Below are 57,671 nucleotides of genomic sequence, written 5' to 3'. Positions count from 1 at the left end.
ACGCCCGTCGAGGGGTCCTCGGCCAGCGCCTGGAAACGGCGCAGGGACACCTCGCTCCACACCAGCGTCCGGTCCGGGGGTGCCAGGAACGACGGTCCCCACAACGCCCCGGCGACCACCGAGGTGGTCCGGCTGGGCTCGTCCCGGCTCCACACCTCGACCTGTGCCCCGCCCTCCGCGAGGCAGACGGCAGTGGTCAGCCCGCTCACCCCGGCTCCGATGACGACGACCTGCGCAGCAGCCACCAGCGCACCTTCCCTTCCACACCGGACCGGACCGCGACGGTCGCGGCCCGTGATCGGTTCTACACCCGATGCTCCCGGCTGTCGCACACCTGCGGTGCGGGGCGCGGCTCTCGTCAGGCGGCCCCGGCGGCGTGGCGGATCAGGGTCAGACCCTCGCGGACGGTGAGCACCACCTGCTCCACCCGCGGATCGTTCCGGACCCGCTCGTTGAACGCGCGAAGGGCGACCGCGTCCGGCGAGGTGTCGTGTTCGTTGACCACACCACCGAACTGCAGCACGTTGTCCACCGCGACGACGCCGCGCGGGTCCAGCTTCGGCAGCACCGCGTCGAGGTACCCGCCGTAACCGGTCTTGTCCGCGTCGATGAACACCAGGTCGAACGGGCCGGGCAGCCCGCGCAGCGTCTCCAGGGCGGGGCCTCGGCGTACCTCGATCGCGTCCGCCCACGGCGACTTCGCGATGTGCCGTTCGGCGATGTCGGCGTGCCCGTCGTCGAGTTCGCAGGAGATGATGCGGCCACCCGGCGGTAGCGCCGAGGCCATGCAGAGGGCGGAGTACCCGGTGAACGTGCCGATCTCCAGAACCGTCCTCGGCCGCACCATGTACACGATCGCGGCCAGCAGGGCACCCTCCAGCGGGCCGACCATCATCCTCGGCTCGACGGTCGCGGCCCTGGTCTCGGCGGCCAACTCGGCGAGCCACGGTGGTTCCGGGCTGGAGTGCCGTTCGGCGTACTGCTCGACCTTCGGTCGGACGATCACGTGTTCACCCTTCCGCGCGCGACCGCGGCCAACCGCGCGGCCACCTGCGCGCAGCGGTCCCGGAGATAGAAGTGGTGTCCGGAGAAGACGACATGGTGGAAGCCGGCGCTGGTGGCGTCGCCCCAGGCGAGCGCGTCGTCCGGGCTTACCTCGGGGTCCTGGTCGCCGTACCACGCCTCGATCGGACACGGCAGCCGCAACCCGGTGTCCGGCCGGTAGCGTTCGATGAGGCGGTAGTCCGCGCGCAGCCTCGGCAGCAACAGCTCGCGCAGCTCGTCGCTGCCCGCCAGGGGAGCGGCGGTGCCGCCGAGCCGGTGAACCTCGTTCCACAACGCGTCGTCGTCGAGGTGCTTCTCCCCCGGCTTCTGCCGGCCGGCCCGGGCCGGCCGGACGCCACCAGGGCCTCTGGGACCAGGCCGCAGCGGTAGCGGAGCCGATCCGCGACCTCGAAGGCCACCGACGCGCCCATGCTGTGCCCGAACAGCGTGAACGGGCGGCGCACCACGCAGGCCAAGGCGTCGGCGATGGCGTCGGCCAGCGCGGGCATGGCGTCCACGTAGGGCTCCGCCATCCGGTCCTCCCGGCCGGGGTACTGCACCACGACGGGCCTGTTCTCCGGCGGGCTGCGCCGGGCCGCCGAACGGGAAGGCATTCCGGTCCGGTTCGGCAAGCGCCTGGTCGGGGTGCACAACAGCACCCCGGGCGAGGTCGTCGCGCACTTCGAGGACGGCAGCAGCGCGCAGGGCGCCTTCCTGATCGGCGTCGACGGCATCAACTCCGCCACCCGGACGGCGGTCTTCCCGGACGCTCCCGCGCCGTCCTACACCCGGGGCATCGGCTCCGGCGGCTTCGCCCGGATCTCCGGCGTCGGCGAGCCGAACGGCGAGCTTCGGCGACATCATCGGCGCGTCGGTCCGATCGGCCGGTGGCCCCTCTACCACCTGCCGTTCCTGCCCGCCTGGCACCGCGGCGACGTGTGCCTGGCCGGGGACGCCGCGCACGCCATCTCGCCACACATGGGGCAGGGTGCCGCGCTGGCGCTGGAAGACGCCGCCATGCTCGCCCGGTGCCTGCGGGACACCGGCAACGTGCGCGGCGCGTTCGCGGCGTTCGAGCAGCGTCGGCGGCCCCGCGTGGAAGGGCTCGTGCTGCAGGCCCGCAAGACCGGCGGGCAGATGACCCCGAACGGACCGGTGGCGCGGGCCCTCCGCGACCTGATGCTGCCGTTCTTCCTCAAGCTGAGCCTGAAGAACGCCGAATCGGTGTACGGGTACCGGGTCGACGGGGACCACCGCGCACCCGTCCCGGCCGAATGATCGCATGGCCGACCTCCTGGTGATCGGCGCCGGGCTGACCGGGTCGGCGGCGGCGCTGTTCGCCGCCCGACGCGGTCACCGGGTGACCGTCCTCGACGCGGACGAGCCGCCGCCGGCCGGCGCCGCCCCCGACGCCGACGTGTGGTCCTGGCAGCGGCCGGGCGTACCGCACGCTCGTCAGGGCCACACCTTCCTCGCGCTCTCGACCCGGGTTCTTCGCGAGGAGGCGCCGGACGTGCTCGATGCCCTGGGCCGGCGTGGCGCGCTGCTGGAGCCGTTGGACGAGGATGGGCCGGACGCCGCCGTGCTCTCCCGGCGGCTGGTCTACGAGGGCGTGCTGCGCCGCGCCGCCGAGGCCGAGCCAGCGGTGGCGATCCACAGCGGTGTCCGGGTGTCCGGGCTGTGCCTGCACGGCGAGTTGGACGGCGTACCGCGGGTGGTCGGGGTACGCACGGTGGCGGGCGACGAGATCGACGCGGACCTGGTGGTCGACGCCGGCGGACGGCGGTCGCCCACCGCCCGCCTCCTGGCCGGCGCCGGTCTCGCCATACCGCCGGACCAGGTGCAGCCGTGCGGCTTCTTCTACCTGACCCGGCACTACCGGCTGCGGCCCGGCGCGGCCTTTCCGACCACGGCGGTCCCGCTGGTGTCAGAGCTGGACTACGCGTCGGCGATCGTGTTTCCGGGCGACAACGGCACGTTCCAACTGTCGGCGACGGTCGGGGTGTCCGACCCGCTGCGGCACCGGCTCCGCGATCCGCGGGTCTTCACCCGGTTCCTGCGATCCGTCCCCGGCACCGCGCCGTGGATCGACCGCGGCGAGCCGGTGGACGACCCGAATCCGATGGGGCGGATCGAGAACCGGTGGCGGCGACTCGTCGACGGGAACGGGCGGCCGGTGGTCGCCGGGCTCGTGCTGCTCGGTGACGCGGCGATGCAGACCAACCCCACCTTCGGCCGGGGTACGTCGCTGGGGCTGACCCACGCCCAACGGCTGGCGGACGTCGTCGAACGCCTCGGAACGAACTCGCTCGGCACGGTCGTCGACTTCGAGACGTGGACGGCCGACCATCCGGGCCGGTGGTTCGCGATCCAGCGGGCGACCGATCTGGCGCGGTTCGCCCAGCTGGCGGCCGGCCTGCGGGGCGAGCGTACGGCCCGGCCGGACGACCTGCCGAACCAGTTCGTCCGGGCCATGGCGGTGCTACGGGACGAGGATCCGGACATCCGGCGCGCCTCCATGCGCCTCTACCACATGCTGATGACGCCGCAGGAGCTGATGAGCGACCGTACGGTGGCCCGGCGGATCCTGGCGCACCTGAAGGAGTACGGCGTGCCCCACCCCGAGCCGGAGGGTCCGGACCGGACGGCGTTCGAGGCGATGGCGGCGGCCTCCCCCGGTGGTCCGGTCAAATCCTTTCCGGACCTGTCAACGAACGCTGCCGGGAGCTGACCGGTCGATAGCGTCACAGGTGTGCTGATATCCCTGAAGACCGGCGTGACCCTCAACTATGAGATCTTCGGGAATGCCGACGGCAGTCCCGTCGTGCTCGTCCCCGGCCAGCACCAGGCCGCACTGTTCCACCAGATGCAGGTGCCGTTCCTGACCCAACGCGGCTACCGGGTCATCACCTTCGACCACCGCGGCGTGCCGCCCTCGGAGGAGACCCCGCCCCCGTACTCGATGGAGGGCTTGGCCGAGGACGTCGCCGCGCTCATCGAGCAACTCGACGTCGGGCCGTGCGCGATCGTCGGGTACTCGCTGGGCGCGACGATCATCCTGGAGCTGGCGGTGGAGCGGCCCGAGTTGCTCACCAGGTCGGCGCTGGTCGGCGTGCCGTGGAAGCCCAGCGCCCTGCACCGGGCCATCCGGGAGGACGCCCTGGAGCGGCTGCGCGCCGGTGTGGTGATGCCGCCGGTGATGGAGGGCATCTACCGGGCCATGTATCTGTTCGGCCCGCGCGCGCTGAACCGCGACGCGTTCATCCAGCCGTATCTGGAGGGGCTGCGCGGGCTGGCCGAGTCCGGTGGGCACGGTGCGCTGAGGCATGCCGAGGCGTCCGCCTCGTACGACCCGGATCCCGCGCGGATCGCCGCGATCACCGTGCCGACCCTGGTGGTCGGGATGGAACACGACATCATGTCGCCGTACCCGATGGCCCGGGAACTGGCCGGCATCGTTCCGGGCGCGCAGTACCGCGAGATCAAGATCTGCGGTCATGCCGCGCTGCTGGAGAAGCCGACCGAGGTGAACACCCTGCTGGCCGAGTTCCTGTCCTGACAGTGCTTTGTTGGCCTCGGCGGCGTCACCGCGCTTGAGTTGGAACTCCTGCTCGGCCTCGGCGGCGTTGCCGCGCCGCACCTCCGGCACGTCCCCAGCGGCCGTGACCAGGTTACGGCCGACGTCGAACAGCGCGTTGCCGATGGTTTGCTGGTCGGCTCCGCCACGTCCGCGAAGGCAGGCCGGGGAGCGGTGGGCCACAGGTCAGGACGGCCGGTGCTGAGCGCGGTCCACATCGCGCCCCGCTCACCGAAGCTGAGGTCACAGTGCCGCTCGACGTGGCCGAGAATGTCATCGACATCGCCCGACGCCCGGTGCAGCACGTCGTACAGCCCGTCCAAACCAGCCGGGTCTACGGAGAAGCCGCTCATGTTCCCCCGTTGCCATGTTCGACGACGCGTTGCTTGAAGCCGGCGTCGTCGATGGGCAGGGCGACCTTGGTGTTGCCGCTGCGCACGTTGCGGGCGCGGCGCGTGTGGGCCGGTCGGAAGCCGCCGATGGAGAAGGCGTCACCGTCGATGATCTCCACCCCGGCACCCAACCCGAACTGACGGCGGGCACGACGCAGAACGTGTGCCAGAGCCAGCTATCGGCGAAGTCGACCTATGGTGCATAACCGGCATTTCCCCGGCGGAGAGTGCTGCCGGCGACCTTGCTCCATTCATGCATAGGCATCTATTCTTTGACGGCCCATCGACTGCCCGTGCGGGCAATCGAATATCGTCGAATCGCTTCGACAACCCCGCGTGACGGTTGGCTCGGAGACGGGAGATGCTTGTGAAATCCACACTGAGAAAGGTTCAGTTCGCCTTGCTATCCGGCGTACTGGCGCTGGCCGGATCCACAGCCGTGATGACCAGTTCCGCATCGGCCGACAGCATGGCCCAACTGAACGCCACCCAACTCGTCGCCAACATGGGGGCAGGCTGGAACCTGGGGAACGCCCTGGAGGCCAACGCCAACGGGATCCCCAGCGAGACGGCCTGGGGGAACCCGGTCGTGACGCAGGCCTTCATCGACCGGGTGAAGGCGGCGGGATTCAAGACGATCCGCATCCCGGTCTCCTACCTGGGAACCATCGGGGCCGCCCCGAACTACACGATCAACTCCGCCTGGCTGAACCGGATCCAGGAAATCGTCGACTACGCCTACGGTCGCGGCCTGTACGTGCTGATCAACATGCACGGCGACGGCTACAAGACCGTCACCGGCTCGTGGTTGATCTGCGACTCGTCGAATCAGACGACCATCAGAGACAAGTACCAGAAGGTCTGGCAGCAGATCGCGACCAGGTTCCAGAGCTACAGCGAGCGCCTGATCCTCGAATCCATGAACGAGGAGTTCGACGGACAGTACGGCAATCCCACCCAGCCGTGCTACTCGAACATCAACGCCTACAACCAGATCTTCGTGGACACGGTCCGCCGGACCGGTGGCAACAACACCTCGCGCTGGCTGCTCATCCCCGGCTGGAACACCAACATCGACTACACCGTGGGCAACTACGGCTTCGTGCTGCCGACGGACCAGTACCGGTCGTCGTCCATTCCGGCCAACGAGCAGCGGCTCATGATCTCCGTGCACTACTACGACCCCTGGGACTTCGCCGGCGAGGAGAACGGCACCATCACGCAGTGGGGGCCGGCCGCCACCAATCCGGCCCGGAAATCGACCTGGGGACAGCAGGACTTCATGGACGGACAACTGAAGAAGGTGCGCGACACCTTCGTCTCGCGGGGATACCCGGTGTTCGTCGGTGAATACGGATCGGTCGACAAGACCTCGGCCGACTCGACGAACAACAGGTACCGGGCGGACTACGCGCGCACCCTGGTGTCCACCGCCAAGAAGTACGGGGCGGCCACCGCCTACTGGGACAACGGCTACAACGGGGCGTACGGGTTCGGACTGTTCAACCGCAGCAGCGCCACGGTCACCCAGCAGAGCATCATCGACGCCATCATGAGCGGCGTCGGCAGCACCACCCCGACGACACCGCCGACCACCACGCCGCCGACCACCACGCCGCCGACCACCACGCCGCCGACGACCCCGCCGCCGACGAGCGGGCGGTCCTGTTCGGCGTCGTACACGGTGACCGGTCAGTGGCAGGGCGGCTTCCAGGCTGAGGTACGGGTGACCGCCGGTGGCTCCGCGATCAGCGGCTGGACGGTGACCTGGACGTTCACGAACGGGCAACAGGTGACGCAGGCATGGAGCGCGACGGTGACCGCCAGCGGCTCCACGGTCACCGCCCGCAACGTCAGCTACAACGGTGCGATCAGTGCCGGCGGTAGCACGACCTTCGGCTTCCTGGCCTCGTCGGGCGGCACCAACGGCGTACCGTCGTTGTCCTGCGCGGCGAGCTGAGCAGGCCGTGACCGTGCGGGCCGGGCGTCACGGACACCCGGCCCGCACGCGGTCACGGTGCCGAGGCTCGGAGCGGCCGCTCGCGCCCCCTCGGAGGATCCACGGGCGTTCGAGGGCCGCCGACGGCGGCCAAGTCGCCGGACTCAGATTCTGACGACTGGCGGGTCGCGTCACGCGGAACGGGTCCGTGCGGTTGGATCCAGGACATCGCCGTGTGTCCTGGGAGCAGCCGTGAGTCCATTTGATCAGCTTGCTGGCCTTGACCTACCGACCCTTCAGGTGTTGGAGGCAGCTCTTGCGCTTGGTGGCTCGGTCACCGAGGCGGAGGTGTCGGCGTTGGTCGGCACCGACGCGACGCCGTACCTTCAGCGTGCCGCCGATGCGGGGGTCGTCGCGCGGCTGCGGGGCCGGCTCACGGTGCACGGCGTACTGCGAGAGGTCTTCGCCCGACCGCTGGGTGTCGGCCCGGCCGCTGGTCAGCTCGCCGCCATGTTGAACGTCGATGATCTGAAGGTCGTGGCACGAAACCTGGGGCTGCCCGCCAAGGGCCGCAAGGTGGACCTGCTGGAGGCGGTGGCGGAGTTCTTCCTCGACACGGCCAACGTGCACGCTCTGGTCAGGCGGATGCCGGCCGCGACGCGGACGGTGTTGGAGGAGGCTGACCGCGACGGTGGGCAGATCCGCCGCTACGGCGGCAGCAGCATCGCCCACCGGAGCCGGTACACGAACCGCTACCGGCAGGCGCATCCGCTGGACTGGGCCGAGGAGCACGGGCTGGTCTACCGCGTGACCTGGGAGGACTATCAGCTGGCGGGTCAGGTCGCGCTCGCGGTGCGAGGAGCGGACTACCGTGCGCCGTTCCAGCCGAAGGAACCGTCGGTGGTCTGGCATACGCCGGATCCCCAGGCGGTGCGCCGCGACGCCCAGGCCCAGGGCATCGCCGTGGTCGGGCTGTTGTCGGCGCTGCTGGACGGGGCTGGACGTGAGCCGCTGGCCACGGTCAAGGCCGGCGGCGTGGGCGTGCGCGAGCTGACCCGGACGGCGAAGGCCCTGGGCGTGACGGTTCCGACCGTACGGTTGCTACTGGCGGTCGCCCACGAGGCCAGGCTGGCCGACCTCGACGAACGCGTGATCCCGACGGCCGCGTACGACCGCTGGCTCAAGCTCGGTCTGGACCGGCGGCTCGCGGTGGTGCTGAAGGCATGGCGCGAGCTGGACTATCTGCCGTCGTCGCAGACTGGGCCGTGGGTTCCGGAGCACCGCCAAAGCTGGTCTGCGCAAGCCCGGATGGCCGCACTGCGGGCGTTGGGTGACCGGACGACGACGGATATCGAGCAGGCGGCACAGTGGATGTGGTGGCGGCAGCCGCTGACCTTCGGCGGCACCACGACCGTGCGCGGCCTGCTGGACGAGGCGGCAACCCTGGGGATCCTCGGCGCGGGCGCGATCAGCCCCGCCGGACAGGCGCTGCTGGCCGACACGGACATCGCCAAGGCAGTCGGCGACCTGGGTGAGGTCACCCGTACCGCCAGACTGCAGGCCGACCTCACCGCGGTCGTGGCGGGAACACCGAGCCCGGAGCTCGCTGAACTCCTCGGTGCGACCGCCGTCGTCGAGTCCCGCGGCACCGCCACCACCTGGCGCTTCAGCGCCGCGACGGTCCGCGGCGCGTACGACGCAGGCTGGACCGAGCACCGCCTGACGAAGTCGCTGGCGAAGATCGCCGAAGGCGGACTGCCGCAACCACTGGTCTACCTGCTGGCCGACGTCGCCCGCCGGCACGGGTCGGTCCGGGTCACGCCCGTGGCCAGCACCCTGGTCAGCGACGACACCGCGCTGCTGGCGCAGATCTGCGCCGACAAACGGCTGGACCAACTCAACCTGCGTCTGCTCGCCCCGACCGTACTGGCCAGCCACGCCACCACAGCCGACACCATGACCGCCCTGCGCAAAGCAGGCTACGCGCCCCGCCAGCAGAACGCCGACGGCCGCGACGTCATCGAGAAGACCCGCCGGCACCGCGCCTGACGGGCTGGAGCGTGGCGAGACGGCTGACGCGTCCCGCACAGTACGTGAATGAGACGTCCTGTGACACCGGCGGGCCAGCCGTGCCGCCTCGCGGTCGTCAGGTGCCGTTGGAGACGTAGATGGAGTAGCTGGTGGTATCGGTGTCCGTGCCGTCCGCCTTGTGGCCGGTCACAGACAGGGTGTGCGTCTCGAAGTTCTGCGCCGGCGTGTAAGTGATCGACGCCTTTCCTTGGCTGTCAACCGGCACGTCCGTCGACGGGCCGTCGTCGATCTGCCAGGAGAAGGACACGATTCCCGCAGTACCGCCGCTGAACTCGAAGGTGCCGGGAACACCGGCACCGCCCGACCAGGTGCCGCCCGGATACTGAGCGCTCACGACGTAGGGCGCATTGCCGACCGTGAAGTCGTAGTCCGTCACGGGCGAGAGTTCGCCGCCCGCCGTCAGGCTCTGCACGTGCAGCGTGTTCGTGCCGTTGCGTTCGAACGGCACCGCGACCCGCGTCGACGTGCCGTCGGCGCTCGCCGGCAGAATCTGCTCCGGGCCGTCGTTGACGCGGTAGTGGTACTCGGTCACCTCGCCGAACAGTTGGGTGCTGATGTAGAAGTATCCGGTCCAGCCGATCCCCACACGTGACCAGTCGTAGGTGCTGTACACGGCGACCCTGTTGTCCCGGACGCTGAACGGCGCGATCCGCAGGTCCGATTCGGTGCCGTCCGCACCGACGCTGGTGACCCGCACCTCGTGGTAACCCCACGAACCCGGCGTGTACGTGACCGTCGCGGTGCCGTCGGGACCGGCCTGGATGGTCTCCTCGTCGGCACCATTGAGCGAGTAGCGGTAGGAGGCGACATCCGGCAGGCCCGGATGGAAGGTGAACGTCACGGTCCGACCGACGGTGCCGTCGCCCTCCGGCGTCTGCGTGACCACGGGGCCGGACCAGATGCCGAACGTGTAGGTGGTGGCGGGAGAACGCGTACCGTCCGACAACAGCGCCTGAACGACCACGGCGTTGTCGCCGGCGTGCGTCGGCGTGACCACGATGAGAGCATACGAATTGCCCCCGGTGGACACGGTCTGCTCGGCGCCGCCGTCGAACCGGTAGACGAATCCGGTCAGGTTCGGCAGTTGGCTCTGCAACTCGACGCTCAGCGGCACGCCGACTCCGTCCCGGCGCGGCCAGTAGTCCAACTCGTTGGCGTAGGCGGTCGGGCGCGTGTCGATGATGTTGAACTGATAGTCCGCTTCCATCGACGTGGAACCGTCCGACCTCACCGACCGGACGACCATCGAATGCCAGCCCGGCGTCGCCGTCCACGGCAGTACGGCGGTGTCGTCGTCCGCCGCCGGAATGGTCCTCCACTCGTCGTCGAGGTTGTACTCGTAGGCGACGACATCGTTGCTGTGCGGGGTGAACCGGAACGAGCCGACCTTACCCGCGACCTGTTCGGTGTCCAGGTTGAACTCCGCCGACTCGACGCCGGGGGCGTCGGTGACCCAGACCTGGAGGGTTTCCTGCCCGATCACCTTGTTCTTGGTGTAGCTCCGGACAGCAACCTCGATCTGGCCGGTGGCGGTGAACGTGATGGGACCGGTGGCCCTGCCGTCGACCGCCGGGAGGCGGACCTCCGCGCCATCCTCGAGTTGGTACCCGAACGCGGTGGTCTCGGGCTTCGATGCGATGAACGTGATCGTGCTCGGCAGGCCGACGCCCTTCACGACGACATCGGCGTGCGGTGCCGTCTCGGCGACCCGGAACTGGTAGTTCTTCTCGGGCCCGCGATTACCCGCCGCGTCGACGGACGCGACATAGAGGTCGGTGACGAACCGCAGCTTCGGGGTGTACTTCAGGATCGCTCTGCCGCCCGGGTGCCTGGCCGGAATCTGCCCGGAATACCCCATGGAGTCACGCCAGGCGAACGCGACCACGTCGCGGTCGCCAGCCCCGTCGAAGCGAAACGTTCCCTCGATGCCGGTGCCACCACCCGGGGAGTCGCCCTCGGGATAGGTCCGCGACGACACCTTCGGCGGATTCGCCGGTGCGGTCCGGTCCATGACGAGGTAGCAGGTCTTGCTCCACGGACCCTGGTCGTAGTAGTCGCTGGCCTGTGCCTGCCAGGCGAGGACCGTGCCGTCGGCGTACTGGCTCAGGTCGGTGCCATAGTAGTCATGGAATTCACGACGCTGGTCGGGATGGTCGACCGGCCAGATCGCGTACAGCACGGTCGGGTGGTCGCCCTCGTCCGCATCACTGGCGGTGGCTGCGAACACCGTGTTTCGCGCCGCCGGTGACGGCTTGGCCGGCGTGCCGCACGGCCGGTCCGGGTACTTCAGTTGGAGGTTCGTGACCGCGGGCGGATGGTTCACGGTCGCACTGAGTACCGGCTTCTCGAAGGTGCGACCGGTCCACCCGACGGCTTCCTGATCGGCGGTGATCCGGAACTCCAGGGTGATGCTCTTCTCACCCCGGCTCAACGCCGCGTTGAGCGTGGCCACCATGTCGAAGCCCAGGTAGCCCGGGCAGTAGGCAGCGCCGGCACCCCGCTTGGTGGTCAACAACTTCTCGATCTCGGCCGGCGGGCGCAGCCAGGTGGTGCTGTCCTTGACCGGGCGGGTCCGCCACACCTCGATGGTTGCCGGGGCGGAGCAGTCGACGACCGTCTTCTCGGTTGTCGACAGGTATGAACTGTGGACGACCGTACCCTTCAACATGGTCAGGTCGTAGGTGAAGTAGGAGCGGTAGATGTGCGTCCGGTCGGCCTCGTCGCGGGAAGCGCCCACCGGTGGCGCCACCGCCGCATCGACGACCTTGTCGTCCGGTTTCTGCGAGTCGAGATAGGCCCAACTCTTCAGGGGCACATCGAACGATTCAGCGGCCGAGGCCGGAGAGCTGGTCGTCAGCATGGCCGCCACGACGGCGAGAATCGTCATCGGGATGACCGCTCTGAGGCATCTCATGTGGACGTTTTCCTCCCCCATGGCGGCGTCTCAATCGACGCCGAGGGCGTCATCGTAGCGAGGGGAGCGCCATCCGTAGGGGCGGTTTTCGTGGGTGTCTGCGCCGCCAGAACGCGCACCGCCTCGGCGACGTACCGGTACGCGACGGCCCTCGACACCCCGAACCCCGGGTTGCGTCCACGGGAGTGATGTACGACTTGCCCGTTATGGGCGTTTTGGGTAAATGAGAGACGGCCATCGCGTCGATCCTTCAAGACGACCAAGTCAGAGAAGGAAGAGAGAACGCGATGGCCGTATCAGAGAGTGTAAACCCTGTTGACCTGCTGCGCGAGCAGATCGCAGGCGCGTCGCCGGACGTGTTGCAGGCGATGATCAAGACGTTCGCGTAGCGCCTGTCACCCAGGGGCGAGGCGTCGCTACCGGGATCGATGCCGGCTGCGGTGCGCTCGGGTGCGGTCGGCGAGGTGGTTCAGGGTGTGGCTGGACAGCGGGATCGTGGAGGGGTAAGACAGCACAGACGAGGCTCCCGGTCAGGGCATCGGATCTTGGTCGACTGCTGTCTCACCTGGAGCCTCACCCTCATCGATCGCCGGGCCCACCACACCCCCTCCGAGCTGCAACGTCAGCATGGAAAAGACCCAATGAAGAAACTGTGGCCGTGCTGTTGGCGGCAGCATCGCGGGTCGTCGCTGGCCCGGCTCGCAGCGCTGGTGTACGTGAGCCCGGACCTGCTCAGCAAGATCGAGAAGCCCGAGCGTACGGCCGGCACGGATGTCATGAGTCGCTGTGACGACGTGTTGGAGACGGGCGGAGCCCTGGCCCGTGTACGGCACTTCGTGGACCGGCACGGGGCAGCGCAGCCACGAACGGACGCGTCGGCGAGGGTGGCCGACACGGTTCATGGTGGTCATGGAGGCCCCGCCTGTCGGGCCAGTCGATTCCGACCTCGCTCCCCTCATGAACGGCCGTGGCCGGTCGCGCGTGTACGTACTTCGCGGCGGACGGGCGGATGATCGACCGGCATTCCCGGTTGCCGGGTGCACCAAAACCCCACCCCAGCCGGCACCGGCGACACCCGCGCACCACCAGCGACCATAGCAACCCCGACAAGGACCCCGACCACCTCGTCGCGGGCCACGTCTTCGACTGCTGCAGCACGTCCCCGTTGTCGCGGCCCCGCGCCGCAACGGCGGAGACTTTCTGTGGTTCGAGCGAAAGTCCGCCGTGGTTCAACAGAAGGTGTGGACAAGGGGATCGAAACAGCTTAATGTCTTCGCCATCACGAAAGTGTTTCGGCGAGGTGAACCGGCGGCGCGGTGATCCATCGACCCCCTCCCCCGCTACGGCATCCGGCGCGACGGCGCGCGCCCGCCCTGGCATTCGAACGTCAGGAAGGGACGGACAGCCAGTGTCCTCACACGATGGCGCGTTCGGCCGGCGAACGGCGTCGGTCAGCTCCGCACTACTACTGGTCGCCGCCGCCGGGCTGGTCGCCCTCGGCAGCCCGACCCCCGCCCAGGCCCACACCATCAACCCCACCGACTTCCAGCAGGTCACCCTGGCCAAGGGGGAAGCCGAGGTCGGCGAGCCGATGACCATCGCGGTGCTGCCCGACCGGTCGGTGTTGCACACCGCCCGTAACGGCACGCTGCGTCGAACCGACGCGGCCGGCACCACCACCGTGGTCGGCACGATCCCCGTCTACACCCACGACGAGGAGGGCCTCCAGGGCGTCGGGGTGGACCCGAACTTCACCACCAACCGGCATGTCTACCTGTACTACGCCCCGCCGCTGTCCACCCCCGCCGGGGACGCCCCGGCCACCGGCACCGACTTCTCCGCCTGGCAGGGCGTCAACCGGCTGTCCCGGTTCACCCTCAACGCCAACTGGACGCTGAACACGTCCAGCCAGGTCAACATCCTGGACGTGCCAGCCGACCGGGGCATCTGCTGCCACGTCGGCGGGGACATCGACTTCGACGCGGCCGGGAACCTGTACCTGTCGACCGGCGACGACAGCAACCCGTTCGACTCCGCCGGGTACGCGCCGATCGACGAGCGGACCAACCGCAACCCCGCGTACGACGCGCAGCGCAGCGCGGCCAACAGCAACGACCTGCGCGGCAAGATCCTGCGGATCAAGGTGAACGCGGACGGGAGTTACTCCGTCCCGGCCGGGAACATGTTCGCCCCGGGCACCGCGCGGACCCGTCCGGAGATCTACGCGATGGGGTTCCGTAACCCGTTCCGGATGAGCGTGGACAGGGCCACCGGGGTCGTCTACGTCGGCGACTACGGCCCGGACGCCGGTACCACCAGCACGCGCGGCCCCAGTGGGCAGGTCGAGTTCAACCGGGTGACCGGGCCGGGCAACTACGGCTGGCCGTACTGCACCGGCACCAACACCGCCACCGAGACGTACGCGGAGTGGGACTTCGCCGCCGGCACCGCAGGCGCCAAGTACAACTGCACCGGTGGGCCGACCAACAACTCGTTCCGCAACACCGGCCTGCCCACCCTGCCCGGAGCGCAACCGGCCTGGATCCGGTACGCCGGTGACGCCGGCAGCCCGCCGGAGTTCGGTGGCGGCTCCGAGTCGCCGATGGCCGGTCCGGTCTACCGCTACAGCGCGTCGAACCCGTCCACCACGAAGTTCCCGCAGTCCTTCGACGGCCAGTTCTTCGCCGCCGAGCTGGGCCGGGGCTGGATCAAGCCCATCCACGTGAACGCCGACGGCTCCCGGGGCGCCATCGACGCGTCGTTCCCCTGGAACGGCAAGCAGGTGATGGACTCCGCATTCGGCCCGGACGGCGCGCTGTACGTACTCGACTACGGCACCGGCTACTTCAACGGTGACGCCAACTCGGCGCTGTACCGGTACGACTACGTCGCCGGTGGCAACCGCGCGCCGACCGCCGCCGCCGCCGCCGACAAGACCTCCGGGGCTGCCCCGCTGACGGTGAACTTCTCGTCGGCCGGGTCGTCGGACCCGGAGGGCGGGGCGCTCACCTACTCGTGGGCGTTCGGTGACGGCACCACCTCCACGGCGGCCAACCCCAGCAAGACGTTCACCGCCAACGGCACCTACAACGTCACCCTGACCGTCCGTGACCCGCAGGGCGCGACCGGTACCGCCGGCGTGCAGATCGGCGTCGGCAACACCGCCCCGACCGTCACCATCACCGGCCCGGCGAACGGCTCGCTCTTCTCCTACGGCGACACGGTGCCGTTCAGCATCACCGTCACCGACCCCGAGGACGGCACCATCGACTGCGCCAGGGTCAAGATGACCTACGTGCTCGGCCACGACCAGCACGGCCACCAGATCACCTCGAAGGACGGCTGCTCCGGCTCGATCACCATCCCGGTCGACGGCGAGCACGACGACGCGGCGAACATCTTCGCGATCTTCGACGCCGAGTACACCGACGCCGGTGGGCTGACCACCCACCAGCAGCACACCCTCCAGCCGCGCAAGCGCCAAGCCGAGCACCTCAAGACCTCCTCGGGGGTGACCCTCTACGACAAGGCCACGGCCGAGGGCGGCCGGACCGTCGGCAGCATCGACAACGGCGACTGGATCGCGTTCGAGCCGTACCGCCTCGACAGGGCCACCTCGTTCAGCGCCCGGGTCTCCTCCAACGGCGTCGGCGGCACCCTCCAGGTGCGGATGGGTTCGCCCACCGGCACCGTGCTGGGCCAGGCGACCGTCCCGGTCACCGGCGGCTGGGAGACCTTCACCACCGTCACCGGCACCATCTCCGGCGCGCCGGCCAGCACCGGCACGCTCTACCTCACCTTCGCCGGGGGCACCGGGGCGCTGTTCGACCTCGACACGTTCACGTTCGTCACCAGCGCCACCCCGGGCACCGGGCCGATCGTCGGGCTCGGCGGCAAGTGCCTGGACGTGCGCAACGCGGCGACCGCCGACGGCACCCAGATCCAGATCTACACCTGCAACGGCACCGCCGCACAAACCTGGTCGGTCACCCCGAACAGCACGGTGAAGGCGCTGGGCAAATGCCTGGACATCTCCGGTGGGGGTTCCGCCGACGGTACGAAGATCCAGCTCTGGACATGCAACGGCAGCGGCGCACAGAACTGGTCGGCACAGGCCGACGGCACGCTACGCAACCCGCAGTCGGGCAAGTGCCTGGACGTGTCGAACAACAGCGCCACCGACGGCCAAGCCGTCCACCTGTGGACCTGCCTCGCCGCCACCAACCAGAAGTGGACCCTGCCGTAACCCGCGTGCCGGGGCACCCGCGGGGTGCCCCGGCACCACCCTCCACCCCGTTCGGGAGAGTGACATGCGCAGACTCCTTCGACCCGTTCTCGGCGCGGTGACCGCCGCTGTCGTGGTTCTTGCCGGTACGACGTCGGCGACTCCGGCCAGTGCGGCCGATGCCCCGTACGACGTGCTGGTGTTCTCCAGGACCGCCGGGTTCCGGCACGATTCGATCGCCGTCGGTACCCAGGCGATCCGGGAACTCGGGGCGGCGAACGGTTTCACCGTGACCGCGACCGAGGACGCGTCCCGGTTCACCACCGCGAACCTGGCCCAGTACGAGGCGGTGGTCTTCCTCAACACCACCGGAGACGTCCTGGACGCCGCACAGCAGTCCGCCTTCGAGTCGTACGTCAACGGCGGCGGCGGGTACGTCGGCGTCCACTCCGCCGCCGACACCGAGTACGGCTGGTCGTACTACGGCAGCCTGGTGGGTGGCTACTTCTCCTCGCATCCGGCCATCCAGCAGGCGAACGTCCGCATCGAGAACCGGGCGCACCCGGCCACCGGGCAGCTGCCGCAGACCTGGACCCGCACCGACGAGTGGTACAACTACCAGACCAACCCGCGCGCGGGCACCCGGGTCCTCGCCACCCTGGACGAGTCGTCGTACTCGGGCGGCTCGATGGGCGGTGACCATCCGATCTCCTGGTGCAAGACGGTCAGCTCCGGCCGGTCGTTCTACACCGGGCTGGGGCACACCCAGGAGTCGTACGCGGAGGCGGCGTTCCGCAGCCACCTGCTCGGCGGTATCCGGTACGCGGCGGGTCGGGCGAAGGCCGACTGCCGTCCGGAGACCGGCTACAGCAACCTCTACGACGGGTCCACCACCGGCTGGTCGCAGGCCGGTCCGGGCAGCTTCAGCAACTCCGACGCCACCCTCACCTCCGTCGGCGGCATGGGCCTGTACTGGTACAGCGCCAAGCAGTTCACCAACTACTCCCTCAAGCTGGACTGGCGGATGTCCGGCGACGACAACTCGGGCGTCTTCATCGGCTTCCCGCCGTCGACCGACCCCTGGTCGGCGGTGGACAACGGGTACGAGATCCAGATCGACGCCACCGACGCGGCCGACCGCACCACCGGCGCGGTCTACACCTTCAAGTCCGCCGACCTGGCCGCCCGGGACGCCGCCCTGAACCCGCCGGGAGAGTGGAACACCTACGAGCTGCTGGTCGAGGGGGAACGCCTCCAGGTCTTCCTCAACGGGCGGAAGATCAACGACTTCACCAACACCGACCCGGCCCGCTCGCTCGCCGGCCACGTCGGGCTCCAGAACCACGGTACGGGCGACGACGTGTCGTTCCGCAACGTCCGGATCAAGGAGTTGGGCGGTACCCCGCCAGCGGGAGGCAACACCACCGTGCAGGCCGAAGCGTTCGGCTCGGCCAACGGGGTCACCCCGTTCACCAAGGCCGGGGCCAACGGCGGACAGACCCTCGGCTACATCGACTCGGGCGACTGGGCCGCGTACCCGGGTCTCGACCTGACCGGGGTCACCTCGTTCCGGGCCCGGGTGGTCTCCGGTGGTCCGGGCGGCACCATCGGCATCCGGACCGGCTCGGCCACCGGCCCGCTGCTCGGCCAGGTGGCGGTGCCCAACACCGGAAGCTGGACCACGTACGCCGACGTCAGCACCACCCTGGCCGGGGTGCCCACCGGTACGCAGACCGTGCACCTGACCTTCACCGGCTCCGGGACCGGCCTGTTCGACGTGGACGACTTCACCCTGGTCCGGGGCGGCGGCACCCCCGGTACCCCGGGCACCGGGCCGATCGTCGGGCTCGGCGGCAAGTGCCTGGACGTACGCGACGCGGCCACTGCCGACGGTACGCAGATCCAGATCTGGACCTGCAACGGCTCCGCAGCGCAAACCTGGTCGGTCACCCCGAACAGCACGGTGAAGGCGCTGGGCAAATGCCTGGACATCTCCGGTGGGGGTTCCGCCGACGGTACGAAGATCCAGCTCTGGACATGCAACGGCAGCGGCGCACAGAACTGGTCAGCACAGGCCGACGGCACGCTACGCAACCCGCAGTCGGGCAAGTGCCTGGACGTGTCGAACAACAGCGCCACCGACGGCCAAGCCGTCCACCTGTGGACCTGCCTCGCCGCCACCAACCAGAAGTGGACCCTGCCGTGACCCGGTAGGCGGGCAGCCCGTGCCCCCGCTGTCGGTCCGACAGCGGGGGCACGTCCGGGCCTTCCGGGTCGGGCGTCGTCGTCAACGAGCTCGGAGACCTCGTGCGCGCACTACGCAACGCCGAACCGGAAGGCAAACTGGAGGTCAACCGCAGCCTCGGGCTGCACCTGGCGTACGACCCGGAAACACAAACGGTGCGGGCAAGTGTTGACCTTGCCGCGCACCGTTGGGATTCGGTTCGTGTCCGAGGGGGGACGTCGACCGGACATCCATGGTCGTCATTCGAGATGAGCTAGTGCTAACACCTTAGCCGCCCCGCCGTCCAGGCTCGCGAGCGCCACTAGCCGTGCTGGCTCGCACCTTCATCACGTTGTACGAAGTCGTGGTGCACGACGATGGTGCCGTCTACCGAGATCGAAATCGCAACCCAAGTGCGGGCGGTCGTAGGTGCCGACGGGGGCAAGGGGACCAGGACATGACCGCAGTCGGTGGGAACAGAGATAGATGGATGAGCGTCAGCCAGGGCAGCGTCCGAGGTGCATGCCTGGACTTCGATGTCAATGAGCGGACGAAGTCCGTTCCTACCCTTCCTGACGATCATCCTCTCCGGTTCTCGGCCGTCGAGCACGTCGTTCACGAGTTGCGCGTGACCGCGCATTCTAGCTCAGACCTCGACACCAATACACCCAAGGATCGTTCGTCACAATCAGCTAACAGACAAGGGTTTCTCGCAATCCTCAGTAAAGAGCGCAGCAACAATTTCTTCCGTAAGCCGTTCGGGTTCGATATATGGCAACTGCCCTGGGCGCTGGGCGCAGAAGGTTACATTTCCCGTGAAGTAGTCGGGATCCACCAACGTCGGCGCGGCGGATATGTACGCGGCCATCTTTGCATCCGGTAACTGGCTGCGCTGCACATGAAGTGCGGCCCAAGCAAACGCCACTCCTCGCCGCAAGAGCATCGGAACACGTGCCTCCCTTGCTTCGGCCAGGTCAAGATCGGGAATGCCGCGGCCATTGACGGATACTTCGTAGTCAATCGTCTCAAGAAATCGCGAGCGCTCACCAAAGTAGCTTTCGTACCAGCCCTTCAGAAGAATCGCTCCGTTGACGACTGTCCATCCAGAGTCTAGAACAGGCTGGAATTCAGGCAGTAGATCATCCTGACCGACAGTTTGAAAGAAACCTCGGCCCATGATTTTGGCCGCCTCAGCACTCATCCACGCCACTAGCACTCCTATCATCTCTCCGAGTTACAGTGCAGTTCAGTTCAGCCGCATGTGCCGATTACCTTGCCGAACACATCTGCCCCCTTGCTGAGGCCCTTCTTAAAGTCTGGGTAGTTCTTCGCAAGGTCGCGTTGGAGCGATTTCGGCATGCCGTCGAACTTACCGGTCTCGGGATTGTACTGATACTTAGGCGCGTCCCCGGAACTAACCCCCCGGATCTGCTCCTGGAAATGCATCTGCTTCGTTCCGTTCCGGGCCTCGATGTCGATCCGATATGGACCACGCTGCCAGACCGTGTAGCTCTTTCCGTTGAGATCAATCGTGCCACCGTCGTTGTGCACCAAGACCGGCGTGTTCCCGGCGAGCACATAGTACGTGTGGGTGGCGCTGACCGTGAGGTTGTAGGCGAGGGCTGTTTGGGTCGAGGACGGGAGGAGGCCGCCGACGGCATGAAGTCCGTTGGGGCTGAGGACGAGATCTCCGGGATCGAGTTGGTCGGCTCGCTGCCACTGGCGGTCGGTGTGGTTCCAGAAGGGGTGGTCTTCGGTGGTGGTGAGGAGTGCTCCGCCGATCTCCAGGTCGATCAACTCGTCTGGATGAATCCATACGTGCTCTACACGCCGCGGGCCTTGGATGCCGGATTCTGGGTCCGCAGCAAGCACTTCATCGCCTGACTGAACCTCGTCCAAGCGTTTGGCGCTGCCATCGGCCATCAGTACTCTGGTGGCGCCGCTGAAGCTCATGCAGCCGCCACCGCTGGCGGAAGGCCGACTGCCCGAACCAGTGCCGCGTCCGGCTGCCCCTGCGGCGCCGAGGCCGCCCACTCCTCCTGAGATCAGGTCATCCGAGGGCAGGGTAGCTGCCAGAGAGTCGATATACGGGTTGTACAGATCCTTGATCCACTGCCGGCAGCCATCCGGTCGGCCCATATCGTGGCAGATGCTCATCGCGAGGTTCCGCTCGTCCTGAGCCTCTAAGAAATCATTGGAGAAGGACTCCCGGCCGAACCATTCACCGCGCTGATCGTTCCAACGGCGGGCGAACTCCTCCAGTGACACCGTGACGGGGACTCGGATGACGTGGCCGAGGATCCGAGGGTCGTTTCGTCGGGTAGGCGCGGTTCCCTTTCGTCCGTTACGTCTTCCCCACCGCTGGTTTTCTGGGGTGCCGCAGCCGCCTGGGCATCCCTTGGTGGGGCTGTAGCCGTAGCAGTCGAATTCGCGGCAGTCCGCCGGGATCAGTCCGCTCGGGTCGCTGGTGGTGACGGGTGAGTTGTTGGCGTAGGCGTAGCCGTTCCACTGCTGTGGGTCGGCGAGATCCTGGAGTGGGTCGAGGGAGATGAAGCGGCCGAGGTTGGGGTCGTAGTTGCGGGCGCCGACCTGGGTCAGCCCGGTGTTGGTATTGAGGGGCTGGTTGAGGAAGCCTCGGTTGTCCGGGGTGGTGACGGTGGCGCCGCGGGGGGCGCCGTACGGGGTGTACTGACGCCAGGTGGGGACTTGGGCGGTGTTGTTGAGGTAGAGGCTCGGGGTGCCCTGGTGGTCGGGGATGGTGTAGCCGTAACTGGTGCCGCTTCCGGTGCGGATCGCGGTCGCACCGTTGGGGAGTGGGTGATACCGCACGCCGCTCAGGGTCTGGGTGCTGGTGTTGAGGGTGATCTGTTGCCCGGGGAGGTAGAGGGTGCTGGTTCCGGGGTCCTTCTGGATGAGCAGGTTGCCGTCGGCGTCGTACAGGAAGGAACTGTCGCCGTCCGTGCCGCCGGTGACGGCCGTGAGTTCGCCGGTGTCGTCCCAGCTCAGGGTCTGGCTGCCCTGACCCGCACTGCGGGTGGCCATGTTGCCAGAATTGTCGTACGTGTACGAGGTGGCACCGGTCAGGCCACCGCTGGTTGCCGTGCTGGTCAGGGTGTGTGGCTGCCCCTTGTTGTTACCGTCATAGGCGTAGGTGGTGGTGATGTCCGTGCCACCACTGAGCGAGTACTGCTTCTGGTTCTGACGGTTACCGAGGGTGTCTACCGTCCACTCGGTCCAGTAGGCGCTGGCGGGGCTGATGCCGCTGCCGACCATGCCGCGGTTGCTGCCGCTCGGCGCGAGGGCGCAGTTGTCGGTGGCGGTCCAGGCGGAGGTGAGCTGGCGAAGTGCGTCGTACCGGTAGCACTGAGTCTCTGCTGTAGTAGCCGGCTCGTAGCGGGTGTCGACCTGCTTGGTGATGTTGCCGAACAGGTCGTACTCGTATTCCTTCTGTCCGACGTCCTTGGTAGTGGTGGTGGTTTTGGTGATCTTCTGGGTCTTCAGCCGGCTGTTGTGGTCGTCATAGGTGTTGATGACGGTGGCCTGGCTGCTGCTCGCGTTGATCCGGCCGCCGGTCACCCGACCCCAGGCGTCGTAGTAGGTGGCGTTCGCGTAGGTGGCGAGCAAACTACCGGCCGTGGTCGGCAACTCCAGGGCACCGGTGTAGGCGTAGGTGACGGTCTCGGAGGGGAGCCCACCCTTGGCCGGGAAGGCGTTGCTGTACGGCTGTCCGGTCACCCCGAGGTAGGCATGGCCGAAGGTGTACGTGTTGCCGAGCAGCCCTTCGACCGCAGGAATGGTGATGGTCTCGCCGGTAGACGCGCCGAAGGCGTTGAAGCCGTTGTACTGGGTGATGTAGGCGGCGTTGTTGCGGTAGGCCGTGACCGTGGTCAGTTTGCCTATCGGGTAGGGCATGTTGGCGACTGCTGCGTTGTCGTTGTCGTACTCCCAGGAGGCGAGTTTGTTCGACGACGACTGACCGGACAGGGGTGCGGCGAAGGTGCCGGTCTTCCGGTTGACCGAGTCGTAGGTGAACGAGACGGTCTTGGTGCGAGCATCCGTGGTCTGGGTGAGGTTGCCGGCGCCGTCGTACTTCATGGTGCTGGTGCCGGCGTCCGGGTCGGTCTTCTCGATCACCTGGGCGAGCAGGTCGTACCGGCTGCTCCACGTGGTGCCTGTGGCGTTGGTGAGGCTGGCCTGGTTGCCGCGTGCGTCGTAGCCGTAGCTGGTGGCGGTGGTGGTGCCGCCGGTGAGGTAATACGTCCCGGTGAAGGAGTTCGACGGCGTCACCAGGATTGGGGTCGTCGTGTACTGGAGCACCTTGTCGGTGCGGCCCATCGGGTCGGTGACAGTGGAGGTGGTGGTGCCCCCGGCGGGTGGAATGACTGTGGTGCGGTCGCCGTTGTAGACGGTTCTGGTGGCGGAGGCGACCTGGTTGTCCCGGGCGTTCTGAACCAGGATCGCCCGGCCCGCCCCGTCATAGGTGTTGAAGGTCTGGTGGTAGACCGTCTTGCCGAGATTGGTCGCCGAGACCGGCGTGGTGTCCGGGTTGTTGGCCTCGTCCCACCAGCCGTCGTAGGTGGCGCGTACCCATCCCCGGGTGTCGTAGAAGGTGTCGGCGATCATGCGGCCCCCCGCGGGGCTGGTGCTCTGGGTCTGGCGCACCCGCATCTGTGCGTCGTAGATGGTCGTCGAGGTGGCGTAACCGCCGGCGTTGTTGAGTGTCTCGGTGGTGGTGGCGGTGGGTCCGGTCTTCTGGACGGTGTAGGTGTAGCGGTGATGGGGCGGGTTGCTGGTCGCGCGTCCCGCCACCCACACGGCTTTGACCCGGCCGAGGGCATCGTACTGTCGACGGGTCGACACGAGGTTGGCGTCGGTCGAGACCGTGGTCAGGTTGCGCATCGGCGTGACCGTCGTCGACGAGACGTGGTCCTTGGCGTTCTTGGTGGTCACGCCGATGGTGAGACCGACGGCGTTGTCCGTGTACGCGGTGGTGGACTTGTTGCCGTTCCCGTCGTACATAGCGGTGGTTCTGCCGTACGCGTCGAACTCCGCGCGGTCGGTGGTCTGGTAGACGTAGGCGCCAGCGACATAGTCGGAGGCCTTACGGACCATGGTCACGTTGCCCTTGGTCGGCGCGGCGGCCTGGGGAAACGTAGTGGCGAAGGTCGGATCGTCGTAGTAGGTGCGCACGTGGGAGACGACCTGGGCGGGCCGGTTGACGGTGGCCGGTGCGGTAAGGGTGTTGGTGCTGCCGGGCACCGATGCCGGCGAGCCTGGGGTGAAGCCGCCGCAGGCCACGGCGACCGTCTCGACCTGGCTGATCAGCCCGACTATGTTCAGGCTGGTGTTGGCCGGTGCGTACGTGGTGGTGGTGCACTGGTCGTAGGCGGCGTTGACCGGCACCGTGTGGTCGTAGGAGTGCTTGAGCAGGCCGAAGGTGGGCGAGCTGGCCGACGTGTCGTAGGTGTTGTCGGTCTGGCTGTAGCGCCAGGTGGTCGTGCCGGTGCTGGTCATGGCCTGCCGGGTCCAGGTCTGGACCGGTCCCATCTTGTTCGCCGTCAGGTCGGGCAGCCCGGTCCTGCTCCGCGTGGCACTGGCTCCGGAAACCCAATACGAGGTGACTGTCGAGGTTTCGACGGGTCCTCCGTCACCCCGGTGTGTCGTGGTTTCCAGCTCTCGGCCAGCCAGTTGCTCGATGTCCTCGTGGAGGCCGCCTGCGGAGTCGGTGACGTTGACGACGGTGGTGTTGTTGTTCCTGGACATGCCGCGGTAGTAGGTGGTGGTCGTGAGGGTGCGCGGGTCGTTGGTGGCGTCGCCGTTGCGGGTCTCGACTTTGCCGTAGCCGCGGAACTGGCCGTAGGTGCGGTACTTCGTCTTCACGACCTCGTTGTCGTCGTAGTGCCAGGCGGCGCCTCCGACGTACGTGTAGCTGGTTGCGGTCGCCGGTGCTCCGCCCGTCGGGTCGGTGGCGGTGACTCTGGTGACGGCGTATTTGTGGAACCAGTCGCGAGTGGGATCGGAGTAGCCGTCGGGGGTCCAGTAGACCGGGTAGCAGGACTTGGTGTTCGTCGCGGGGCTAACGCTGACCGGTGCCGTGCAGGGCTCTGGCAGTTCATAGCTGACGGTGATGGCGGAGCCGGTCTCGGTGGTCACCGTCTCGAGACGTTGCCGGAAGAAGGAGGGAAGGCCGCCCGCGGTGTCGACCCGGTTCGGCAGTTTCACCCCGGTGAACGACACCGATGGCAGCGTTATCGGCGTGGTCGACCCGCCCGAGGTGGTGTCGTGACCGGTGCGGGTGATGGAACTCAGCCACAGCGTGGGGGCCGTACCGTCGAGGGTCAGCGGCATGGTGTGGGTCAGGGCGTACGAGTCCACCGGCTGGTAGGTCGCGGCTGCCGTGTCGTACTGCTGCGTCTCGATGGAGGTGAGTCGGACGGTGGAGAAGAACGAGGGGCTCCAGGACTTGCAGTCGGTGCCCTCGTTGCAGATCAGGTCGAACGGGACGTCCTGCCAGTTGGCCTTGGTGCTCTCGTTCAGCGGGTTACAGGTGCCGGAGAGGCACCGGCCACCGGTGTTGAAGACGACCCGGTTCGGGACGGTGCCGTAGGCGTTGCCGTCGGTGAAGCCGTAGTCGATGCGTGCCGGCCAACTGTCCCGGATGTAGGAGACGTCCGTGGCACCCTCGTTGCGGCCGTAGTAGTTCGCCGCCTGGTTGTAGTAGTAGGCCATGGCGCTGCCGTGGACGTCCTTGACGTAGTCAAGATTCCAACGGTAAGCCATGGTGCACACCGACGACGAGAAGCCAGTCGACTTGTAGCACGGACCGTCAGCGTGCGGCGAGTAGACGGGAGTGTGGTCAACCGACTTGGTTTCCGGCTTGTTGGTGGACCAACCCGGCAGCCTGTTGCGGCCGAACTCGTAGACGGTGCCGTCCGGTTCCGTCACCCGCCAGTAGTCGTGGTTGTAGGTGCCGCTGCCGGTTTCGAAGTCGGTTACCTGCTTGATGACCGAGCCGTTGTCGTTCTGGAGTTTCCATGTCTGCTTCCCGGAGTCCCAGATCATCGACGTAGACGAGCCGTTGAGTGACAGGGTCAGGATCGGTCCGGTGTAGCAGCGGTCGTATGTCTTCTTCGGCGACGGAGTGCCGCCCGGGTCGTCCTGGCAGGAGACGAAGGTCTGCTCCACATAGCTGCGCGGCGTCGACCAGCCGTCACCCACCCAGGAGGCTTGCGCACTGGTGGCGACGGTCTGTCCGTCCACCGCGCTGGAGTCGTAGGACAGCGCCAGTTGCGGTGCAAGCTTCGACCGGGTCGGTGGCACCGTCAACGGGTACGAGTAGCTGAACGAGCCGGTGCTGCCACCTGCATTCCAGGAACCGGACGGTTTCAGGTCCGTCGCCGCGTAGGTGCCGCCCTCCCCACCTTCCTCGCCTGCACCGGCAACCGCAGCGAGCACGGTCGTGGCGGGGCCGGCAGCGCTCGCCTGACGGTCGACACCGCCTACCGTGATGTCTGCCGAAACCGTTCTGGCCTTTGCGTCGTTGCGTGACAGCAGCGGCTGGACGGAACGGCAAGCCGCCTGTTGTGGGGAGGTCAGCGCGCAGGCAGGCAGCTTGACCAACTTGAGCCTGAAGCCGTAGTTGCCGCCGTACGCCTCGGCGAAGTCGGCGTAGTCGACACCGACGCGCACTACTCCGGCGCTGGTCGCATTCAGCGTGGAGACGGTCAGTAGCACCCCGTTCACACCCGCAGCCTCGGTGGCGGCCCGGTCGAGCACGCGTACGCCGAGGCGGGGAGGGCCGGCGTACGGATGATCACGCTGCGGGGCGGGTTGTACCCAGATCGGGGTTCCGGTAGCTCTCGTCTTGCCGGGCGCACCACCGCGTGCACCGACTGATGCCAACTCGACCTCGACAGCTGTGGCCTTCGGCCAGGTGGTCCGCGTCGGCCGGGAGTTGGCTTTCGCGGCGTCCCGGGGGACGACGAACTTCGAGGTCAGAGGCTTGACTCCCGTGACGGACCGGCCAGGCGACGGGACAGGAGGCCGAGCTACGGCAGCGGCGGCCGTCGCGTCGTCAGGCGTTCCCACAAGCGTTCCGGCGCTGAGCACCGCCCCCACGAAAAACGCGACGAGCCTGCTGCGGCGCGTGAGCAACCGCGATCCCCCGTGTCTCACCATTGCCAACCCACCCTGCGCGACGACCGACAAAAAGACACGCAGGGTGTCGGGTCGACCACCATGCGGCGGGATCAATGTTTCACGTCGCACGGCCCAAGAGGTAACGGAGACATAACGAAAGATCGCCGTCGGCCATCCAGACCTGTCGAAGAAAGGTCGAAAGGGACAGCGCGGCGAGGGAAGGCGTTCCCCAGAGACAGTCGGGCTGGTTCACTATGCCCGCCACCGGACATGCAGCAGCGTGTCCCCTGACACACACGGGGAGTAATGTCTTGACGCCCGGAAACATCCCCGCACGCAGGCCGCGACTGCTACCGTCCACAGTGGTGGCATGCGTGCTCATTGCGGCGTTCGCGGCCTGGTGCAGCCCGGCGACCGGCTCGCCATCCAGGGCGGCAAGCCCTGAGCAGGGTGTTCCCACATCTATCGGTGTCGCTCAGGCGGTCGTTGAGGCGCAACGCACCGGATCACCGGTCGAGGCAACCGCCGCCGGGACCTCGACGACCGTAGTGACGGCCCGTCCCGACGGGCAAATCCAACTCACCGAGCATGTGAAGCCGACCCGCACCCGGATCGACGGGCAGTGGAAGTCGTTGAACCCGGACCTCGTCCGACATGACGATGGCAGTATCACCGCATCGGTCACCACGAACGAGGTCCGCCTCTCACCTGGGGGAAACCAGACCTTGGCCGAGATGGTCTCCGGCGACCGCGCCCTCACGCTCGGCGCGCCTGCAACCCTGCCACCGCCGACGCTGTCCGGCGCTACGGCCACCTATCGACAGGTGCTCCCCGACGTAGACCTGACCGTCACGGTCAACGCGGAGGGGTCCTTCTCACACGTCTTCGTGGTCCGCACCCCGGAGGCGGCCGCCAACTCACGGCTCGCCGACCTGACGCTCAGCACCGAGAGCACCGGATTCACTCTCAGCGCCGACGCGGCCGGCAACATCGCCGGTCGAGACCGGTCCGGCAGTGCGGTCATCACCGCAGCCGCGCCGGTGATGTGGGACTCCACCGTGGTGGATGCAGCCGGTCCGTCCGCCGACCGCCGCACCACGACCTCGTCCCCGGCAGCTCCAGGCCGCAACGCCCGCACCGCTCCCATCCGGGTGAAGGTCAAGCCAGGGAAGCTCGTTCTCACTCCAGACCGTGCGCTGCTGGCCAATCCGAAGACGGTCTACCCGGTGTACATCGACCCCACGTTCACCTGGACGCCGACCGGATCGAGCAAGGGGGGCTGGGCCACCATCTCAGCCCAGCACCAGTCGACCAACTACTGGAAGGACACGCCCGACCCGTACAAGCGGATGCAGGTAGGCAACTCCGGAGTGCAGCGTTCCAACACGCTCATCAACTTCTCGGTCCCCTACAGCACTCTGACCGGCGCCACCATCAACTCCGCACTCTTCAAGATCACAAACACCCTGTCGTGGAGTTGTACCGCAAAGCGCGTGGACGTCCACGCTCCCTCCACGGTCCTCAGTTCCGGCAACGCGAAGTGGGACTTCTGGGAGTCCCAAAACGCCGGCCCGCTGGCCGCCAACAAGAGCTTCGCCTACGGATACAGCGGATGCGCCGCCAGCGGCGTCTCGTTCGACATCACCGGACAGATCGCGAGTGACGTCACAGCGAAGAGGAGCACGCGCACCCTGTGGCTGAAGGCGTACAACGAGGCGAGCGACACCCAGAGTTGGAAGGAGTTCCTGGACACCAGCCCTACGTTGGAGATTCTCTACAACCACAAACCGAACACGCCCACGGGGCTCAGCACCTCACCGACCACCTCATGCAGCGCAGCCACCGCCACCGTCGTCGGAGACTCTGCGGTCTCTCTCTATGCGCCCGTGTCCGATCGCAACGGCGGGGTCCTCGGCGTCACCTTCAAGGTGACCCGAACCAGCGACGCTGCCAACGTCGCCAGTTCCAATCCGAGCACGCTCACCTACCCGTCGGGTAGCACCGCTGTGCTGGTGATTCCGCAGAGCACGTTGCGCACCTACTCGGGCTACACCGGACCGGGGACAGGGACCGCGACCAGTTTCTCCTGGCGGGTGCAGGCCACCGATTTCGGCGTCGCCGGGGACTGGTCAGTGACCTGCAAGTTCGTCTTCGACCCCACCCGCGCCGGCAAGCCCGAGGTGCAACTGACCTCCGCCGCGCCGACCGTCGTCGGCCAAGCCGCCACCTTCGGCATCACCCCACCAAGCGGCGGTACCGCACCGACCAGCTACAGCTACCAACTCAACAGCGCACCGCCCGTGGTGATCCCCGCGTCGACCGGAACCACTTCGATCACACTCAAGCCCACCCGGTTCACCAACACGCTCGTCGTGACCAGCATCTCGGCCGGAGGCAACATCGGCGACACGGCGGTAAGAATCTTCAACTCCGATCCCGCCGCAACCGCCAATGACGCCGACATGACCGGAGACGGCAAGGCCGATCTGATCAACGTGGGCTCGGCCAACAACCTGCCAGCAGGCCTCTGGCTCGCAGAGAACAACGGCTCCACCAGCGTCAACCCCAACATCACCAACATCGGCACCCAAGGAATCGGTGTCGCCACCAACAGCACGTCTTCCGACTTCGATGGCAGCCAGGTGCTCACCGGCCACTTCTTCGACACCGGGCTACAGGACGTGCTGGTCTATCGTCCCACGAGCGGTGACGCCGTCCTCCTGCACGCCAACGGCGACGGCTCGGTCATCGAGTCACGGGGCGGCGATCAGCAGATAACCATTCCCCGCGAGGCATTCGCCGATGAGGCCGACACCTCCCCGATTCAGGTTGCCAACGCCGGAGACGGCCGGCAGACCGGATCACTCGTTCCCGACCTCATCGGCACCAGCGGCAACACCACCGGTGGCTACTACCTCACCTACTACCCCACGGGAGCACCGGGTGGCTACCAGCAGCCCACCCGCACCACGGCCCTGACCCCCACCGGGGGTACCGACTGGAACAACTGGACGATCACCACCGCCCAGACCGCGACCGGCACCGCCATGTTCCTGTGGAACCGCTCCACCGGCGCCCTGCACCTCTGGAGCGATCTCACCTTCGATCTCGACACCGCCCAGCTGACGCATGTCAGCCGCACGTTGACCACCGCCGATTGGAACAAGGGCACCGCCCTGGTCCTGCGAGCCGCCGACATCAACGGCGACGGCAACCCAGACCTGTGGACGACGGGAGCAAGCGCCGCAGCCACCGCCTGGCTGGTACGTACGAGCCCCAACCCCACGCCGATCGAAGCGCAGCTGCCCCAGACATTGATCACTTCCCAACACACCTGGCTGTTCGACGAAGGCACCGACGGCGCGATCCCCGGTGCCACCGACTCCTCGGGTGGGAAATCTCTGACCGCCACCGCCACGGGTGCCGTGTCCCGCAGCGGAGACATGTTCAGTCCCAGCCTGATGCTCAACATGGACTCGGCGACAGCCACACCGAACACCGCTCTGCAGGGCGAAATGTTCCGCAACGAACCACTGATCGACACCACCAAGTCGTTCAGTCTCTCCGTCTGGGTAAAACCCACCACCGCCGGCGGCGTCATCGTCTCCGAGGACGGAGCGGACGCCTCACGCTTCATCCTCTGGAACAACACGAGCGACAACACCTGGCGCTTCGGTCTGGGCAACGCCGACAGCGGCTGGTCCTACACCCAGGTGGTAACCCCGGCCGGGACCGCACTCGGCGTCTGGACACACCTGGTCGCCACCTACAACGCGGAAACCCGAGCCATCTCGCTCTACGTCAACGGCGTGCTCAAGGGCAGCACCGCCTTCACGGCGACCCCAAGCTGGCCGAGTACCGGCAAGTTCGTGGTCGGCCGATACAAGTACCAAGCCGCCCCCACAGCCTACTACGCCGGCAAGATCAGCAATCTCCAGGTATGGAAACGTGCGCTCACCCCGACTCAGGCCGGTGCGAGCAATACCACCACGGCCGGCTCGCTCACACCGTTCGGATCGACGACCTGGACACCGCCGGGAACCGGCACGACCGAGACGGAGACCTATGCCGTCGACACCACCGCCAACCTCTGGAAGTACCGCAAGCAGGGCACGCAGCTGACCGATCCCCGCCTCATGTCCACCGGCTGGGACCAGTTCACCCCGTTCGGGATCGCCGACTTCAACCACGACGGATACCAGGACCTCATAGTTCGCGACGACACCACCTGCAACCTCCAGGTGTTCCTCGGAACCCCGGACGACATCAGCCCCCAGCCCACGTTCCTCGGCAACGGCTGGTGCAGCTACCGCCCCTTCGGAGTCATCGACTGGAACAGAGACGGCTACCAGGACATCATCGCCGCAGGATCCTCTGGCGAAATGTGGAACTACCCCGGTGACCTGAAGGGCGGTCAGGCAACCCGGGTGCAACTCGGGACAGGCTGGTCCACCAACTACAGCACCTTCGGCATCGCCAACGTCGTCGGAGACAGCACACCCGACGTGTACGCCAGGCTGACCAGCACCGGCATCCTCAACCTGTACGATTTCCCACCCAACAACGTCAGCCAGGTCGGCACCGGCTGGGGCGGCTTCACCTCATTCGGCCTCACCGACTTCAACGGTGACGGCAAGCCCGACGTCATCGCCCGGGACAACTCCACCGGCACGGTGTACCTCTACCCGGGTGCCGCGAACGGACTGCTGAGCGCGAGAACCCAGATCGCCACCGGCTGGTGAGCTCATAGGTGTGGGCCGGGCGGATGAAACATCCCGGCCCACACCGCTCCAGGTCGGCTTCACCCACAGGCGAATCTGTGGGTTGACGTCGCCGCAACCATCGTCCGACGCAACGATCAGGCCCGCCCTTACGACTTGACGGTGACCTGGTGATTCTCACAGGCCGCAATGAGCCCGGGAACAGCACGAGCCAAGGTCAGCTGATCGAAGTGCACTACCTCCCCACTACCACGAGGATTCTGTACCCGCTGCACCATGCCCACCGCGAACACCCCCGCAGACTTCAGATCCTCATGAGCGGAACGCTGAAACAGCTCCCCCACCCGCTGCACCTCATCGGCAGGCGCAACCTGCCCCTGCTCGGCCCTCACCACGAACCCCGCCGAACGACACGCGGTCACCCCCGGATCCTCGTCCTTTCGGTCAGCGAACTGCCAGTACGCCACCGCGCCACCACCTCCCAGAGCGAGCAGCACAAGAGACACCACCAACAGGCTGACCCAGCGGCGTCGCCGCCTCAGCACATCGGCGCCAGACTCAGCCCCGGAGTGGTCGTCTGTCACCCGAACGTCCTTTCTCGACACCAACAACAACGAGGATGGAAAATTACCACCTCAGCTGGGCCCCACTTCCTCGACGTCGCCGCCAAGGAGTTGCAGGCCGACGGCTACCGGCTGGCCGGCGTCGCCGAACACGGAGTGCCGCTCATCGGCTGGCTCACCGGTGGTGTCGGCAACGCCGACGACCACACGGCGCTGGGTCACGTCCGCGACAGCGAGTCACTCGAGGTGCTGCTGATGGTACGGACAGCGCACACCCCCATGGATCGACGGTGGTGGACGCCGGTGCCGACCGGAAGCGTCCCCACTATTGAGTGTCGCGAAATTGATGCTGAGCTGCACAGACGCGATCAAGTAGTGATCGCCTATTGTCACTGGTTGCCAGCCTTGGGCGGGCTCGGCCAGTGGAAGCTGCCGACCCAGGCTGACCTGCAAGATCAGGTTGGAAAATGCTCAGTCAGGGTCAACATCGCACGCACGACAGAACATCCTGTCCCACCGAACCACCAAGATTAAATGCTACGACCGGCTGAACCTGCCGCCCGGTGCCACCGCACGGCGCGGTTGCCGCGCGCCCCTCAGGGGCGCGAGTATGTCCGTATCCGGTCTGCGATTGCTGATCGGTCACTTCCGGCTTTGATCTGGGTCTCGTCGAGAGCAGCGAGTAAGGTCGATCGGTCAGCGCTGCTCAGCCTGTTCCAACCCGCTTCGGCCAGTAGCAGACCTTGGAACTGCTCGTTGCCAGAGCGGGAAGCCGTGATAGCCGCTCGGATCGTCTCCGCGTCGGCCAGCGACGGGTCGCCTCTCATCAGCCCGAGGGCGAGGACTCGGACGACCGGTGCTCCTTCCGCGAAGAGCCTCCTGACCTCGGACGGGTCGAACTTCCGGTATGTCGCCAACGACGCCGCGCGTTCGACCAGCAGATCCTGTAGTACGACCCTGACCGCTCGGTTCTCCTCACCCCGGAACTCTTCACGCACAATCGCATAGGAATCGGCGAGACTCATCAACCTGCTGTCGCCCAGGATCTGCGCTGCCTGCGGGGCGATCTGCGCGAGGTCCGCCGCGAGCCCCAGGCTCACACCGTCGAGGCCGATCGCCACCTCACTCAATCGGTCAACGACGAGCGGGCTGACGAACAACAGCGCACCGGCCGCAATGATCGCGACGACCCCGCTCCCGTCGCGGCCCTGTACGATCTCCCACGATCCGACACCGAGCAGCACCAGTCCCACAAAGCCAGCGCCCCAACGCCAGAGCCCTCTCACGGCCGGAATCCAACCACAGATCCACATGAGACGTCATCCGGCATCACTGCCACTCGGCGGGTTCGAGTGCCACGACCCGGATGCCCCGCACCTGCGCTCACCTGGTCTGGCCGGACTCAGAAAGTGTCACCGCGTTCGTGGTAGAGCCTGCGTTTGCCCAGATAGCTACTGTACAGGCCGGGCGGGTAGACATGCTCCGGTCCGAACTCCTCGACGTTCTCCCCGGTGGCCTCGCGGAAGCCGGTACCGTCCCGACGGATGTACACCGATGCGGTCCTGAGACGGGTTTCCGACCGTTCCAGGTATTCCTCGCTTATCTGCCACCCTTTCTCGCCATCGTCCACCAGCCTGTTGCGCCAGTTCCGGCAGAAGCGGCGACGCGGTTCGTAGGTAGTGCGTGACCAGGGCCCCGGCAAAGTCAGGTGATGCCGAGTAGTTTCAGGGGTCGGGTGCTGTCGCGGGCGTGATGCCGGTTGGCGGCGGCGATGTTGGTGATCCCGGTCAGGCGTAGGGCGCCGATGGCGGCGTTGCGTAGTGCGGCCATGACTTCGGGTCCGGTGCCGGTGCGGATCTGGGATCGGTCTTCGTCGTAGGTGACGTCGCGGACCCAGTGGACCTTGTTCTCGATCGACCAGTGCCCGCGGATCCAGCTGGCCAGTTGTGCCGGTTTGGCCTGGTGGACGTGGAGGTCGGTGATGGCGTAGACGGTTTCGGTGGTGAAGCGTTTCGGCTGGTCGAGGCGGCGTCTGCGGCGGCGGATCTGGATGGCTTGGGCGGCGTGTGGGAAGTCGATGCCGGTGGAGATCGTGAGAATCTTGCAGCTGCGGATCTCGCGGCGGCCGTGTCCGCGGTCGGTGTCGCGGGTGGCGTCGGGGACTGCCCGCCAGGGCAGGCCGGTGAGCTGGGCGTGCAGGTGGGGCTGGTTGCCTTTGACGGTGAGGATCCAGTGCGCGCCGCGCTCGGCGAGGTAGGTGACATGCTCGCGTTGGCAGTGCAGGGCGTCGGCGGTGATCACGGTGTCGCGTAGATCGCTGATCTGGTCGAGTAGCGGCGCGAAGCGGGTGATCTCGTTGGTCTTGCCGTCGACGTCGATGCCGGCCAGGACCACGCCGGTGGTCTGGTCGCAGGCGGTCATCACGTGCCGGGCCGGGGTGTCGGTGGTGCGGGAGCCACGCAGGGCCTTACCGTCGACGGCGATCGCCCGCGGCTTCGTGGAGGCAGCGGTGGTGGCCCGGCCGGTGAGCCAGCCCCCGATCGCGGCGGTCAGCAACTGCGGGTCCATGGCCTGCAACAGCCGACGGATCATCGCCTCTGACGGACGCCGGTCGGGAGTCATGCCCAGGGCGAGAGCTGTCGAGGCCGGAACATCGGCGACCCATTCGGCGATCGCCGCGTACGAGCGGTAGCCGGCGACCACGGCACACACCGCTGCGGTGACCACGACTGGCAGCTCGTGCCGGACACCTCGTCGGGCACGCGGATCGGGCAGACCGGCGAGTGCTTCGGGCAGCCCACCAGCGGTTTCCGGCAGGGTCAGAGCCGGTGCGCAGGACAGGGACGAGATCAGCGATGATGGCAGCGCGGGCATGACTCACTTCGGACGATCACCGTGGCGTAGGAACCTTGATGATCTTCTGAACAGGTCATGCCCGTCTTGCTGCCACCACCAGCGGCGCTTCTACACCAAGACCCCCAAGTCAGACATCGTCACGACTTTGCCGGGGCCCTGCCGCACACCCTCCCCTCTCCCTTTGCGCTGGGTAGTGATAATGGCGCTGAGCGCGGCGATCGGCATCATGATCGGCACGACCGAGAGTCTGCCCACCGGCATGGTTGCCAGCCTGATCGCAGCCGGAGGGCTGCACAAGATCATGGATTGATGGGGTTACCAGGTGAGCGCGCCGCGCGCTCACCTGGTGGCCCAACCACCGTCAGAAGACAAACTGCTCCAGGTTCGGGTCGAGGTTGATCCCCGTGGCGGGGTCGTACTCGCCGATCCACTCGACCAGCGCACCTCGCCGTACCTCGGTGCCGAGAATCGGTCGCAGTAACGCCATCACGCCGGTTTGGCGTAGGGCGCTGGGGTGGAGGTTCGTCGTGTACGGCTGCAAGCGGCGCAGCTTTGCCAACTCCCGGATCGGTGCATGGCGTAGGTCCACGATGAGCTGTTCCAGTTCTTCGCGCAGTTCGGGCGTCTCGGCACCCTGGGGTGTCACCACGTTGACGGCGTCGTCGTCGATCATCCTGAACGCCAGCTTCCGATCCCGCTGTTTGGTGCCCGCGTCCATCGGACCGTCGGCTACGGACTCGAACTCCCAGCGTTGTCGGGCATGCTGGATGCGTTGCCCGACGTGCTGGCGGTCCGCAAGATTAAGCATGTCGTACACGTTGCGGTAGTAGCGTCCGAGTGCCTCGACATCGTCCGGGTCTGCCTTGTCCGGGCCGAACTGACGCCCAGTACAGCCGACCAGCGTCTTGTACGTGGGCGGCTGCCCGCCGTCCTGCGGCGCGAAGACGACCACCCGCCCGCCGCGGGCCATCCGTCCCTCGCGGTTGGCTCGCCCGGCCGCCTGTAGCAGCGAGTCAGCCGGCGCCATCGCCCGGAACACCACCGGGAAGTCCACGTCCACACCGGCTTCGATCAGCTGCGTGGCCACCAGCAAGACGTGCTCACCCCGGTCGAGTCGAGCACGTACCTCATTCAGCACCCGCCGTCGATGCTCCGGACACATCCGGGTCGACAGGTGCCAAGCCGTCCCATTCGGCTCAGCGTCATGCCACCATTCGAACACCGCTTTCGCATCCGCCGTCGTGTTGACCACCACCAACGCCGACCGTTCCCCCATGGCCTGGTCGGCGATGTCAGCCAACGTGGGCCGGGGATCGAGCTGCCACTCGTACCTTACCCTTCGCAGCTCACTGACCAGCCTCGGAGCGTCGTGGATCAGATCCGTGCACGGCACGTCCTTGAACTCATCCAACGCCCAGAAGCTCGGCTGTGTCGCCGAGGACAACAGCACGGTCGCACCGAAGTGCCGCACGAGAAGGCGAATACCGTCGAGGATCGGCGCGAGCATCGGATGCGGCAACGCCTGTACCTCGTCCAACACGATCACCGAGTTGGCCAGACGATGCACCCGACGCATCGCCGACGGCTTACGCGCGTACAACGACTCGAAAAGCCGGACGAAGGTCGTGACAACAAACGGCGCGTCCCAGTTCTCCGCCGCCAGCCGCGCCCACCGCCCGGCATCCGGATCATCGAAATCGGCCTGGCTGTGATGTTCCAGAACGACCGGCTCACCACCCTCCTCGTCCAACAGCCGACGATAGACTGCCGCATTCTGCTCAGTGATGGTGAGAAAAGGAACCGCCACAATCACCCGGCGCAGCCCGTGCTTCTCCGCATGCCGTAGCGCGAACCCGCCGCTCGCCAGGGTCTTACCAGCCCCCGTCGGGGCACCCAAGCGGAACACCCCCGGCTCCCGCTCAGCCGCCGCCAGACAATCCGCGTAGACCCGCTCCCTCAAGGCTGCGATCGGAGAGCCGCCACGTCCGGCGATCTCCGCGCGGCGTCGTTGCTCGAACATCTTGTAGAGGTGACCGAAGTCGGCATCCGCCCGGACCCAAGGGCCAGTCAGCCCCTGAAAGTGGGCGGCGGTGTCCAGACTGTCCGCATCTACCAGAGCGCTGTAGCACAAGCGCAACGCCATCTCTCCCACCAACGGGTCTCCCCGCCAGCCCGCCGGCACCCGGGAACCAAGATCTTCCGGCAGATCAGGCAACAACCCAGGCAACTCCTGCTCAGCGGACGCCACATCCCCGGACCCGTCAGCAAGCCTCCGCCGCAACGCTGCCCGAAGCGTAGGCGTATCGACGAGCCCACCATGATGGCCGAAGATCGCACCAGCAAAGGGCCCAAGCCCACGCTCCTGCGCGATCCTGGTCCCCAGCGACTTGTGATCAATACCAACTGCCCCACCAGTGGACGCAACCGCAGCAAGCTTGTCCTGCCAGGCACAGGACGCCTTGCCCACGTCATGCAGCGCACCAAGCCAGTACGCCACCTCACCACCACCAAACGGAGCGGCGAAGCGTCGCGCCAGCCCTGCCGTGCCATAAAGATGCTCCGCAAGGGAATGCCATCGACCAGAACCGGCAGCAGGGCTATGCGCCCAGAGAAGACCCCCACCAGACACGATAGAACTCCCATGAACATCGTAGCGATTCCCACCAGTCAAGCGGGAACTGAACACCGGAGCGACGACAATATACGCAGCCGCCGACTCCTTCGTGCCCAAGCACACACCAAAGCAGAAGCCGGTCGACATCGACATGGACGCAAACCCGATAGCAGCACGAACCTCGCCCAATCCCCCATGGACCCGACGCAGACCTATTTGGCGGCAGGAACTCCAGGGGCCGCCAGCGGCTGCGATCCTCACCCGGGGCGATGGCCGGGCGCAGCCGGCAACGACGCTCGCGGGCAAGGGTGCCACCCAGGTATTGCGATCCTCGCCCGGCGTGGTGGCCGGGCGCAGCCTCGCCCTTCGCCACCTTGTCGTTGTGGGTGCGCGGGTTGCGATCCTCGCCCGGCGCGATGGCCGGGCGCAGCCTCGACATCGCCGCGCTGCTGCGCGGCCGGCGGGTGGAGTTTTCACCAGCCGTCTCGGTCGGTCTGCGCTGCTGCCTGGGCGCGGACGTGACCATGGTAACCGCAGCATCGTGGGACCCAGCCTCGTAGGACCAGGTCCCACCCGACGGCTAGCTCAGAGGATGTGGCTCGTTGGTAAGCGCCGACAGGGCGGCGGCGATCTCTTGCAACGTCGCTCGCACATAGGTGGCTGTGGTACCGGCATCACCACCGCCTTCCGAGTGACCGGCGTAGGCGCGTGCGATGGCGTAGCCGAAGTTCCGTTCCACCCAGGTCAAGGTGGTGTGACGCAGCCAGTGAGTGCTGATTTGCTGCACGTACACCCACGGCAGGTGCTCGCCGATGCGTACCCACAGATGGTCGTACCGCCGATACGTGAGGGGCTGACCGTTGCGGTATCGCAGCAGCGGCCCCGTCTCCGTCGCACCACGCTCCTCAGCATGCCGCTGCAGATACCTCATCAGCGTGGGAGAAACCGGCTGCCAACGCATCGAGTCTCCCTTCTCCCGAAGCAGGATCAAACACTGCTCCGGATCCAGGTCAGCCGGGCGAAGCGCCAGCGCCCCGCCGCGCCGGCACGCCGTCTCGGTATGCAACCGCAAGAGCAGGGTGTCGAGCGCCGGATCGTCGCCTGTGCTGCCCGCGACCTCGTTGATCTCGGCCAGCCGGGCGTCCGCCACCGCCCGCCGTGTGCTCGGCAACCGTCGCGGCTTCGCCACCTTCAACGCGGGATTGTCCGACGCCGCGATAAAGCCGTCAGCGACCGCCCTCTTGTAGAGACACCGCAAAGCGGCAATCAGATGCTCCGCCGCGCTGCGACCGCCACGGGCATTCCGCCGAGCCACCACATGCGTCTTGACGTACTCCGCCAACTGCTCGATCTCCGAGGGTGTGGGCTCGTCCAGCCTCCGCGTCCCCCAGTGCTCCACCACCCGCTTCCAATAGGAGCCGTAGGCGCGCCGCGTACCCGCCGTGACCGCAGCCGCCACCACCGGAACATACTCGGCGAACGTCGGCGACACAGGACGAGCCACCGCAGCATCCAACAGATCAGCAGGCGAGATGCCCATCCGAGCGAGCAGCAGCCGCGCCGCATCCAACTCAGCACGGTTCGCCGCAGCGTCACTCATGTCCGCCCCCGAAAACCGCATCGTGCGCCTGGGTGATCAGTTCGTCGAGCTTCGCCGGCGGGTGAACTACCAGCCGTCCGCTGGCGGGTTCAGCCACGATGAATACGCGGTCACCGGCGGCGAGGCTGCACCATTGGCGAACCACCGCCGGCAGCCGGACATGCCCTTCCTTGGCCACCTTGAAGACGCCTTGTGGATCTGCGGATACCACAATCAACCCGTGGCGCTCTCTGATGCTCAATCGCAGTCCGGGCACCCACTGGAGCACCTTCATCGCCGACCGATCGGCGATCCGGCCGTGCGCATTCAGCGTGACCAGCCCGTAGACAGCCACGCGACTGCGAGTGGCGGCGAGGGTTGGAAGCGGTAGCGGAGGTCGCCTCATCGCCGCGGCAGGAGAACCAGGAGCACCACGTGCGCTGATCTGCTGACCAGGCAGGGCCACAGCGGGAATGACAGCCGAGCTGGCGTGTGTTGTCGCAGCTCTCGCTCCGGTGGGCCTGCCAAGAGGGGCAGCGCCGGCGGCTGTGTCGTGGGGGCTTCGGCGGTGGTCAAGCATACTTGACCACCGCTACGTCATACGGTGCACAGATGAAACGTACTCGTGTCCGAGGGGCTACACAAACCAAAACCCAACAGGGTCCGACGCTGATGGCGTCGATCCCGTTGATCTAGCAGACCGTCACGGCATCTCCGAAGCTCGGCCTGCGACGCCTCAGAGGGCCCGTCGATGTCATGGACGTCAACGGGCCCTCTGTCTGTATTGGCCGCCTGGCCTGACACGAGGCGGAATCGAGCCTGCAGCAGACTACCTGCGCTGAATCCGTCCGCGGCCGGTCAGGCGGCAGGCTTCTCGTCCGCCAACCGACAGCAGTAGCTTCGATCGGGGGTCGTAAGGAGGTGGAAGATGCGCCCTTCGCTCTGCCGGCGTTCCACCAGCGTCGCGTTGCTGAGCCAGACCACCATCGTGCCCAGCTCGACCCGCTGCCCGCCGACCGGAACCATTAAGGGCAGCTCGATCCCGACCGTCCCGTCGTCCGGCACGTCGACCTCTTCACCCAGCCCAACCCATAGGCACTGGCCTTCGGGATACTTACTGCTGACCTCCTCGTCGCCGAGTAGACGTGCGGCAAACAGCCACCGGTTGACCTCCCCGGAGAAGGCGCCAGACAGGTCGGGAACGTGGATCGGGACGGACGTGTGTCGCTGGATGGTCGCCAACGCCTCGACTGCCATGGTCAGGGCGTCCAGTTCGCGCCGGAACTCGTCGGGTGGGTCCAGCGCCCAGGCCGGATCAATGTGGCCCTCTGCCGGCGACGCGTGCCGGAGACTAACTCGGGCGGAGTTAGGGGTGCGGCAACAAGTGAGGAACTTCAACGCTGCCAGGACAACGCCAGCCGGCTGACCGGCGAGGTCGGTGAGCCGGAGGGTCCGCTCTACGCTCAAGGTCGCCGAGTCGTAACGGTCTTCGACCCGAAAGACACGATTGGCCTCCGCCAGCACCACACGGATCCCTTCGGTGTCCTGGGTGCTTTCGATGCGGTCGAGGTCGACTGCGGCAAGCACCGTCCCCGCCGGATCGACGATCTGGACGTGCAGCTGCGCGCTGTTGGCCACCTCTTGGTCAGGTCCGGTGTGCTCGGTGGCGGCTAGTGCGAAGACCTCATGAACGGGTTTCCAGCTATTCCCAGGGGCCTGGCCGGGGGGAGGCAACACCATCGGTGTCTCAGAGGAATCGACCTCGCCGAGATAGACCTGCCCTTCCTGCCGGAAGGTCGTCTCGGTGACGATGACGGGTGTCTCGAAGATGCCGTCATCGAGGGGGATCAAGCCTTCGCGGTGCAGGAGACGCGCGAAATTCAAAGTGGCGATGGTCAAGACCATGATCCGCGCAACCAGGGGAACTGCGGCGCGGAACCGCTCCTTGACTCCGAAGACACGCGTCTGGGCGAGGCGATCAGCATCGTGGTGCACGACATCGCCGTAGATCCAAGCGAAGCCGAGCACATTGTCGGTCGCCCGGTGCGACTGCTGCGAACCCACCGTGGACTGTTCGACGTAGTAGCCTCTGACGCCCTGTCCCTTGGGTTGAATTTCCGCCCATTCCTGCTTGAGCCCTCGTAGCTCTTTCATGACGACCTCGGGAGCTTCCGCCGCTTTAAGGAAGTAGCCAGCGGCCTTGAAAAATTTTGCGTAGTAGGTCGGATCCTCGTTGAGGATCAATGGTCGTACACGGGCTGCGGCGGACTCGACCTGCTCCTCCGGCGGGCACTCCTGTATCCAGGTCGCGGTGCCGTTCGTGTAGTTGACCTGCACGGTGATCGAGAGCTGCGATAGCCGATGCAAAGCAACGCGGTCGGTGGCCAGCGAGTGACTTTCGACCCGCAGGGCACGCAGGATGAAAGAGTTGAGCGCGGCGCGGGCACGCACCTCGACCTCGGCGTCTTGACTTATCACCCCGCGACTCTACTTGTTACTGGGAGCTGGACCGGGAGTTTGATCATGACGTGCGTTCTCTTGCCGGCAGAAGCCGACGCCGAGCCGCCCTTCACCGGGTGGCGACCGCTACGCAAAGTCACCAAGAGGTACCTCGACCGGCCCGGAAGGCGGCATGGGTGGATCCAGCGGGAGGCCACCTGGAAAGCCGAGGTAAGCCGGACCAGGGCCATCGCGATTAGATCCAAGGCCCGCACCTTGGATTACCCGTTCGAGGCTGCATCATGAGGCACCAGCCAAAGCTAAAAGTCTGAAGCGACCGGCACCGACGGCTGCGATCATCAACGCATGCTAGTCACGCCGCTGCCATGGACCGACCGACGCCGGCTTCTCGACGTCCTCCGCCAGCTTCACGTCGATGCGATGAACGCCCGTTCAGCCACGGAACTAACCCGCGCCTACTTTCAATGGTGCGAGAATGCGCTATCGCAATTGAGGTCGATGGTGTCGCAGGCTGACGTGGACCGTCTCATCCTCACCCAGGCTCACTGGACGTTGCTAAACACGTCCATGATCGGCACACCGCAGATCAACGCGCTAAGGAGCCGTGAGCTTGAGCGCTGCGTCGCCGACGTTGACGCGGCAGTCACTTCGCTTGAGCAGCTAATCGAGCGATGGAGCGGCCGGGGCGTGTTCCTTGTGCCGGACACCTGCTTTTTTATGAACTATCCCAGTAAGTTCAACGAGTTGGACTACTGGGACCTCCTCGACACAGGTCCGATGACCCAGCTTCACGTCGTCATTCCGATGCCGGTCATCGACGAGTTGGACGGACTGAAGAAGTCGAAGATTGAGAACCGGTACCGGGCGGGCGCCTCTTTGAGAATCATTCAGGAGCTGTTCGGCGACAAGCCGAACGAGATCCAGACGCTTCGCGGCCCCGAGCTTCGGCCGGCCTCAAATGGTCACGTCTTCCAGACTGAGTCAGTGACAGCGGAGATTCTCTTTGATCCGCCGGGACATCAACGCGTTGAGATCATGGATGATGAGATTGTCCGGCGAGCGGCGTCGATTCAACCGTATGCCGGATTCCCCATCACGTTGCTCACGTACGACACGAACATGGAGCTGCGGGCGAAGGCAGCCGGCCTGTCGGTCAAGCTACTCGTAGACGAGAAGGATGAGCGCGATACAAAAGTCGCTGAGACGGTGGCGCAGTGGATGACGGAGGTAGGTAACGCTGACGCAAATCCTGCCTGGCAGGACCGTCTTGCGCAACTTCGTCAATGGAGCAAGGACTCCGCCCTGTCAGGGACGACGAAGTTTGCGGCAGGAAGCCTGATGAAACAGGCCGATACCAGTAAAAGTTAGCACGCCGGCTGACCCATCGAGCCAGGACGGACGCGCTGCGGTTACGTGGTCGGCAAACGTCGTTAAAGTACGCCTTGAATCGCGCACGCGGGAGACTTCGATGCGGCCCATCAGGTCGGCGTCGAGCGTCCCGGCACAGCGTCGCCCGTAGCTACGGTTATGGTCGTCCGGTCCGACCCAGCAGACCTAGGTTGCACCGGGGGGATCTTCGACGGCGCTGGATGATGGTAGACAGGAACCCGTGACCACTAACCTCCCCGACGCAACGTGCGTCAGCCTGTTGCGGGCGGAGGGGGGCTCGGACGCCGGGTGCGCCATCCGGCTCCCCGCCGCCCGGACCCTGGCCCGGTACCGGCTCACCCCCGACCGGTACCGGGCACTTCGGGCCGCCCAAGATGGAATCTGCGCCATCTGCGGGCACGGCACCCACGACAAGCCGCTGGTGATCGACCATGACCACATCTGCTGTGCCGCCGTCAACAAGCAGCGGACGTGTGGAATGTGCGTGCGCGGACTTCTATGCCCCGGGTGCAACGGCTGGCTGGGCGAGTTCGAGTTATGGGGGCGGCTACATGACTGGGACGACGGCGGGCAGTGGCATGCGGCAGCACGGTCATACCTGACGCGGGTTGGATGTGACCCGACGGCACCGTACCGACGGCACACGTTGGCCGACCACCACCGGAAGCGCACCGCCAGGTGGGACCAACCATGTAAATGCCCGCTCTGCCGTAAGTAGCAGAGGATTCGGCGGACTGTAGGCGCGTGGTGCCGCCTCGTGGCGAATCGCCGGTGCCACGACGCTGGTGGCGTTCACCCTTGAGGAGATGCGCCTATTCGGACTGGCATGCCGACAGCACCCGGTCGACAATGATGGAGAACCCCAGATAGAGATGACTCAGCCCTACGATCGCGTCGAGAAATTCCATTCGACTTAGGGCAGCGTCTAACTCCGTGACACCCAGCGCGTCATATGCGGCTCGACGCTCTCCCCAATGAATCAGGTCACCATAATTAAATATCTGAATAGTCTCCCTGGGCGACCTTCCACCTTCACCCTGAACAGGAGCGTCGGTAGCGCCGGCCTCATCGAAGTGCCTGCGCAGCGCAATTACTCTCAACGGCGCATTTAGTAGCTTCGCGTGAGCCGATCGCCACTCTTTAAGCATGCCTTCCCTGAAGGCGCTGTCCGCATCGCCTGCTTCGCGATTCCGGCGCCCGATGATGTTTCTGGCGCTACTAAAGCTGGCTGGCTCGGAGTCCGAGAAGAACTGCCTAAACATGGCACTGAATCCCACGGTCAAATCGTGAGCCGAGAACTGGGTCTCCACCGATTCGACCTGACCAGAAGGTGTATTGCTAACCCGAATTCTCGCCTCTTCTTTCGCACTCAACAGAGTTGTGGACGCTAGCCTCTTTGCGGCGGATGAGTATCTCCTAAGCACTGCCACCTCTCCACCTTGAGACAAAACCATCGGCGGAAATGTCGCCGGATCGGTTAGGCGGAATGCGAAGTACATCAGCTTCCATTGAAAATAGAAGGAATCTGGGCTTGACGCCAACTCAACTAGCGGCGGGTAATAAGGAATTTGAATAACCCCGTCACCTGTCGAGCCGACACCCATGTTAGCTTCCCCCAAGCAGTACGATTGATCTGCTGATGCCACAGTAGAGTCCACATTCTAGCGAGCGTCTTGGTTTGCGACTGCGGGGGGCCTGGAATGCTGGTCGCCTGAGAACCAAATGGTACAGATTCAGAAGCGGCGGGCTCACGCCACTAGGAGGAGTGTGCTACGCACGGTTAACGCCAGCGATTACCTCGCCACATCCTACGGTTAGCGGAGTTCCGATCACGGGGGTGGAGCTGAACTGGCGATTAAGCCGTTAGGCGAGCCTGGTTTCGGCTGGCGTAGGACCGTCTCGGCGGCATCTAGAACGCGGTTCAGGGTTGCGAGGCTTTCTCCTGGCAAGAAGTTGAGACCCAGGCCGCATGCGGAGACGAGGCGAGTGAGTTGCCTGATCACACGGCTGTCAGCGATGCTCAGGCATCCGGGATGGGCTAGGAATTCGCGAGCGGCATACCCGTCGTTGACAGCGTCGTGCGCCAGCTTCGGTACGAGTTGCTCGCGCGCGAGGTGGCCGGCGTCGAGGGCGTCAATGAGGGTTAGACCAACCCTCATGCGGAAGATCGCTTGTTCCGCCTCGGTGAGCCGGAGCGCCTTATAGACGGTCAGCGCGGCGGTCACGCGATCGGTTAGATCATCGACGGGCACGTGCAGGTAAAGGCAGGCAGTGACGGCCTGCTCCCATTGTTCGCCGGGACTGGTCGCGCTCAGAGTCGCGAGCGCCTGCTCGTAGCGGCCCGCTACGACATGGCTGATGACAGTGATCTGCCTGCCGTCGAGCATACGTGCGCCGACCCCCTTGTACCGACGGAGGTGCTGGCTGGCTTCGTCCCATTGTCCGGCGGCAGCAAGGGCGTGGGCGCCGGTGCCGAGTAGCACCGTCCATAGCCACTTTCGGGCTTTGGCGTGGGCGGCGGGTGTCTTGGTGAGGCGTACGGCCGGGATGGCGATTCCGTCGATCATGGTGTCGGTGCGGGTGTCGACTGCCTGGAAGAGGTTCTCCAGCAGGGTCCATGCGGTGGGGCCGTCGCCTGCGCGAATGTGCAGACGGGCGAGGTTCACTATTGGTTCGAGTGCATATTGGGCTTCGTGGTTGTGGCTGATGGCAGCGGCGGCGAGGCGGTGACACCAGGTGCGTGCGAGACTCGGCATGCCGCAGTCGGATGCCAGGAGCGCGGCGAGATTGAACACTGCCGTCGCCGAGGCCACGTCGTGGCGCTCCTGGGCGAGTGCGGCACGTCTTTCTAGGTCGGGTATCCGCTGAACCAGCGGTGTGCAGGCGGGCCGGGGTCGGGCGATCAGGGGGAACCTGCGGGTGACGGCAGGGTTCATGCGTCACCGCTCGGTGTGGGGGCGTTGACCGTCAGGTCGGGGTCGAAGATGACGGTCTTCGCAGCAGTGGCGATGGCCGCTTGTCGTAGGCCAGGGACAGTGCGCCGGTTCCAGGCGAAGATCACGTGGTGTGCGAGGGTGGCGCGTAGACCTCGGCGGAGGTGTCCGGCCTGGTTGAGCTGTCGGAGGGCGGCACCGGCGGTGGTGTAGGCACCGAACAGGTTGCGGCAGTTGGCAAGGGGTGCTTCGGGGCGAGTGAGGCTGGCTGAGTCCACGGTGAGAAGCCTCTTGGCGGCGTGTTTCATGGAGTGGACGATGGCGGGTTGGGGCGGGTCGCGGTGGTCGGCTACGCGTGCCCACACGTCGCCTTGCTCGTACCAGTCCAGGCCCGCAGCTCGCATCATCGCCACAAGGAGCATGATCGACAATTCGTGCTCGCGTGCTGATGTGCCAGGGCTGTTTATGAGCAGATGGCGGCTGTCGTGGTGCCAGAGCTGATGGGCGGTGTCCATGGCTTCGGCACCGCCGAAGGCGTGGGTTTCGGGCTCATAGATGCCGGCTACGGCGGAGTCGATGTGGCGGCCTCGTGTCAGCCGGTCCAGCTCGTCGGTCACATAGCGTTCGGCGTCGCTCGTGCCCGCGCTTGGGAGGTAGCGCAGCCGCCAGGCGCTCTTGCGTACGTAGAACCAGGTGGTGATGAGGTGGCGGGCCTCGCCTTCGGCCAGGATCGGCGCGAGATGCGCGATGGCCAGTTGTTCGGCGGCGTTAGGGTCCGCGAAAGTGATCGTGGCCTGCTGCCATCGGGGTGCCGTCATCTGCGTGTTCCGCGCTCAGGAGAGGCCGAGGAAGGTGTCCCAGCGGGTAGCCGGGATGCCGGTCGTAGCGGTGTGGAGGGCGAGCGCGGCTCCTGCGGTGCCGTTCATCAGTTCCGGTTCGATGTGAGCGTCGGTGTTGAGTTGGTTGGCCAGTTCGGCGGCGAGGCTGGGTAGGTGGGTGGTGAGCTGGGCCGAGCGGTGGGGGTCGGTGCTGTCGGCGGCCATTCGGTAGGCGGTTTGGATGAGTCCGGCTTTGCCGTGGCAGAGGCCGATCTCGGGGAGCCGTTCGCGCTGGCGGGTGTCGGTGAGTTCGGCGATCATCGCGTTCTCTGCCTGCTGCTGGCGGGTGGTGTCGTGTTGGGCGAGCCCGGCGAGTTGCTGTGCGCGGGCGATGCCTGGGGTGCCGTAGCACCATGAGGGCCGGTGCCGTTTGGGCACGGCGTCGGGGACGACGTATCCGGGCCACCATGTTGCGTCCCGGTCGTCTTGGCGGTGCAGGTCGGTCCAGGCGCACAACGCGGTGAGGGCGTTGTGTGCTGCGGGGGTGTCGTGGCCATGGAGGATGGCGTAGGCGAGCACGGCGATGACCGCGCTGATGCCGTGCGCCGCGCCGATGTTGCCGTGGCCGTGCGGGAAGTGGGCGGCTGGTGTGCCACCGAGGCCGGAGGGCAGCCACCACGGCGGCCGGGCCGTGTCGTCGAGGGGTTCGGTAATGCGGGCGAGGTATGCGACCAGGTCCCGGCTGACGGGGTGGTCGGCGTGGGCGTGCAGGTGGTAGAGGGCAAGCCCGGTCAGGCCGTGGACGAGGTCGAACTCGTACATGGTCAGGGGTTCTCGGCGGTCGATGCGGGCATGGGCGGCGGCCAGCCGTTGCCGGGTGAGGGTGATCGTGGCGTCGTTGAGGCTGGCGAAGGCACGGTGGTATCCGCCGAGGGGGCGGGCGGTGTGCAGCATGAATGCCAGTGCGGGGGCCCCGTGGAACGGGTCGGAGTTGCGCCCGAGGCTGATGGGCTCGCTGGCCGCGGCGCGTATCCAGCTGTGGGCGGTTGCTTCGTCGCTATGTCCGGAGGCGGCACGCTCGATGTGCAGTAGGGCTATGCCCACCGCGCCTCCGGCCAGCGATTGCGGCCGGGTTCGTCCGTCGGGTGACGGGCCGACGATCGAGGGACTCGCGAGTCTGGCGCAGACGGTGATAAGTGTGTTCATCGGGTTGGCGGGGATGGTGGGGGTAGTCACGAGGTGCTCCTTGTCTTCCAGCTGAGCGCGGCAGCGCGGGCGAGGTGCAGGCAGGCGCGTTCGCTGTCCAGGTCGAGCCCGAGAACGCGGACGTGGTGCAGGTGCAGCAGGTCGGGTAGCAGCTCGACTGGTGGGACGGTGCTGATGGTGGGGAGGTGATCTCGCCAGGCGGCCACCGCGCGGCGGCGTTCGGCCCACCGGTCAATGAGGGTGTCCCCGCCGGGTAGGGACGTCAGGGCGGTGTGGTCGAACGGGTTGGCCAGAAGGACAGCTTGGTCGTAGACGGAGCGGGCCGGTGCGGGCCGGTGCGTGCGGGTTCGGGTGATCAGCCATCGCATGGCCTCGTGCGGGTCGCCGATGATGGCAGTGGCGAGGTCGAGCATGCTGGCGGCGGTCAGCGCCTGTCGGTGCACCGCCGGATGTCGCAGGGACACGGCCAGCTCGGCGAGTGTGGCTTCCGAGTCGGCGGCGAACACGAGCGTGGTGGCCCGGTACGCGGCCGGGCTGCCGAAGCGGCCGGGCTCGGGGAAGTCGGTGTCCCACTGGGCTCGGCTGGTCAGGTCGGCGTCGCGCAATTGCCGTGTCCATCCGGCGATGGCCTCGATGGGCAGGCCGCTGAGGCGGAGCCGTAGATGGGGCTCGGGGTCGCTGTGCCGCAGGAACCACCAGCCTGCTCTTGAGCCCTGGGCCAGTAGCCGTGGCAGGTGGCTGCTCAGGATCGTGGTCTGTTCGCTCGGGCGGGCGTAGAGCTTCAGGTAGTGGTGTTCGCTGCCTGGCAGGTTGCCGTGGGCGCGGACGTCGACCGGAGGGCTGCTCAGGCGTGGTGATGCTGGTCTCGGGCCGGTGGCGGTCAGGGGTACGACGATCTCGTGCGGGTGGCCGCCGATCCAGCCGTCGCCTCGGGGGATGACTCGGAGCAGCGCGGTGGGTTCGCGGGTCAGGTGGTCGCGCAGCAGCGCCCGGTGGGCGGGTTCGTCCAGGTCGAGGCCGAGGGTCTGATCGCCGATGCCGAGCCAGACGGCCGTAGGGCAGCCGGTGGTCTGCCGCCAGGTAGCGAGCGCCTGGTCCCACTGCTTCCATGCGGCGTGTCGGTCGGGTAGCTCGGTTGCGGTCAGTTGCCAGCGGGCAGGGCTCAACAGGGTGCGGCCGTAGCGCAGCGCGGGCAGAAACGGCAGCCCCTTGGCTGCCGGACCCCACTCGACCGGCGAGCAGGCGGTGGACAGGGCCACGGGTGCTTCGGCCAGGAACCGGGTGAGCGGATGGGCGTGGCGTACCGGTTCGACCGCGTTGACCGCGACCGGCTGCAGTGCCCTCTGGCGGGAAATCGACACCAGGTACAGACGGTGTGCGTCGGCCGTCACCGCGATGTCGTCCAATCCGATCACATCCTGCGATGCCGGGTGGTACTCCCCCACCGAGATCAGATGAGGTAGCACCGGGGCAGCGCGGTTGACGTCCAGGCTGACGGTGTAGCGGGTGACCGCAGTCAGCTGCGCCAGGAGTGCTCCGTCGCTCGCGGGCGGGATGTTGGCGACGCGGGAGGCTATCCGGCGCCGTACGCCTTCGCCGAACAGGTCGAGGAACCGGCCCGCGGTCGAGAAGGCTTGCGCTGACGCCCTCACGATCGACAGCTGGAAGTTGCCGTCCTCGATGGCGCGCATCGAATCGGCGTGGACGCGCACGGTCAGTTCTGCGGTTGGGAAGGTCTCGGTCGGCACCGCGCCAGCGACGTGCTCCAGCAACGCGTCGTCGAGGACCACCTCGTGGTCACGGCGCAGCGCGGCCCGTTGCGCCAGGGCGAGCAACCTGCGGTCCCGATCGGTCAACCTGGGCGCTTCGTCGGCAGGTTCGCCCGTGAATCCGTCCGGGTACCCGAGACCGACCTGAGCATCGACCGCGTCCAAGACGGGAACAAGGGCGTGCAGGCCGTAGCGGTTCAGGAAGCGCTCGTGCCAGTCCCGCCATCCTGAGGGCTTTGGGCGGGCGAGGCGGGTCAGCACGGCAGCGGCCCGGCGGGCTTCGGCCGTCACCGTCGCCGGCAGGACGAGATCACAGTCCAGACGAAGATCCACCCCGAGGGCTGGACCGGGACTGATCATCGCGGCGGCGTCGACGAGATCCCGGCGACGGGCATCAGCCGTCGCCATGTCCTGCGCGTTGTCGTGTCGCGCCTGAAGATGGCGCAAAGTACGCAGCTGGTTGAGGAGTCCACCCGCGCCGTCGCCCGCAGCGGTGGCGTTTGCCAGTTCGTCCACGAGGTGCGTGAGGGGGTCTGTCTGGGTCGATGGTGGACGCAGACTGGTCAACAGGAGCCGCTGTGCCACCATCTGGCGAATCAGCCGTTCGGCCCCGTCCTGCGGCGCCCCGTGTTCGGCCGCGAGCTTGTCGCAGAGGTCAGCCCATCGGATCGGCTCGGCAGCCAGCGCCAGCACCGCGCGCACAGAGCCGGTCGCCTTGATGCGCAGGTGCGCCGGCGCACCCCGAGGATCGCTCGTCGCGGCGCGGTACTCCAGCACCACTTTCCCCGCCCGTTGCACGAGCAAATTGTTCGCGCGCACCACCAGGTTCCGGCGCAGCCGTGGGTCGGACTCCAGGCCGTCGAGAACGCGTGCCAGCCACATCGCGGGAATACGGGCAAAGGGTCGGTGGGCGGTACCCCACCGGATGACGCCTACGCGGTTCACGGTGGCGGGTGCGACGCCTGCGAACAGTCCGAACGGTGTGGCGCGGCTGGTAGCCCGCAGCAGGTAGCGCATGACAGCAAACACCACTCGGCGAACATCGGCGTGCGACAGCTCGCCGTTGACGGCGGCTCTGGTTCGCTCGCCGAGTTCAGGCGAGGCGTGTTCCAGCGCGACGGCGAATCCGGGAACGGTCAGTGCTTCATCGAGCCACGGCCGCCAGGTGGCAGATGCGTCGCTGCTGGTCAGATCAGGCCATTTACCAGGGTGGCCGGGGTGGAGAACGGATGCACGAAGCATCAAGGCGTCGTTCACGCTGCGGTACACATCGACCTCCCCGGGGGCGTGATCGTCTGTTAGCGGGTGGGATGCCCGGCCCTCGGCTCACGTTTTCCAGGACCGGGCATCCCTGACCGGATGCGGTGGCTCGCTTCTTGGCAAGGTCACAGCGACCGACTAGCGACCAGAGCGCGCCACCAGCGGCGCGGTGCGCCGGGTCAGCAGCTGGTGCAGGCCGACTCGCACGTGCTGCCGCAGCTGTCCTCGGTCATCTTGATGATGTGCTCGACGGTGCCCCCGGCCTCGATGAACTCGATGTTGAGGTCGAACTCGTCGAGAGGGCGGTCCTCGGCGTCGGGCAGGGTGGCGGGCTGGGTCATGGACAACCTCCTTGAGAGGGGGCGGATAGGGTTCCCCGGCGCTCACCTCCGCGTCCATTGCGGAGGTGGACGCCGAAGCTTTCAGGACCAGTCGACGGCCAGGACGCCGTGCCGCTTGGTCGTGTGCCACCCGCTCAGACCGCTGACGGCGCTGGTGTCCGGGTGGTAGGTGATGCGGGCAGCGCCGCGCCGGTAGTAACGGCCCGCCCAGGTGCGGATCATGTCGAGCAGCTCGCTGCCGACCTGGTCGGCCTGCGGACCGTGGGCGACGACACCGGTCTCGAAGCCGCTGACAGTCTGCGGATTCTCGCGTTTGATGCGGTAGGCGAAGGTGCCGCCACGCACCAGCGCCGGGGTGCCCAGACGCACCGTGCGGTTGACCACGCCCTGATCGACGGCCTCCTGTGCAGCGTGCAGCATCGGCAGCTCCGGACCGCTGGTCAACAGGTACAGCTCCAGCTCGTCGGGCATGTCGAACGGCGTGCCCGACCAGCTCTCCACCGGTGCGGTGTGGAGCGCCTTGCGCAGCGCCGGCACGTCGAAGGTGAGGTCACTGCTCTGGTCGATCCTCAGACCGAGATCGGGGGTGACGGCGGTCAGCTGTTCGTCGGCGGCGCCGTCGCCCTGCATCGGCACGAACTTGCCGAGCCGGTAGTTGTCGGCGGTAAGCACATGATCGTCGGGGCTGCGGCCGAAGGCGATGAGCCGGGTGATCCCGGCGAAGCGCAGCGGCACGATGATCCGGCCGTCCGGGGTGAGCTGATCGAGCCAGGCAGGCGGGATGTCCCACGCCCCGACCGTGACGATGATCCGGTCATAAGGCGCGTGCTGCGCCACACCGTGCTCAGCGTCAGCGAGCACGACGTTGACCTGCTCGTACCCCGCCCGACGTAGGCCCGCACGGGCTCGGTCGATGATGTCAGGGTCAATGTCCACGGTCGTCGCGGAGCCGGTCGGCCCGACCAGCTCCGCGATCAGCGCGGCGTTGTACCCGCCGGAGCCGATCTCCAGCACGTTCATGCCCGGCCGCACGTCGGCCTGTTCGAGCTGGATGGCCTGGATGTGCGACGCCGACACCACGCTCGTCTGGCGACCCTGGGCGTCGATCTTGGGAACCAGGGTCGTGTTGGTCTGGTAGACCTTCTCCAGCGGCTCACCTGGCGCGAAGTCGTGCCGGCGTACCTTACTCATCGCCGTAGCCACACTGTCGGTGGTGATGAGTCCCTCATCGCGCAGCGCAGTCACCATGGCCTGACGCAAGGCAATGGTGTCGTCAACCTGCAAGGTCATCTCGATCCTTCTGATAGAGGACTGACGGCTGCCTACACGCCGCTTCGCCCATGGGTCTGGTCGGTAGATGGTCTGGTCGGTAGATATCCGGTAGTGCCTCTGGCGATCCTGGGCCCCTCGGCTTGCTGGGGGACCACTAGGGATCCTGTGCGCTGACGACCTCCGATTCCCTTCTCATCGCGTGTCCGCTTGGCATTGGCCGTCGAGCAACAGCCGGAAGCGGGCTTTGGAGTTGGTGTTGGCGAGGGTGAGGGCTTGGTCTAGCAGCGACTGTGCTGCGAGCCTCGGTGGTGCGGGGGTGGTGCGGTGTTCCCAGTCGGCGACGGTCGTCATGGTCACGCCGAGGTGTTCGGCGAACGCGCGCACGCTCATCCGTAGCGCTTCTCGTAACGCGCGGACCTCCCGCCTGGTCCACCTGCCGACGACCGCCGGCCCGCACCCCACACATACCACCCGACTGGCCGCCACATCAGGGGTGAGCGGGACCGGCGGCAGCCCGAACTGCTGACGTTCCTGGTCGCGCGCGCGAGCGTTCTGTGCGTGGAGGCTCCGCACGAGCGCGTCGAACTCATCGAATAGGGATAGCAGGGTTCCGCGTGCGCCGAGGGCGATGTCGGCGTTGTACCAGAAGATGCGGGTGGTGTTGTCCCGACCGGCCTCGACGCCGGCAATCGCGCTTCGCGAGTAGCGGATGAGCTTGCCAAGATCGACCTGCCTCAACCCGACAGTCTTACGCCGCCGGGCCAGGTGCCGGCCGAGGTTCCTGCGCGCGTCGGCTATGTGATCCCGGGTAATCGCACCTGCCTCGCCGAGACGGCGCGGTGGAGGAAAAGCCTGACGGGCCATCGGTTTCTGCCGTGCGAGCTGCGTAACCGCCATCGCTAACGCGCCAGTTGCCCGGCGAGCGAGTACACCCGCGCACCGTCGTTCACGCTCGGCCTGCCCGCCGGAGCCGAAGCCGGGTTGGCGGGTCCGGCGACGACCGGTTCGACCAGCAGCTCGACCGGCCCGGCCACGACAGCGACGCAGACGGGCGGCCCGCCATGACACACGACCGTGATCGTCGCGCCCGCATTCACCCTCACCTGCACCACCGCCGCCCCGGCCGACTCGCTCGGGTGCCCTCCATCCGCACCGTGAAGTGCGCCCTCCGACAGGGTGGCCACACCAGGCGGCACGCCTGGGGCCAAGCCGGTAGGTGCGGCCGGCTCCGTGGGGTACGCGTCAGCATCGCTGGCGTGTCCCTTGATGATGTAGAAGCCGAGTTCGGCATCCGTGGCCCTGCCCAGCACCGCGCGCAACGCCTGCCGGTAGTGCGCGGACGGCCACCGGGTCTGGCCGCGTTCGAGGTTGCCGATGTAGTGGCCGGCGATGGCGGCCGTGCGCCCCGCATGTTCGTACAGGTACGCGTTGACCGCCTCGGCCAACTCCTGCCGCGACATCGGCCGACCCGACCCTGTCGGCGACCGCAGCGTCAGCCGCGCCTCACGGAGCAGGTCGTTCGACCTCGGACGATACGCCACTATGTGAATCCGTTCCTGGTCTGCGCCCATATCGGCAGGGACGGTGTCGAGACGAGTTCTCGGTCGCACCCAGGAGTGGTGCGCCGACTGTGACGCCTCATCCTCGCCGTGCCTAACAGGCGCGCTTACTCCGGCCAACGCCTGCGGAAGGGTTGCCGCAGGCGATCTATCTGAGCCCAACAGGGCTTCGACCGGTCCGACAACGGCGACGCTGGCGGATTCAGCGACCGGAGGCCGGTGGGAGCGAAAGCCGAGTTCAGCATCCGAATCCAGGCTCAACACAGTCCGCAGCGCCCGCCGGTACTGACTATTCGGCCAGCCAATCACGCCGTTCTCCAGCTTCCCGATGTAGTTGGCGTTCAAGCCATAATGCCGTCCCGTCTCCTCAAACAGTTTGGCATTCACCGCCTTAGCCAACTCTTGCCGCGACATGACTTCGTCCCTCTTCGAAGGTGACAAACGCAGCCGCGCCGCGCGCAACAGTTCATTCGGTCTCGTTTGATGTGCCACGATGTGAATCCGTTCCTGATCTGCCCTCAAGTCGGCGAAGAAGGGATATTCGCGCGCCAATAGCGGTTGACGGTCGCATTCTCGCGAGCGGCTAGCGCGACTCCCAGACCCGGGCTACTCGACTCCGCCACCGTGGTCGACGCCTCAACCCGCCGCCCGCACCGCGAGCCAGCCGAAGCCGCCGCGGCCGGCACCTAGCAGCTCCGGCCTTGTCGCACCGGGCTGCCGTCGCGGCAAACGCGCCGACAGCATGAATACCTTGGCCGCTGCCTCATGGTCTGCACACGGGCCAAGCACCTTGCACTCCACACACAACCCGTCGCCGCTGGACACTGCGTGCCGGTCGAGTGTCGCCTGCGCTTGATCGATTTGGCCGCCGCCGTGGTAGGTGCCCATGCTCGTCCGTTCTTGCCAGACAGCTACCGCCCGGCAGTCTAAGGCTCGTGGCTTACAGAAATGAGACGTCACTTTCCCGCGTGTTGCTTACTCGAGGTTTAACTGATCTGACGCGCAGCGAAACCGGCTGATGCTCGCGATTGGGTCGCACTTCTTCGAGCAAGGGCCGCTACAGCGTTCGCCTTGCATCCCTGGCAATGACGTCGGTTGTGGTCGCTCCACATGCCGGGCACCACCGAGACTTGATTCTGAATGACAGCAGTCCACCGAGGTAGCCGACCACTAATGCGCCTACAACTGCGACTTCGAGCACCTCATCGCCCCCCTGCGGAGTTCTATTGCGGCTCGTCGGCACAAACCAGACCCGAACAATGCAGTGCGACACGCCGAGGTCGTTACCCACCCGTCGCAACAACGCAGGGCGGCGTCGGCAGGTTCGACCCCGCCGCCGTGAGTCGACGCAGCCGCGCGGGGTGTCGGTCTGACATCTCGCGCGGCCACAGCAGACCTTGACCGAGCTGGTCATGTTCTTGACCTCCCCTGGCTGCGACGGGGGCAATAGAGGCATGATTCCACGGGGCACCTGCTCCAAGCAACTGTCTGGAGCTAGTGCCTGGAGAAGCACCTTGATCGTTGACCTTGGCCGTACACTGTCCGACGTGGCAAGTCCTACGGCTCGACGGAAGCTCGGCATCGAACTCAGAGGGCTGCGCGACGCAGCCGGCCTGAACATCGACCAGGCCGCCAGCGCCGCAGGCATCTCCGACTCGCACCTGAGCCGGATTGAACGCGGCCGTGTCGGTGTTCGACCCTTGACCCTCAAGGCGCTGCTCCAGAGCTACGGCGCCGACGCCGAGGTTACGGACCGGCTGGCCAAGACCGCCGCTGACACGACCAAGCGCGGAGACCGGGGATGGTGGCAGCCATACGCGGCGGCGATCTCCGAAAAGTACGCGAGCTTGATCGCCTTCGAGAGCGAAGCGACCTCCATCAAGGCGTTCGGTTCGATGGTCGTGCCGGGCCTACTCCAGACCGAGGACTACGCCCGAGCCCTGCTCCAGCGCGGCCCCGTCCGCCTCAAGGCCGACGAGATCGACACCCGCGTCGCGGTACGCACCTCACGCCAAGCGATCCTCGACCAGAACTACCCACCGAGCACCTGGATCATCCTTGACGAAGGGGTCATCCGCCGGATGGTCGGTGGCGCGGAGGTGATGCGTCGCCAGATCCTCCACCTGGTGGACATCGCCTCACGGCCCAACATCGACCTCCAGGTGATCCCGTACTCCGCAGGCGCCCACGCTGGCACCCTCGGGCCGCTCGTGATCCTCGGCTTCCCCGAGGGTGACGACGTCGTGTACTGCGAGACGTACGCGGGGGACCTCTACCCCGAGGCGGTAGCATCGTATGGCGACGTGTTCAACAGGTTGGCGCAGGATGCGTTGTCTGCCGACAGCTCAACCGAATTGCTGCGAACCGCCGCAGAGGGGATGAAGTGAACGGTCTGACGCAAGACTGGAAGAAGTCGACCAGGAGCAACGGCAGCGATAGCTGCGTCGAGGCTCGACTGCATGGTGATGGGGTCCAGGTCCGAGACACCAAGGACCGCACCGGGCCAACGCTCTCGTTCGACCGCGAGAGCTACCTCAACTTCGTTGCCGGGCTAAAGGCGGGGTCCCTGGCCTCCTGACCAGCAAGACGAAGCCGTGAGCGACCTCCCTCCGGGGGTCGCAGTTTGTTTTTCGGCGCCCCTCCCTTCTGTCCCCAGCAACCGCGCCGGGAGCGGCAGGCCCTCGGCTGAGTGACTGCCGCTTCCCATCCCGCAACCAGCCAGCCTTCTTGCGCTTTCTCCAGCATCGTCAGAAGCCGAGCCAAGGTCCGCCGCGCGGAACGGGCGCCCCGACTTGGGAGCATGAGGCTGGTGTCCTGAGCTTGCCCGCCGCCGCTCCCGAGAGGGCGCCTACCCGCCGGTACGCAACCCTCCTGTCGGGTGCCCGCCTTATCGGAACCATGGTAGACAGCGACCCTTTAGCCTGCCGTGATGCAGCCAGCCTCAGAGACCCGAGAGCCGTTCATCCTTCGCCATTCGCGTGCAGTCTCCTGGACGCTGTGGGCTGCCCTGTCTCTGACGACGGTGGCGATGACCGCCTGGTGGGCCCCCATGGACTCGTTCAACGATGGAGTGATGATCCTGCTGTGGATGGCCGGGGTGTTGCTCGTACCGCTTGCACTCGTCCACATCTACCACGCTCACAGTCTCGCCGGGACGGCTACTCGCTGGTCCGCGATCGTCTTCACTGCAATCACGGTGGTGCTGCTGGCAACGTTCGGGTTTCAGGCAGTGGAGTGGGGTGCGGCGAAGAATGGCGCGTTCAATGACGGCGCGGACCAGGCGGCGGGGGCGCTGTTCGTGGCGATGTTCCCGGCGATGGCTGCCGGGGTGTTGGAGGGCCATCTGGGGCATGCGCGGGCGGCAGCCCGAAAGGCAAAGCAGTCGTGGCGGGGTGATGGTGAGGCGGACCGCTAGATCCGGTGCCGATTGAGCCAACTCGATCCGCTGCGGCCGGCCCTGCTCGTTACTGTGCTGGCGACCCACGCGGTTCTCTCCATACCCACTGGCAGCAGCAGCGGGCAGCGGCCTGTCGCGCCGTCCCTCGCCTCCGTGGGTAATCAATAGCCCCCTTTAGCAGCACAGCGGTTCGACGTCGAGACAGACCGACGGACCGACAACCACCAACCAACAGCCCGGCGGTAGGTTGAGGCCATCCAGCCCTTGGCTGGCATCGCTACATGGCAACACCTCAGTGGGTGATTCGAGAGCGTTCGTCCAGTGTGGGTTTGTAGACGGTCTGAGGGCCGGGCCCTCGCCAGCGGGTCGTCGGTGAATGGCGTAAAAGG

The 57,671-nt window shown here is 66.7% G+C and carries 38 protein-coding genes and 2 pseudogenes (1 of these 40 running past the window's edge); 14 read left to right on the top strand and 26 right to left on the bottom strand.

The genetic code is table 11. The annotated features are described in order from the left end of the window. The 4 genes and pseudogenes from ACIG87_RS27520 to ACIG87_RS27505 all read right to left on the bottom strand — a co-directional run. Nucleotides 1-209, bottom strand: the 5' portion of a protein-coding gene (locus ACIG87_RS27520) for an FAD-dependent oxidoreductase (protein ID WP_396854409.1). It extends 49 nt beyond the left edge of the window; only the first 209 of its 258 coding nucleotides appear in the window; it begins with the start codon at nt 207-209; its stop codon lies beyond the left edge, outside the window. A gap of 149 nt (nt 210-358) precedes the next feature. Continuing rightward, complete coding sequence (locus tag ACIG87_RS27515; protein WP_396854387.1) at nt 359-1,006, bottom strand: O-methyltransferase; 648 nt, start codon at nt 1,004-1,006, stop codon at nt 359-361. Beyond that, complete coding sequence (locus ACIG87_RS27510; protein ID WP_396854411.1) at nt 1,003-1,338, bottom strand: thioesterase II family protein; 336 nt, start codon at nt 1,336-1,338, stop codon at nt 1,003-1,005. Before ACIG87_RS27510 ends, ACIG87_RS27515 begins: the two co-directional genes overlap by 4 nt. Nucleotides 1,339-1,358: 20 nt before the next feature. After that, nucleotides 1,359-1,658: pseudogene (locus tag ACIG87_RS27505) on the bottom strand (thioesterase II family protein); the annotation flags it as partial. A gap of 31 nt (nt 1,659-1,689) precedes the next feature. Between ACIG87_RS27505 and ACIG87_RS27500 the strand changes: the two are divergent. The 3 genes from ACIG87_RS27500 to ACIG87_RS27490 are packed head-to-tail and all read left to right on the top strand — an operon-like array spanning nt 1,690 to nt 4,603. After that, nucleotides 1,690-2,322, top strand: a complete 633-nt coding sequence (locus ACIG87_RS27500) for an FAD-dependent oxidoreductase (protein WP_396854385.1) — start codon at nt 1,690-1,692, stop codon at nt 2,320-2,322. A 4-nt stretch (nt 2,323-2,326) separates the two neighbouring features. Then, nucleotides 2,327-3,775 (top strand): NAD(P)/FAD-dependent oxidoreductase, encoded by a 1,449-nt coding sequence (locus ACIG87_RS27495; protein WP_396854384.1) that lies wholly within the window; start codon nt 2,327-2,329, stop codon nt 3,773-3,775. 21 nt (nt 3,776-3,796) lie between these two features. Then, nucleotides 3,797-4,603 carry an alpha/beta fold hydrolase gene (locus tag ACIG87_RS27490; protein ID WP_396854382.1) on the top strand — a complete coding sequence of 269 codons (807 nt, stop codon included), beginning with the start codon at nt 3,797-3,799 and terminating at the stop codon, nt 4,601-4,603. A gap of 367 nt (nt 4,604-4,970) precedes the next feature. Here ACIG87_RS27490 and ACIG87_RS27485 read toward each other — a convergent pair whose 3' ends face one another. Further along, a complete protein-coding gene (locus tag ACIG87_RS27485; RefSeq protein WP_396854381.1) occupies nt 4,971-5,132 on the bottom strand; it encodes a hypothetical protein in 162 nt (53 codons plus the stop codon). A 323-nt stretch (nt 5,133-5,455) separates the two neighbouring features. On the opposite strand from ACIG87_RS27485, the gene ACIG87_RS27480 reads away from it, so the two are divergent. Both ACIG87_RS27480 and ACIG87_RS27475 read left to right on the top strand, forming a co-directional pair. After that, on the top strand, nt 5,456-6,973 hold the full coding sequence (locus ACIG87_RS27480; RefSeq protein ID WP_396854379.1) for a cellulase family glycosylhydrolase: 1,518 nt from the start codon (nt 5,456-5,458) through the stop codon (nt 6,971-6,973). 279 nt (nt 6,974-7,252) lie between these two features. Then, on the top strand, nt 7,253-9,001 hold the full coding sequence (locus ACIG87_RS27475) for a helicase-associated domain-containing protein (RefSeq protein WP_396854378.1): 1,749 nt from the start codon (nt 7,253-7,255) through the stop codon (nt 8,999-9,001). Between the two features lie 97 nt (nt 9,002-9,098). Here the strand turns inward: ACIG87_RS27475 and ACIG87_RS27470 are convergent, their stop codons facing one another. Then, complete coding sequence (locus tag ACIG87_RS27470; protein ID WP_396854377.1) at nt 9,099-11,957, bottom strand: hypothetical protein; 2,859 nt, start codon at nt 11,955-11,957, stop codon at nt 9,099-9,101. A gap of 419 nt (nt 11,958-12,376) precedes the next feature. After that, nucleotides 12,377-12,472: pseudogene (locus ACIG87_RS27465) on the bottom strand (IS5/IS1182 family transposase); the annotation flags it as partial. A gap of 893 nt (nt 12,473-13,365) precedes the next feature. On the opposite strand from ACIG87_RS27465, the gene ACIG87_RS27460 reads away from it, so the two are divergent. Together ACIG87_RS27460 and ACIG87_RS27455 are read left to right on the top strand one after the other, a co-directional pair. Beyond that, on the top strand, nt 13,366-16,203 hold the full coding sequence (locus ACIG87_RS27460; protein ID WP_396854375.1) for a PQQ-dependent sugar dehydrogenase: 2,838 nt from the start codon (nt 13,366-13,368) through the stop codon (nt 16,201-16,203). A gap of 64 nt (nt 16,204-16,267) precedes the next feature. After that, on the top strand, nt 16,268-18,388 hold the full coding sequence (locus ACIG87_RS27455) for a ThuA domain-containing protein (protein WP_396854373.1): 2,121 nt from the start codon (nt 16,268-16,270) through the stop codon (nt 18,386-18,388). A 706-nt stretch (nt 18,389-19,094) separates the two neighbouring features. Here ACIG87_RS27455 and ACIG87_RS27450 read toward each other — a convergent pair. Further along, on the bottom strand, nt 19,095-19,607 hold the full coding sequence (locus tag ACIG87_RS27450; protein WP_396854372.1) for a hypothetical protein: 513 nt from the start codon (nt 19,605-19,607) through the stop codon (nt 19,095-19,097). 50 nt (nt 19,608-19,657) lie between these two features. After that, entirely contained in the window at nt 19,658-26,149 is a 6,492-nt protein-coding gene (locus ACIG87_RS27445; protein ID WP_396854371.1) for an RHS repeat-associated core domain-containing protein, read from the bottom strand. 761 nt (nt 26,150-26,910) lie between these two features. Between ACIG87_RS27445 and ACIG87_RS27440 the strand changes: the two genes are divergently transcribed. Together ACIG87_RS27440 and ACIG87_RS27435 are read left to right on the top strand one after the other, a co-directional pair. Continuing rightward, the gene (locus ACIG87_RS27440) at nt 26,911-31,287 is read left to right on the top strand and encodes a LamG-like jellyroll fold domain-containing protein (RefSeq protein ID WP_396854369.1); all 4,377 of its coding nucleotides are present in this window, start codon (nt 26,911-26,913) and stop codon (nt 31,285-31,287) included. A 149-nt stretch (nt 31,288-31,436) separates the two neighbouring features. Further along, nucleotides 31,437-32,363, top strand: coding sequence for a hypothetical protein (locus ACIG87_RS27435; RefSeq protein WP_396854367.1), 927 nt, complete (start codon nt 31,437-31,439; stop codon nt 32,361-32,363). A gap of 62 nt (nt 32,364-32,425) precedes the next feature. Here the strand turns inward: ACIG87_RS27435 and ACIG87_RS27430 are convergent, their stop codons facing one another. From ACIG87_RS27430 to ACIG87_RS27400, 7 genes are all read right to left on the bottom strand, one after another. Then, nucleotides 32,426-33,082, bottom strand: a complete 657-nt coding sequence (locus ACIG87_RS27430) for a hypothetical protein (protein ID WP_396854365.1) — start codon at nt 33,080-33,082, stop codon at nt 32,426-32,428. Between the two features lie 149 nt (nt 33,083-33,231). Beyond that, nucleotides 33,232-33,381, bottom strand: a complete 150-nt coding sequence (locus ACIG87_RS27425; RefSeq protein WP_396854363.1) for a hypothetical protein — start codon at nt 33,379-33,381, stop codon at nt 33,232-33,234. A gap of 152 nt (nt 33,382-33,533) precedes the next feature. Next, nucleotides 33,534-34,703 carry an ISAs1 family transposase gene (locus ACIG87_RS27420; RefSeq protein ID WP_396854362.1) on the bottom strand — a complete coding sequence of 390 codons (1,170 nt, stop codon included), beginning with the start codon at nt 34,701-34,703 and terminating at the stop codon, nt 33,534-33,536. A gap of 343 nt (nt 34,704-35,046) precedes the next feature. Further along, on the bottom strand, nt 35,047-37,314 hold the full coding sequence (gene cas3 / locus ACIG87_RS27415) for a CRISPR-associated helicase Cas3' (RefSeq protein ID WP_396854408.1): 2,268 nt from the start codon (nt 37,312-37,314) through the stop codon (nt 35,047-35,049). A 565-nt stretch (nt 37,315-37,879) separates the two neighbouring features. Beyond that, the gene (locus ACIG87_RS27410) at nt 37,880-38,899 is read right to left on the bottom strand and encodes a tyrosine-type recombinase/integrase (RefSeq protein ID WP_396854360.1); all 1,020 of its coding nucleotides are present in this window, start codon (nt 38,897-38,899) and stop codon (nt 37,880-37,882) included. Beyond that, nucleotides 38,892-39,233 carry an AbrB/MazE/SpoVT family DNA-binding domain-containing protein gene (locus ACIG87_RS27405; protein WP_396854358.1) on the bottom strand — a complete coding sequence of 114 codons (342 nt, stop codon included), beginning with the start codon at nt 39,231-39,233 and terminating at the stop codon, nt 38,892-38,894. The genes ACIG87_RS27410 and ACIG87_RS27405 overlap by 8 nt, the downstream gene beginning before the upstream one ends. 503 nt (nt 39,234-39,736) lie before the next feature. Next, on the bottom strand, nt 39,737-41,356 hold the full coding sequence (locus tag ACIG87_RS27400; RefSeq protein ID WP_396854357.1) for a hypothetical protein: 1,620 nt from the start codon (nt 41,354-41,356) through the stop codon (nt 39,737-39,739). A 327-nt stretch (nt 41,357-41,683) separates the two neighbouring features. On the opposite strand from ACIG87_RS27400, the gene ACIG87_RS27395 reads away from it, so the two are divergent. Together ACIG87_RS27395 and ACIG87_RS27390 are read left to right on the top strand one after the other, a co-directional pair. Continuing rightward, a complete protein-coding gene (locus ACIG87_RS27395; protein ID WP_396854356.1) occupies nt 41,684-42,706 on the top strand; it encodes a PIN domain-containing protein in 1,023 nt (340 codons plus the stop codon). Nucleotides 42,707-42,947: 241 nt separating this feature from the next. Beyond that, the gene (locus ACIG87_RS27390) at nt 42,948-43,445 is read left to right on the top strand and encodes an endonuclease domain-containing protein (protein WP_396854355.1); all 498 of its coding nucleotides are present in this window, start codon (nt 42,948-42,950) and stop codon (nt 43,443-43,445) included. 94 nt (nt 43,446-43,539) lie between these two features. On the opposite strand, the gene ACIG87_RS27385 is transcribed toward ACIG87_RS27390, so the two are convergent. The 10 genes from ACIG87_RS27385 to ACIG87_RS27340 all read right to left on the bottom strand — a co-directional run bounded on the left by ACIG87_RS27385 (nt 43,540) and on the right by ACIG87_RS27340 (nt 54,773). Next, nucleotides 43,540-44,331, bottom strand: coding sequence for a hypothetical protein (locus ACIG87_RS27385; RefSeq protein ID WP_396854353.1), 792 nt, complete (start codon nt 44,329-44,331; stop codon nt 43,540-43,542). A gap of 225 nt (nt 44,332-44,556) precedes the next feature. Further along, nucleotides 44,557-45,540: a hypothetical protein gene (locus ACIG87_RS27380; RefSeq protein WP_396854352.1), complete on the bottom strand. Its 984-nt coding sequence runs from the start codon at nt 45,538-45,540 to the stop codon at nt 44,557-44,559. Between the two features lie 119 nt (nt 45,541-45,659). Continuing rightward, a complete protein-coding gene (locus tag ACIG87_RS27375) occupies nt 45,660-46,478 on the bottom strand; it encodes a thiopeptide-type bacteriocin biosynthesis protein (RefSeq protein ID WP_396854350.1) in 819 nt (272 codons plus the stop codon). Between the two features lie 15 nt (nt 46,479-46,493). After that, entirely contained in the window at nt 46,494-47,714 is a 1,221-nt protein-coding gene (locus ACIG87_RS27370) for a lanthionine synthetase C family protein (RefSeq protein WP_396854349.1), read from the bottom strand. Continuing rightward, nucleotides 47,711-50,722 (bottom strand): lantibiotic dehydratase, encoded by a 3,012-nt coding sequence (locus ACIG87_RS27365; RefSeq protein WP_396854348.1) that lies wholly within the window; start codon nt 50,720-50,722, stop codon nt 47,711-47,713. Before ACIG87_RS27365 ends, ACIG87_RS27370 begins: the two co-directional genes overlap by 4 nt. A 170-nt stretch (nt 50,723-50,892) precedes the next feature. Further along, nucleotides 50,893-51,054 carry an FxLD family lanthipeptide gene (locus ACIG87_RS27360; RefSeq protein ID WP_396854346.1) on the bottom strand — a complete coding sequence of 54 codons (162 nt, stop codon included), beginning with the start codon at nt 51,052-51,054 and terminating at the stop codon, nt 50,893-50,895. A gap of 81 nt (nt 51,055-51,135) precedes the next feature. Then, complete coding sequence (gene fxlM / locus ACIG87_RS27355) at nt 51,136-52,344, bottom strand: methyltransferase, FxLD system (RefSeq protein WP_396854345.1); 1,209 nt, start codon at nt 52,342-52,344, stop codon at nt 51,136-51,138. A gap of 174 nt (nt 52,345-52,518) precedes the next feature. After that, nucleotides 52,519-53,190, bottom strand: a complete 672-nt coding sequence (locus ACIG87_RS27350; protein ID WP_396854407.1) for a helix-turn-helix domain-containing protein — start codon at nt 53,188-53,190, stop codon at nt 52,519-52,521. Nucleotides 53,191-53,225: 35 nt separating this feature from the next. After that, nucleotides 53,226-54,437 (bottom strand): hypothetical protein, encoded by a 1,212-nt coding sequence (locus ACIG87_RS27345; RefSeq protein WP_396854344.1) that lies wholly within the window; start codon nt 54,435-54,437, stop codon nt 53,226-53,228. 84 nt (nt 54,438-54,521) lie between these two features. Then, nucleotides 54,522-54,773: a hypothetical protein gene (locus tag ACIG87_RS27340; protein WP_396854343.1), complete on the bottom strand. Its 252-nt coding sequence runs from the start codon at nt 54,771-54,773 to the stop codon at nt 54,522-54,524. Nucleotides 54,774-55,432: 659 nt separating this feature from the next. Between ACIG87_RS27340 and ACIG87_RS27335 the strand changes: the two genes are divergently transcribed. The 3 genes from ACIG87_RS27335 (at nt 55,433) to ACIG87_RS27325 (ending at nt 57,300) form a co-directional block, all read left to right on the top strand. Next, the gene (locus ACIG87_RS27335; protein WP_396854342.1) at nt 55,433-56,272 is read left to right on the top strand and encodes a helix-turn-helix domain-containing protein; all 840 of its coding nucleotides are present in this window, start codon (nt 55,433-55,435) and stop codon (nt 56,270-56,272) included. Further along, nucleotides 56,269-56,463, top strand: coding sequence for a DUF397 domain-containing protein (locus ACIG87_RS27330; RefSeq protein ID WP_396854340.1), 195 nt, complete (start codon nt 56,269-56,271; stop codon nt 56,461-56,463). The genes ACIG87_RS27335 and ACIG87_RS27330 overlap by 4 nt, the downstream gene beginning before the upstream one ends. Nucleotides 56,464-56,934: 471 nt before the next feature. Further along, the gene (locus ACIG87_RS27325) at nt 56,935-57,300 is read left to right on the top strand and encodes a hypothetical protein (RefSeq protein WP_396854338.1); all 366 of its coding nucleotides are present in this window, start codon (nt 56,935-56,937) and stop codon (nt 57,298-57,300) included. Nucleotides 57,301-57,671 lie beyond the last annotated feature (371 nt).

This window comes from Micromonospora sp. NPDC051925, assembly GCF_044548625.1.
GTDB lineage: Bacteria > Actinomycetota > Actinomycetes > Mycobacteriales > Micromonosporaceae > Micromonospora.
The sequence above is the reverse complement of the archived record's forward strand: the minus strand, read 5'-3'. Positions and strand labels throughout refer to the sequence as shown.

Bases quoted from the DNA above. Each gene is read 5' to 3' on its own strand.
- ACIG87_RS27385 (WP_396854353.1), bottom strand. From the start codon at position 44,331: ATGGGTGTCGGCTCGACAGGTGACGGGGTTATTCAAATTCCTTATTAC.
- ACIG87_RS27410 (WP_396854360.1), bottom strand. From the start codon at position 38,899: ATGAGTGACGCTGCGGCGAACCGTGCTGAGTTGGATGCGGCGCGGCTG.
- ACIG87_RS27340 (WP_396854343.1), bottom strand. From the start codon at position 54,773: ATGGGCACCTACCACGGCGGCGGCCAAATCGATCAAGCGCAGGCGACA.
- ACIG87_RS27455 (WP_396854373.1), top strand. From the start codon at position 16,268: ATGCGCAGACTCCTTCGACCCGTTCTCGGCGCGGTGACCGCCGCTGTC.
- ACIG87_RS27450 (WP_396854372.1), bottom strand. From the start codon at position 19,607: ATGAGTGCTGAGGCGGCCAAAATCATGGGCCGAGGTTTCTTTCAAACT.
- ACIG87_RS27470 (WP_396854377.1), bottom strand. From the start codon at position 11,957: ATGAGATGCCTCAGAGCGGTCATCCCGATGACGATTCTCGCCGTCGTG.
- fxlM (WP_396854345.1), bottom strand. From the start codon at position 52,344: ATGACCTTGCAGGTTGACGACACCATTGCCTTGCGTCAGGCCATGGTG.
- ACIG87_RS27395 (WP_396854356.1), top strand. From the start codon at position 41,684: ATGCTAGTCACGCCGCTGCCATGGACCGACCGACGCCGGCTTCTCGAC.
- ACIG87_RS27420 (WP_396854362.1), bottom strand. From the start codon at position 34,703: ATGCCCGCGCTGCCATCATCGCTGATCTCGTCCCTGTCCTGCGCACCG.
- ACIG87_RS27350 (WP_396854407.1), bottom strand. From the start codon at position 53,190: ATGGCCCGTCAGGCTTTTCCTCCACCGCGCCGTCTCGGCGAGGCAGGT.
- ACIG87_RS27360 (WP_396854346.1), bottom strand. From the start codon at position 51,054: ATGACCCAGCCCGCCACCCTGCCCGACGCCGAGGACCGCCCTCTCGAC.
- ACIG87_RS27325 (WP_396854338.1), top strand. From the start codon at position 56,935: ATGGACTCGTTCAACGATGGAGTGATGATCCTGCTGTGGATGGCCGGG.
- ACIG87_RS27495 (WP_396854384.1), top strand. From the start codon at position 2,327: ATGGCCGACCTCCTGGTGATCGGCGCCGGGCTGACCGGGTCGGCGGCG.
- ACIG87_RS27375 (WP_396854350.1), bottom strand. From the start codon at position 46,478: ATGACGGCACCCCGATGGCAGCAGGCCACGATCACTTTCGCGGACCCT.
- ACIG87_RS27480 (WP_396854379.1), top strand. From the start codon at position 5,456: ATGACCAGTTCCGCATCGGCCGACAGCATGGCCCAACTGAACGCCACC.